The organism is Sphingobacterium lactis, from assembly GCF_051951495.1.
Lineage (GTDB): Bacteria > Bacteroidota > Bacteroidia > Sphingobacteriales > Sphingobacteriaceae > Sphingobacterium > Sphingobacterium lactis_A.
Window position 1 is genome coordinate 1 of sequence record NZ_JBNHAS010000006.1, and the last position, 57,671, is coordinate 57,671.

The window sequence follows — 57,671 nt, forward strand, 5'->3', positions numbered from 1 at the left end:
TAGAGAAACTATTTCCCGCTTGAATTCCTCAGAATACTTACGAGTTTTTCTAATTAGCCTCAAATTTACTCTCATAGTTCATTTCAATTTGTGGTCAACCTATTTCAGGGACGGACACTATTGGCGGGATAATAATTTTGCTACTTACAACTCAGAGCGAAGCGAAGAGTCTTTGTTCTCCCCCCAAGGCCACGTCATCATTTATCGAAGATAAATGAACTTTAAACTGTATAGGGGAATTTTCATAATAAATAAAACTGGCTAAGCATTGTAAGTTAGAACCATCCATTAACCATCAATATGCCACCAGCAATTCACGAATGTTTGTAGGGGTGATGATTTTTTAAGGTAAGTGCATTCACAGTGTTTAAATGGATATCGTTTTTCTTAAAAAATTATCATTATTTTTATTAGCATAACCGTTGTTCTATATTTATGAAGCATATAAAAATAATTCTCATAAGCTGTATCGCTGTATTATCAGCCCATACTATCAAAGCCCAAGATTATATGCAGTTGAAAACGTATCAGGATACGGCGAATTATCTCATTCATGAATTTGATATGAAAAAAGGAAAATATGCTGGGAAAACTTTCACTACACTTCTTAAAGATTTAAAAGTTAAACCAAAAGACATATTAGTTGGGGGATGGAATGGAGAGCTTGTTAACAAGAATAATCTTGGAATTTATATGTATTTATTTTTGAATGATGGGAAAGAATTTGAGGATAAACACTTTATAGTCGTACATTTTAATAACGTACCTACAGATTTTGATACTATAAATGCACTTTGTTTTCAATCAGAAAAGATAGACTTGAATAAGGTATTTGACTTGTATAAAAATACAATTGTATCACGTGTTTCTGTAAAAGATTATACTCAAAACTAGCCACTAAGGCCTTAATGGTAGACCGCTACGCTATTAGATATTAAATTGTCATGTATTACGGAATATATTGATCTTTTGGCTAATTGGTTTTTATAGATTTTTAAACGGTCGAAGCATGCTTCGACCCTACGGCAGGGTCTTTATCCATTATACTTTTTACGGCTCTTTGTAGGGGCGATGCATGCATCGCCCGCTCTAAAAAATCCATATTTACATAAGCATATCCAATAAAAAAGCGGTCGATTTATCGACCGCTTCAAACAATTTTCACTAGATATTCTATTATTTATAGTTTCTTCGGCTAGCCTCAGAATGACCCGATTTATGGAGGAGGAGAAGAGACTCTTCGCTTCGCTCTGAGTTGTAAGAGACAATAACCTGCAATGTCTTTTATCTATCGTCTATTACCTGGTGTCTCATCTAACAGCGCAGCGGTCTCATATCTCACATCTATCAGCGCAGCGATCTCCTAATAATACGTAAACCTTCTTACACCAGCAACATGTCTTGCAAGACGCATTACCTGGTGTGAATAACCATACTCATTATCATACCAAACGTATAATATTGCCGTCATTCCGTCATCGGATACGATGGTTGCTGGAGCATCTACAATAGATGCCGCAGAAGATCCTATAATATCAGAAGAAACCAACTCTGGGTTATCGCTGAATTTAATTTGCTCTACTAAATCGCCGTTTAGGGCAGCTTGTTTAAGGATTGCATTAATGCCTTCAACGGTAGTTCCTTTTTTCAATTCCAAGTTTAAGATGGCTAATGAACCATTTGGAACAGGAACACGAATCGCATTGGATGTCAATTTCCCTGCTAAAACAGGCAATACCTTGGCAACCGCACTTCCAGCACCTGTTTCGGTAATAACCATGTTTAATGCAGCAGCACGTCCGCGACGTGATTTCTTATGCATATTATCCACCAAATTCTGATCGTTTGTGTACGAGTGAATGGTTTCAATATGTCCTTTCTCAATACCTAATTCTTTTTCAATAACAGCTAATACTGGAGATATTGCATTGGTGGTACAAGATGCAGCCGAGAAAATATTGGTAGCCTTAGGGTCAGCATCGTGTTCATTTACTCCATAAACAATATTAGGAACACCTTTTCCTGGCGCAGTAAGCAATACCATGCCCGCACCTTTGGATAATAAGTGTCTAGACAATTCCTTATCATCGCGGAATGCACCTGTATTGTCAATTACTAAAGCATTCTGAATGCCATAACGCGTATAATCAATATCCTCAGGGTTCTTCGCAGAAATCATGTACACTGGTATACCATTCATAATGATAGAACCGTTTTCTACATCGATCTGTGTCTCACCATCAAAAGATCCATGGATAGAATCCTGACTTAATAAGTTTGCTCTTTTTAATAGGGACTTTTCGTCTACTTCATCTCTAGTTACGATTGCACGCAAGCGTAGCTGTCTTCCTGCACCCGCCTTACTGATTAATTCACGAGCCAACAAACGACCAATACGACCAAATCCGTATAATACTACGTCCTTCGGTTCAAATTGCTGATGGTCATTTGCTCCAGCTAATTTTTGTTGAAGGAAACTTGAAATAGCATCTTCGCTAATGTTCTCTTCACGAATTTCTAAAGCCAACTTTCCAATGTCGATACGAGATGGCTTTAAGTTCATACCAGCAATAACTTCAGCAACTTTTAAGGTCTCTGAAATGTTCAATGGAACATCCATATAAACTTTGGATTGCTGATGAAGATTGAGGATAAAGCTTACTCGACGATCGATCAATTGATTTCTGAATAAGACAAGTTCGATGGAGTGGTTGTACCACAAATCGCTCACGATTTGAACCAGCTTTACGCAAGCATTTTGGTTCATTTTGTAACTTTTGATCTGCTCCTCAAAAGTAATTTGCTGTGTCATAATTTTCGTTGAATGGATATTGCCGCAAAAATAGTCATTTTAATAATATTTGACACTTATTTTTTAGAATATCATATTTTGTGACAAAATATGACCCAATCAATTGAAATTATGTTAAAATTTGACCTGTTTTTGCGTGTAAATAGTACACTATGAAATGCCCCTATTGGCTTTAAACTGCATTTGCTCCAATTGCTTGCCTAAAAGCGTTTTCTCTTTAATGACTTCAAAACCTAAACGAGCATATAATTTCTTAGCCTTTGGATTGTCCAAATCAACCAATAAGCCTAAAGTTTGCTGATTCTTCTCGACATATTCTTCTATTAGGAACCCGAGTAACTTACTTCCGATTCCTTTTCCTTGTTGACTTGAATCTATCGCTATACAGTCGATATAAATTTCCCCTGCCTCAGTCTCATGCTCTGGATTAAAAGGTAATTGATATCGCTCGGCAACTAATGCTGCAACAGGTTCACGTAATTTGGCTAGGTCTCCCCCATCATACAACAAGGCTGTGCCTACTAATACGCCATCATCCTCCAAAACCCAATTGTTTGAATAGGAATATTGGTTTCCTTCCAATTCTACCAAGGTCTTTAAGAAGTCAAAAGCCTCTTGATAATCCTCACGCCCTATAAACCGATAAGCAATATCTTCCATCGCCATCATCAAAAATCCAGCTATTGCCTCTGAATCACTTTTCTGTCCTCTTCTAATAGTCATTTTTATTCCTTTTGTCGTCGAAAAATATAAACTTCAAATAATAAAAATAGGCCCTATTTAAGGCCTAATGCACAATATATAATTTTTTGTTGTATTCTCTCCATTCCTATAAGAGAATAGAATTTTAAAGCTAATTTAATTAATAGCAGCTAAGTTTTTAGCCAATAGTTCTCAGCTAATATTAATAATGACAAGTTTATTCTTCAACTGCTAAAGTGCAGTTAAACCAATTGCTTATTTGTTCTTCTTTTTGTTTTTCTTTCTTTTCTCCAACAAGTCGATCTGTGCAGTAAGTGCTGAAATAGTAATCTCTTGCGATTGAATGGTTGCTTGTTGTGCATTGATTACTTTTTCTAATGCCGTTACCAAAACAGGGCTGCTGTCATGACGATCGATTTTAGAAGGTAAGGTAATGGCCAGTTCATTGATCTCCTGATAGGTAGGGCGCAACATTTCGCCTGAACCATTTAATAACCATTCTGGATTAATGTCTTGATATGCGGTTAAAATCGTGGAAACTGCGTCAGAACCTAATGAGGAGTTTTTTTGGACCCCCTTAAAATTTGCATATGATAAGCCTAAACCTTTAAAAAACTCTACTTTTTGGATGCCCTTTGTCTCTGCGATCAAGAGGACGCGCTCTTTAATATTGGTCATTAAATCTATGTTAATTGCTGTAGAATAATATGTACCTAATTTATTAATAAATGTTATATAAACAAGACTTGCAATGTTAACAAATTAGAAAATTATTGTTTAAGAATAATGAAGTGATTGCCATTGAATCAGATTGATTGGATCATATACTTACAAAAAAAGAAGCGCTGAACCTAATTCATAGTTCCAGCGCTGAAAATCCTTGATTCTAAAAGCGAAATCTTCAATGTTCTGTTTACTTGTCGTATTTTGGTGCTACTATTTCCCATTCTTTGATATGGGATGGTTGGTGTTCTGTTAATACAATTTCATTTAATCGTTGAATGAGTACTGGTTGTTCAGCGGCCAAATCTATACGTTCAAATTGATCGTTTTCGATGTCGTAGAGTTCCCAAGCTGTTTGAGCATAACCTTTTTTGCGAATATTACGTTTAACACCCTTCCATTTTCCTAGCCGAATAGCTATTTGACCATCCTGTTGAGGAAATTCCCAATAAATAAACTCACGGTTTTGTTGCTTTTTTTCATGCCCTAATAAAGTAGGAAGAAAAGACACACCGTCGGTATTTTTCAACCTATAATTCAACAACTCTGCAAGAGTAGCCATCAAATCATATTGAACGGATACTAATTCTGTCTTGCTTCCTTTGGGAATCTTTCCTGGCCATGAAGCAATAAAAGGTACTTTAATTCCACCTTCATAAACATCCATCTTTAAACCTCTTAGTCCCGCCACACTATTGAAAAATGTCGCATCAACACCTCCATTAAATGTTGTTCCATTATCACTAGAAAACATAATTATTGTATTTTCTTCCAAGCCTAATTCTTGAACCTTATCCATAATTCGACCAATTTGCTCGTCCAAATAGGTTATCATAGCAGCATATGTGGATAATGGTTTTTTGGCCGGTGCATAACCTTGTTGTCCGTAATATGGCTTCTCATCGAATGCTCCTTGGTACATGTCTATATATTTTTGAGGAACTTGCAAGGAAACATGTGGTTGGGTAAATGGAAGATATAAAAAGAAAGGTTGTTTTTTATTTTTGTCAATAAAATCCAATGCACGATCAGCTAATATATCGGTAGCATACTCCTCTCCTTTATAATAATCAAAATCTTTATCTGTTGCTGTTTTTGGATTTAAAGGTTGATGAACATTAAAATATTTATTCTTTAGTTCTATCTTTTTATCATTTTCCCAGAGATGTGTAGGATAGAAGTTGTGGGCTTGTTTTTGATCCAAAATGGAGATGTAATAATCAAATCCTTGTTTACTCGGGCTTCCAGTTGTATTGTGCATGCCTAGGCCCCATTTTCCTGCCATTCCAGTTTTATAACCTTGTTGTTTTAACATTTTTGGAAGGGTAAAAGTGCCTTCTGGTAAAGGCATTTGTCCAGCCTCTAAGCTATCTAAAAACCCACCTAATTCATAATTCCCACGGATATAAGAGTTCCCTCCATGTTTTCCAGTCATTAACATCGCTCTTGCTGGAGCACAAACAGGCATACTACTATAATGATTGGTAAAAGTTATACCTTTCTTGGCTAATCGATTCAAGTTTGGCGTTTTTATTTTTGTTTGCCCATAAGGTTCTATTTCTGAATAGCCCAAATCGTCCGCATAAATATAAATGATGTTTGGTTTTTTGCGATGCTGTGCTTGCACTAAAAAGCTAAAGCAAAGGAATATTAAAGTTAGGTTTAGGTTGATTGTATGCATGCTGTTTTTGTTATTAAGTTTTCTAGATTATGGGTTCGTTTTTAGGAAATGACCATGTCATGGATAAGGTTATCGTATCTGCTTATGAAAAAATCTCACACATTTTGTTTGGCATAGACTCCATTTGATGGTTTATCAATGCTTCCATATTTTTTCTGTGAACTTCCTGGCCTGCGTCTGGGGAATGGCTTTCTAGGAAATTGCTATATTCAAGATAATGGTATGATTGATTTTTACTTTGACGAATAAAATTTAATACCCGGTTTCTACAAGATATATAAAGAAAGCTTTTGAAATTCTCAACATTAACTAAGACATCGCGTTTCTGCCATATATGAATAAATACATCTTGAAGAACGTCGAAACATTCATCCTCATCTTTGAGGAAAATGGAAATGTTATGGTAAGCAATGCTGTGCCAACGCTGATACAATAACGAAAAGGAATCATGATCTCCTTGAGCGATTTTTAGGAGCAGAACCTTATCAGTATGATCATTTTTGGTTGACATGGAGGTAGCGTATAATTTGGTTTAAAGCATGACAAATATATTTATTAATACAACTTTTCCAAAAGTATAGCAATGTATGTAATGATTCATTTAATTAGCTATCTTTCAAGTGTTGGTAATTTAACTTTGAGTTCTTTTTAGCTTCATTTTTTTTACCCCATAGGTGTCACCTGAATCAATTCCTTCGTATTCTTTTTAGTTCCCCAATTGAAAATATGTCTTACGGTAGAAGAATGGTAGGGAAGAACAGCAATAATTAATATAACCAACACATTCGCTAAGCATAAATAAAAATACAAATCATGTAAACCCAATAGGCTAGCTTGTTTTTGAAAGCTTAATAAGGCGGTTCGATCGATGCTTGGATTGCTGGGCATCAATTCCGCTAGTCTTGTTTGATGCAATATTTGTAGCCTATTGAACCAATTGCTAATTAAACTCGACCAAAACACAGTAACTAAAAATGTCCGAACCAATATGAACAGCACTATGCTATGTAAAAATTCTTTGGCCGGAACATTGCCAGCTAGATAAACGGCTGTGGCTATAAAGGAAATCATAACAGCCATTCCCCTAATGATGATCGGTAAAATCAACATTTCCAAGGATGTTCGCGAATCCAGTAGCTGTAAAATCAAGATATTGGAAAGTAAATAAAGAATAGCGGATAGAATTAAGATTGCCTTACACTTTTTAGTTCGTTTGAAGTACAGGTAAACAATTAAACTACCCAAAACATAACCCACAATGATATAGCTATTGATCTCTGCCTGCTTGCTTGGATTGCCCGGTAATAGCAAATTCATCAAATTAGTTAACAAGCTGGTATTGCTATAAAACAAACCCAATATGAATACGGTAAACAGGGTTAGAAATGTAGCCTTATTTCCAATACTTGAAAATTTGATGATCTTTCTTTTCTTTCGGTAATTTCTATTGAAGAACAGCACAAAGAACACGAATGTTAATACAATTCCGATAAGGATACTTTTACTGTATAACCAATTGTTTTGTAAGCCATAGCTGGCCACAAATGAAAAGCTCAATAGACTCGCCGCTAATAAGACCGTACCTAGCCAATCGTACTGGAATAGGGGGACAGTTTTAATATGTTGCGTTTTGAAACAGATAATGACCAGCAGTAAACTAATTCCCAACAGGATGTTTTGAAAATGAAAACCCAACTCCCAAAAATAATGCTGTGCTAGATAGGCAGCTATCAAGCCGCCAATGATTGGGAAAACCAGGTTCATCGGATAGTATATCGCATACATTTGATATCGCTCACCCGTAGGCATTAAAAAAGGCATGAGCTCTGTTATCAACGCCATGGTGACTATTATCTTAACACATCCGAAGACAAACATCAACATCACATTGATTAAAGGGGAGTGGTTAATCGCCAATATGGTATTAATAATCGCTAATAAGAGAATGGAAAAGAGAATTAAACGTTTTTTAGGTAAGAATAGGGTTAAGCGGAAGATTAACGGTATAGAACAAACCATGCCAGTACAATAAGCATACATGGCCATGGAAAGATCTGCTGAGTTTGCTGATTGACCACCGATTAAGTACGTATAGATGGTAGATGGTATCCCGCTACAGCAAGATAGACTAATGGCAATCAGCAACAGTATGTTTAACTTCCAAGACTGTGGAACCCAATTCCGAAAAACACTATTCCCCATCTATATTGCTTTTACCACTACGTTTAATCCAATCAGCAATTTCTCTAAATCCTTAGGTTCATTATCCGAAGTAAATTCTATTCGTACAGGAATGCGTTGTTGTACCTTCACAAAATTGCCGGTACTGTTATCTACTGGCACCGATGAATATTTGGAACCTGTGGCCTCTGAAATAGCCTTAATCTCCCCATGAAAGGTGACATTGGGGATAGCATCAACTTTTAGTTCTACCTTTTTTCCCAAAGCAATCTGCTTCATTTGACGTTCCGTATAATTAGCCGTAACCCATTTTTGCTGATCTCGAACCAAATTGAATAGGGGTTGTCCGGCTTGAATGAGCTGTCCAACCTCCACGGGAATACGCCCTAAAACACCATCGTACGGCGCGACAATCACAGTATAGGATAAGTTCAGCTTTGCCAAATCCAATGCTGCTTTTGCTCGTAAGATATTGGCTTCATTGATCCCAGTCCGTTTATGGGTTTCTTCCGTCGTGAGGTGACTGTTGTGTTGTTGTGCTTGTAATGCTTTATATTTTGCGGCTAGAGACTCATATTCTGTTTTTACTTGCTCATATTGATAAACAGCTACTGCGTCCTTATCCATTAAATCTTGATAACGTTTATAGTTTACCTCCGCATTTTGTAAGCGACTTTTTAGCTCTTCCATATTTGCTGCTGCGATTTGCTGTCCATTCCGGGCAATCTCCACCTCCGTATGTACAACAGCATACCCTGCTCGGGCATCGGCCAATGCTGCCAGAGCATTCTCCACGGCAATCTTGTATTCATCATTCTCCAATACCACTAAAGTATCGCCACGATGAACCATTTGATGTTCTTGAAACCGAATGTCCTTGATGTATCCACTAACTTTGGAATTGACCGGATTGATGTGGGCATCTACCTGCGCATCTTCCGTATAAACACTCTCGTTTAAATGAAAGAATTCTACCAATCCCCAAGTTATTGCTCCTAGAATAACCAGGATAGTAAGCAGGTTAATGAGGTATATATTCCTTCTTCTCTTTTTCTCCTTTGGACTAATAGGATGTATTGCTGTATTGCTCATGCTGTATTGTTGTATTCGTTAATTATAAACCCAATAAATTAGTTCGATATTGAACTAATATGTTACTAAAAAAGCTATTCAATAGCCTTTTTTAAATTTTGAAGTTGTTTGCTTAATTCCGTGATATGCTTAATTTTTGATTTTTCGACGATCAATTCATAAAGCTCTCTTTGTATTGGTTCAACTTTCTTCTGGTAATCCCATCCTTTTTCAGTTAAGGTAATTCTGTTATTCCTGCGGTCATTAGGATCGGGGATACGTTCCACCAATTCCCGCTTACACAAGTTGTCGATCAAGGGGGTTACACTTGCCTTACTTTTTTGAACCTCATCGGCAATATCCTGCTGATTTACTTCCTTATTACGCCAGAGTACCGCTAGCACTTGAACCATTTCATAGGTCAAATCCAAATTCAATTCCTTCACACGTTGAAAATAGAATTGTTTAATCGTTACCCGTAGGGCAATGATATCATTGATTAACTGACGGATGGCTTTCGATTCTTCTTGCATAACAATGAAATAATGCACAAAGTTAAACATTTAACAGTTAAATATCAAACTAATAATATTTACTATCACTTTAAAACTCATCTTGGTTAAAATAGGTATAGATTCTAATCACATTCTGCATGGGTCTTTGTATATATTGCTTTGTAACTCCAAAGGAATTTTCTCGGATCTGATAGGGATCTGGTTCGGATCTCGTTCGGTCGGAACCGAACAAGATCCGAAGGAGATCCGAACAAGTTCCGAAGGAGATCCGAAGGAGTATCGAAGAAAACCCCTTGTAGCCCCCTAGGAAACCACTGTTTGACACAAGGATACTAGGAGGAAAAGCGGTTGAAAAGAAATATCATTTTGGACAAAATCGGTTAAGGTATAGTCTGATTAACGAATAGGAATAGACCATAAAAAAGCACGCCCAACAATTTGTTTGATTACAAATAATTCGGGCGTGCTTGCAATTTTATACTGATCTCAGAGATTGACTGTTGAGATCAAGCGTATTTGATTATTTAGCGCTTGTTATCTTCAGGATTGATGTCCGCCAAACGTTCCGTAGGATCGATTTTCACCGATTTTACTTTTTTAGATACTGGAACCGTGTAAGTTGGTTTTGTCCAGAACCAATCTGGCAAAACGGTACGTTTAACCCCTTGATAGATGTCGTATTTTTCAGATGGTTTTTCCCCACGCATTTCACGCAACGGGATATAAAATAATTCCTTGCTGCCATCTTGGTATTCTACCAATAAGTCAATTGGCATAGCCAAATTGGACTTATTTACTAGCTCAATGGAATTGTCAGAAACCGTATTGATACTGTAGTCGATGGTTCTTGTTGTGTTAATAAATAAGTTGAAATACCATTTCAAATTAATTCCGGATACTTCCTCAGCAACACGTTTAAAATCATTTGGTGTTGGGTGTTTGAATTTCCAGATATCGTAGAACTTCAAGAAAGTTTTCTGTAGGTTTTCTTTTCCGATGATATAGCCCAATTGCTCAGCTAAAACAGCTCCTTTGTTGTAAGCCTCGTTGCTGTATGCATAGTTGGTGTTGTAATAATCGGCCAATAAGCTCATTGGTTCTTCTTTGCCCGATTTGGCAAGTTTGAAATAGGCCATATAAGCTGAACCGATAGGATTCAAAGCCTTAGCAGTAGGGCGAACAAATAATTCGGTTAATGCCAGCTCCTCAATATAACTTGTGAAGCCTTCATCCATCCACTCATCTACTGTTTCGTTAACTCCAAATAGATGCTGATACCAAGAGTGCGCAGCCTCATGATAGATAACTCCTACAAGTCCTTTTAAGTTACGTCCTCCAGTGATTAATGTTGCGGTACCATATTCCATTCCGCCATCACCACCTTGAACAATGGTATAGGTTTTCCAAGGGTAAGCGCCGAAATGCTGACCGGTAAAATCGAAGAAATCTACCGCTAAACCAAGTGCTGTTTTCCAATTGTCCGTTACTTGCTGATCAGTTGGTAAGTAGACGGTATATACTGTTACTCCACCTTTGGTTTTAGCGGAATCAACGACTAATTTTGGATCGGCAGCCCATGCAAAGTCATGAATATTCTCTGCTTTATAATGCCAAGTTGCTTTTTTGTTGTTGACCTTAATTTTAGCATTTTTAACATAGCCCTTTACTTCAGATGGGTTTTGAAGTTTTCCGGATGAGCCAATCACGTAATCTTTGTTGATATGTATGGTCACATCGAAATTTCCGAATGGAGCGATAAATTCACGTCCTACATATTCATCCAAGTGCCAGCCGAACTCATCGAACTGTGCCATTTTTGGATACCATTGGGTCATGGAAAATGCAATCCCTTCTCTGGAATTACGTCCAGAACGACGGATTTGCTCAGGAACTTGTGCTTGCCACTCCAAGTCGAACTCTACCGTACTGCCATCTTTAATTGCAGTAGGCAAGGAAACTTCCAGAATGGTGCCATCCTCTTTGAAGTTTACTGCCTGGCCGTTGTATTTTACCGATTTAATTTTCTGATAACCGATTTGGTCAGGCTTTAATGCTGCAATACGGCTATGAAAAATAGGTTTTTCACGCGTACCCGAGTTGGTAACCATACGTGCATCTGGATCGACAATGCTTTTCAGGCGTTCGTCCATCATGCTCCCAGGTTGGAAGGCATTAAAATATAAATGGAAATAAACTTTGTTTAACTCCTGACCGGAATTGTTGCTGTACTTTAATTTCATTTTACCATCGTATTGATATGTTTTTTCATTCACATCAATGTCCATGGTATAATCCACACCTTGTTGCCAATAGGTTTTTCTTTGGGCAAAACTTGTCAAGGCAAGAACAGTCAATAATAGGCTTGTAATTGTTTGTTTTAAGTTCATAAACCAAATATATAAAATTTACATAATGGTAACATGAAACCTACTTGTAGATTGCGTAAAGTTTTTATGGGAATTAGCCTAGGACGATTGCTATCTCCTTGGATTTCAATTCGGCAAGCAACGATTCGAAGTCATCCGCGGCAACAAATAGTTTATTCCGCCAAATACGTAAAGTTGCTCTTTTGTTATTAAAGAAAATAGCTAAAAGGTTACCTCCAGAACGAAGGTGATTTTTGATATAGCTGATTTCAGCAAAGGGAAGGATAATATCCTTTCCAGCACGCGAAATATGGATTTCCTGCTCTGTTAATTTCCAAGTTGAGGATTGAAAGCTGATTTTAACAGCAGTAAATAGGATAAGAGGAATACAGAACAGCAAGATGATAATCTTGACGATTTCCTGTAAATCAAAATATGAAAGTAAAAACCCTGCAGCAAAGAGTCCAGCTAGTAATATCCAGATGAATCGTCCGCGATGCAGGGTATTTATTTGAAAGGTCATGTAATTAATTTTCTTCGTCGATATTTACGACTTCACCTTTCGTGTTGATATAGTACATTTCTTCTTCACCAATTTTAGTAACTGAAGAAACGCCATCCACAAATGGGGTAGCATATGCAAAGATAAAAGGAATAACGGTTGCCCCTTTTTCATTAATGAAACCATACTTCTCGCCATCATTGCTGGCAATAAATAGGTTGTCAACATTGGATAAGTATAATTCTTGAAATCCTTCTACAACAAGTTTTTTAGTTGCCAAGTCGAATATTTGTGATTTTTCATTGTCTAGCACGACAAAATATTTGTTATCGTATTGTGAGATAAGCGGGTAAGTTGCAGGAAGAACAATGTTTCCTTTTTTATCGACTAATCCATGTTTTTCGTTTTCCGAAATCAAGGCATAATCTCCTATAAAATTGCCCAAAGATTCAAAAGTCTTTGTGCCCCAAAGGTTTTTTCCACTTTTGTCCATTAAGCCAGCTTTACCATCTTTGGTGAAGATATAGGCCGCACTCTCATCGTCAAATGCAATATATTCATAAGTGAATGGTAATACTGTATTTCCTTTAGCATCAATAAATCCGCTCATACCGTCAGCATTAGAAGCAATGATCGCCCCTTCACGGATTTCAGATAGGGATGTAAAGATGGGTTTAGTAATGATATCGCCATCTGAATTTTTTAAACCATACATGGTAGCAGTGGTATCGTAATAGCCAACTAAGCCTTCTCCTAATTCCATGTCAGCAAAATCTTCATCGGCATAAGAGGTTTCTACTTGTTTGAATCCTGCGGGTATTTCGAAGAAATTGGCAGGAACATTTTCTTGACTTACTTGATGCGCAATAAACTGCGTGCCACCAATATCTAATTTCAAAACAGCTCCTGGAATCTTGGACATAAAAACGAAACTGCCAAGGTAAAAATTCGGGATTTTTTCCGTGTACCAGACCTCTATTTTATCTTGTTCGTCATTGGCAATAGCAGACAAATCATCTGTAAGTACGGTTAGGATTGCCAATTTACATGGGAATCCAGCAATCATTTCTGTTCTTCCAGCAACAAATTCTACAGTTACGTATTCTTCATCAGTTTCATCACCTAAGTCTAGCCAGCCAAAAGGGGAATCATCCAAGTTGGCATAGGTCGAATCTAATAAATTCACCATGGAAATTTTATTGCTGGTTTTGCTACTTATTTGGTAAAAATCTGGAGTAATCGTATTCTTTGATAGAAATACATCCTTATTCACCCAAATTTCAAACATTGATTTTCCTTGTTCTCGTTGTTCAATGGCAGTTTTGATTAATTTTAAGTTGGCATCGCTGGTATCCAAGTTAGGTTTCTCCAATTCCAATAATAACTCCTCAGAAAAATGCATCTGATAAGATACTTTATACACTGGTCCCTGTGCAAAAGTCAATTGAACAAAGAGACAAAAAGTTAGAAAGGAAAATAAGATTTTCATATAAGAAATGTTTACCGCAAACATCCTTGTTTTTTTTCAACTACAAAAGAGTTTGTCGATATTTTTTTTACAATGTCTTCATCAAAAATTGCATACGGGAACATTTAGCTCTTAAAATGGGATTAAATATAGAACAATTTGATTATCAATGATATTCTTAAGTAAGAGTGCTTCGGTTTTGAAGCGGTATTAGTTTTTGCTTTTCGTATTTTATCCTTCAATAGGAAAACTTAGGGGTTAAATCTTCCTCAATATGTATATTTGATATTCCTAAACTTAAATAAATATGCGTTTACCAGTATTAGTGGCGTTCTGTTTCATGAGCATTTTGGGTTATGCTCAACAGAAGAGGCCCAACATTGTGATTATCATTTCGGATGATCATTCTTACCAGACCATCGGAGCTTATGGTTCCAAGATTGCCCATACACCAAATCTAGATCGAATTGCTGCTGAAGGGGCAACCTTTAATCGGGCCTATGTGACCAATTCCATCTGTGGACCTAGTCGTGCAAGTTTATTGACGGGGAAATACAGCCACAAAAATGGTTTTAAGGATAACGAGACTTCGAATTTTGACCATTCACAGGATATGTTCGTCAAACAGTTGCAGAACAACGGTTACCAAACTGCCTGGATTGGAAAAATACACTTAGGAAGAAAACTTCAAGGGTTTAATTATTACAGTATCTTGGTCGGACAAGGACATTATTTTAATCCGGACTTTATCAGTAGTACAGATGGGAAAACGGAGAAGACGGATAGGGAGGAAGGTTATGTTGCAGATATCGTAACAGATCGTGCGCTAAATTGGCTAGAACAGAAAGAGAAGGATGAACCCTTCTGTCTAATCATTGGCCATAAGAGTACCCACCGCACTTGGATGCCTGATCCTAAGGATTTCGGTAAAAACGATAATAAGCAGATCCCTCTTCCTGACAATTTCTTTGATGATTATCAAGGACGGAAAGCAGCCGCAGTTCAAGAGATGAGCGTGGCTAAGGATATGCAAATGGGTTATGACTTGAAAATGTTTGATACGCCAGAAAAGATGCGTCAGGATGGAAACTTCAAGCGAATGAACGATAAACAGTTTCAACAATATTTGGATTATTATCGTCCAATTTATGAGCAATATAAAGCGGCAAACTTAAAAGGTGATGATTTGGCGAAATGGAAATATCACCGTTATATGGTGGATTACCTCAATACGGCAGAGTCCATGGACCGAAATATTGGTCGTGTATTGGATTACCTAAAGGAACATCAATTGGAGGATAACACCTTAGTGGTTTATCTATCCGATCAAGGATTCTATATGGGTGAACACGGCTGGTTTGACAAGCGCTTCATGTATGAAGAGTCTTTCCGTACACCTATGCTAGCTAAACTGCCAGGTATTATTCCTGCGCATTCTCAAGTCGATGGCATGGTTCTAAACGTCGATATTGCACCTACCATAATGGAATTGACAGGTACGGCCATTCCACAGGATGTTCAAGGGAAATCTTTCTTGAAAGTCATGGAAGGCAAGAAAAAAACAGCTCGCAAGCAATTGTTCTATCATTATTATGAAAATGGGGAACATGCCGTTTCTCCACATTTTGGGGTTAGTGATGGTCGTTATAAGTTGATTCGTTATTATAAGCGTGTTAATGGTTGGGAATTGTTTGATATGAAGGCAGACCCGAAGGAAATGAAAAACATTTATGATGATCCAAAAGCGAAGGGAATCGTGAAGAAAATGAAAAAGCTGTTGGCTAAGGAAATCGAAGCTACCGATGATATGGAAGCTAAGGCACTATTGGATTAATTGGAGTTTACTAGCTTTAAAAAGGCCATTTATCGAGCAGATAAATGGCCTTTCTGTTTTAGTTGCTTTTCTTTGTTTCCTTTAACACGATATCTTTTAGTTGTTTTACGAGCTCAGGATATTGGCTAGCGATGTTATTTTTCTCTGCCTGATCCTTGCTTAAATCATATAATTGATCGTTCGGGTCATTGCCTAATTCGATGTTGACCTGGTTGTTTCGCGCTGCTCCATTATTCGGTAAGATGTATTTGTACTGGTCTTTTAGAATGGAGAAGGTATAAGCCGATTTGACCAGGTAATCTCTACCTTTTTTGTCTTTTCCTAATAGAGCTGCTAGTACATTTTTACTATCTAAATTGGCTTGAGGCGCTATGTTGGATTTAAAATAAGACGCAAAACTTGCCAATAGATCAACCTGACAAACCAAGGCTTCAGAAACTTGATTGGACTTGATTTGCTTTGGCCAACTGATCAGGAAAGGCACTCGAGTACCAGCTTCAAAAGCGGAATATTTTCCGCCACGCATTCCAGCAAATGGGTCATGACCATTTAATTCGGTTACTGCGCCATCGACATAACCATCATCTAATACAGGACCATTATCACTGCTAAAAATAACAATGGTATTCTCATAAATGCCATTGTCCTTTAATGCTTGAATAAGTTGTCCTACGGCATGGTCTAGCTGCAGGATAGCATCGCCTCGTAACCCCAGTCCACTCTTCCCTTTGAACATGGTGGAAGGCATGCGGGGAACATGGGGTTCGGTAGCATGGTAGCTTAAGAAGAATGGTGCGGATTTATGATCTTTAATGTAATTAACCGCTTTATTTACAAAAGTAGGGGTGATTTCTTCGTCAACCCAACGGGCTTGTTTTCCTCCGGTCATCCAGCCTATACGGCCAATGCCATTGACAATGGTTTGGTTATGACCATGATTTGGAGAAGCCTTCATTTTTAGTAGTTCGGGATTTTCTAGTCCTGTGGGTTCAGTACCGATTTTCTGTTTATAGGACACCTCAATTGGGTCGTTTTTATCCAAAGCAACGACTTGATGGTTTTCCAAGAAAACAGTAGGCACACGGTCCGCAGTTGCCGGGAAGATATAGGAGTATGCATAACCTACTTCCAAGGGCCCTGGTTTAATATCTTGATTCCAGTTTTTCTCGACTTGACTTCCTAATCCCAAATGCCATTTTCCGATAATGGCGGTCTGGTAACCTTGTTGTTGAAAAAGCTTGGGAAGGGTCAATTGATTTTGGTCAATGATCAATGCGGCATCACCTGGTAATACGCCAGTTCCTGATTTACGGAATGGATACTTCCCAGTCATTAAGGCATATCTGGATGGTGTACAGGTTGCTGCAGCAGCATGTCCATTGGTAAATCGAATGCCCGATTTAGCAATGGCGTCAATATTGGGGGTTTGGATCTTGCTGGCACCATAGGTGGAAAGATCGCCATAACCAAGGTCATCGACATAGATCATCAAAACATTGGGCTTTTTCTGAGCATAGGCAAGCATGACCGTGCAGAGTAACACCCAAGTTAATAGGGTAATTTTTTTCATTAGGAATTTAGATTTAGTTGAATTCTTGAAGTTAACAAATATCTTCTATGCTTAGTTAAACATAACACCTTATAGCATTTAAAATGTTACTCTGTCTGGTTTAAGAAAACTCTTTTGATATTGTGCGTCGTAATTTCAGATGAAGGATTCATCATTTGGCTGTGGATATTCATTAATAGATAAGATAGCCTAAATGACGTTAATTAACAGATGTGAAGTGTGCTATTCAATAACAAACAAATCGGAAGCGATTTGATCTGCTAAGAGTTTCCCTTCTGGAGTTAAGGTGATTTGACCGTTTTGATTGAGCAGCTTACCCTGCTCTAGGTAAGGTTTGCTCAATTTTTCTAATTCGTTATAATAATCGGATCCAAATTCTTGCTTGACATAGTTGCTGTCTATTCCCCATTTTGTTCGAAGGGAGGTCATGACGTATTCGTTGAAACGATCGCTTTTTTGGAGAATCTCTGTTTCTAAGGGTAGCTCTTTTTCTAGAATTCCTTTGATATATAAAGCATTGTTAGCAATGTTCCATGAGCGCGACTGGGTGTTGAAGGAATGTGCGGATGGGCCAATGCCTAAGTATGACTTACCACGCCAATAATTGGTATTGTGACGAGCGTATCGGTCTGGTTTTGCAAAATTGGAAATTTCGTATTGCTCATATCCTGCTGCAGTTAGCGTGTCGATGAGCATCAGCATTTGCTCAGCACTCTGCTCTTCATTCAAAGGAGGCGTTTTTCCTTTGTTTATCATGTGGTCCAAAGCGGTCTTGCGCTCCACCGTCATGGAATATGAGGAAATATGTGGGACTTGCAATTGGATGAGCTCCTGCATATTTGTCTTCCACTTGCTGTTGCTGAGTAAGGGGTAACCATAGATCAAATCACAGGTGATATTCTCAAATCCGGCATCTTGTACCCGCATAATTGCTGATTTTGCTTCATCAGCATGGTGAGCCCGATTCATCCAACGTAGGTCTTCCTCAAAAAAGGATTGAATACCAATACTGAATCTGTTTACTTCGGTTTGCCTTAAGGCTTGGACTTTCTGCTTGTCCAGATCATCTGGATTGGCTTCTAAGGTAATCTCCGCGGAATTGCTGATTTCAAAGTGTTTAGAGACATGGTCGATTAACTCCATAATCTCCGAAGATGCTAAGATGGATGGTGTTCCACCACCAAAGTAAATGGATTCGATCTTTTTGTCCTCGAGGTAGTTTGCACGTAAGTCTATTTCGGATTTCATCGCTTCCAGCATTTCCTCCTTGTACTTTAAGGATGTACTAAAGTGAAAATCACAATAGTGACAGGCTTGCTTGCAAAATGGAATGTGGAAGTAGATCATTGGGTGCTTTTGGGGAGTAAAGGTAATAGTTTATTAGGATATCAAATGATATGAAAAATAAATGGATGAATTATTGGTCTTTATAAAATAATTCTGGAAATGCTTTCAAATAACAATCTTCTTTCTAGTTAGTATCACGCAACTCCATTTATATGCAGGTTAGATAATTTCTTTTGTGAAAGATTTATTTCAATTTGCCAATAATTACTACCACCATCAAGTACAATCTCTCTTTCGGATTTCCAGTTTTCACGTTCATCCTTTTGATAGCCTTTTAATCGGTCTATAAAAGTATATTTTGCCCAAATGATTAAAGCATAGACTTATCCATGTTTATCAGACTTCAGTCGATCATCTATTGGTAATTCTAGATATTCGATCACTTCAATTTGACCGAAATCCTTAAATAATGGGTTTAATACAAAATTATGTTCAAATGGAACTATAGTGGAAGGTACTTTAAGTGCGAAAAAATCTCTACTCTTTGCAAGAGAACTAAACAGTTCAGTTGTATGATAAGTATAAGGATATTGATTCCAATTTTCTGGTAACTGCTCTAATTCCTTAATGGTAAAAGAGTCTGGTATATGAACTTTTGCAACAACAATTTCATCAGGAAGATTAGCGATGTTCTCTGAATGGACATAATATTCTAACAAAGCCAAAGAAATATTTTCCGAACAGTACACGGCTCTAGTCCCGATCTTATTCCATCTTCCTCCAACCTTTTCAGCGCCTATTCCAGAGAGTGTAAACTCTTTATAGTTTAAGTTGGCAACGCGAAAGACCATCATTAACTATAGACATTATATTGAATTCGAACAATCTCGTTTTCGACTATCGTAAATCCTAGGCTACTATCTAAAAGGTCAAAGGGTTTTTTATTGCCTAATGCTCTAGAAGGTGTAAAAAGCCAATTTTTGAATTTATCCGGGCTATCAAAAACTTCATAACCAAGACCAAATAATCTTGATATTTCATAAATTCTTTCCGAAGTTTCCAAATCATAAACTTCCTTTTTTTGCATGCTACTAATAGAAGTTGGAAGAATATGCTCAAAATCTTTTTCATTGGAATCAATAACAGCAATTAAATCCTTCCATTCAGACTTACTGACTCCCTTCCTAATTCTTTCTATTAATTCAACATTAAAACCGGGTTCATTTTTGGCATGATGAACCACCCAAGAAGGTGAAAATTCTTTGAATTTTGCATGCAACTTACCCTTTATTCCTGCTTTTGACTGGGCAGATTTCTTAGGGTTTGCTATTGTTGTCTTTGTCATTATTCAAGGAGTTGATTGTAAATTTACGTCACTATACTTGTAAATTTACAATCAATTGTTCATGCTTCCTAATATTTACTCTAAATTATTATACAAAAAGATTATATATTCTCTTAGTCTACTAAGAGCAAAGATTTATAAAAAAATAGTCTCATTTAAGTCTTGCTATTGGCTATTCCAATCACCTAATTAAGCATTTGTCAATTCCTTTCTCCCTTATTTATATAATTTCAACAGCCCTTTATCCCTTTTCAACAAACTACTGCCCACTTTTTGCTGTTCTTTAGGAAATGTGAGTTACTTATGAAAAGAAAATATATTAAGCAAGGATTTTGGGTTGTGCTGCTGATGTTGAGGATGGCAGCATGTGGGAAAAGCGCTGTTGATGAGGTGGTGCCAGATCCTGAAGAACCTGAAGTTCCAAATCCCCCTACGCCTGATCCTGTCAATTTTTACTATGTAGGTTATAAATATGGCTCTAGTTTCCAGGAAAAGGATAGGAATGCCATATTGCGGATTAATAATTCCTTAGTGGAATTGTCTCCGAATGTCGCTTCTGAGGCGCTTGCGGTCTCTGTATTAAACAAAGTGCCCCATATTACTGGCTATCAACAAGTGAATGCCAACAACAAACGTGCGGCCTATTGGAAAAATAAAGCATTGACTTTATTGAGCGTTGCAGGAGCACAGAATTCTGGAACGACTATATTGGCAGAAGGAGCAAATGTCTATGTAGGCGGTATGATGACCGATCCTATGGGGCTTCGTGTAGCACTATGGACCAATGGGAAGTATGAAAACAAAGGTTGTTGTTTAGGAGGGTCTAGATTGCGCAGTATAGCATTACGAGAAGGAAAACCAGTAATGACCGGTAAATATCATGTAAATGCCGCGATGTGGGTAGATGGATCTACCCTTATGTTGGCAGATCCAAATTCTGACTCCCATTACATTAAAACCATTAACAAAGATATTTATGTTATTGGATACCGTAAATCTGCTGATCAAGCAACTGATGTTGCTGCTGTATGGAAAAATGATGTAGAGGTCTTCACTTTGCCACTTGGAAAACTAGTTAGTAGTGTGTTAGGAACTATGGTTGGCAATGATTATTATTTTGTCGTCAATTTCTACGATGGTAAAAAAGGTCGTGCTTCGGTCTATAAAAACAAAACCAAATTGTATGATTTAAATGTCAATGCAAACCTGGAAGCCAAAGCAATTCAAGTGGTGAATGGTCATGTATATATCCTTGGGAATTATTTTAATGGTACCAAATCACAAGCGATACAGTGGACTGATGGAAAGGCTAAAGTGCTCTATACCGAAGCCCAAAAAATATATTTAAATGATATGGTTGTGAAATAGACAGTCAGATTTTCTCCATTCTTCAAAACATTTGGTTTAACTGAACGTTAAAATTTTAGAGTCTATTTTAAGAACAAACTGAATGAAGAAGATATGAGAAGCATTGGCACTATTTTCTGCACGATATTATTAGGTTTACACCTGCTGTTTTCAAGCTATTCGAGCTATAATGTAGAGATTGGAAACAACGATACGAATTTAAGGTTAATTCAAAAAGATACAGTAGGGGGCATATTGTCCCTTGCTGAATCTTTAGCTAATCTTCCAAAGGACCAGTGGGATGATAATCAGCTCAAACTTATTATTCAAAAAATAAAGAAAGACCATGATTTGGAAATCTACCCTCTTGATTCGAATAGAGTGGCCGGTCGAATATATGTTGAAATTAATAAACCTATTGATACATCCATAATTATCGGCAATATTCTTATTCCATATAAAATGCATGAAATACTTAGGGTCAAAGATGTTGAGCAATATTTCGGTAAAAAAATTGAACCTCTTGGATTTTTGAGATATGCCAAAAACCCCTCTCCAGTCAGATTAATTTTGTCCGATTCGGTCTCCTTTCTTTTAAGTTTAAATTCTCGAAAAGAAATTCAAGATAGTTTTGTTATTCAATTGATGGTTGTAAAGGGCAAATATCCTGACAAGTAGTGATTTATCATGTTTATTGAATGCCCCCTCTAAATTACTAGCAAGATCAAAATCATCAAATTGTTTAATCATAAAAAAGGCTATATCGATTATTCGATATAGCCCTTATAGTATTGTTCTTATCCTATATTAAAACAACATTGTTTTTTCTGGATTCAATTTCTTGCCATAGCTTAATAGTTCATAATGCAAGTGCGGACCCGTTGATCTTCCTGTATTTCCAAGGTTACCAATAACCTGTCCAGCTTCAATATGCTGTCCAACCTTCACATTTGTTCTGGAAAGGTGCGCATAGCGAGTTTCCCAACCATTACTGTGTTGAATAATGACCACTTTACCATACTGTCCTTTATAACCTGCATGTAATACTTTCCCGGCAGCAGTCGCTTTAATTAGTTCACCAACATTACCTTTAATGTCAATACCCGAGTGCATTTCCAATCCACGGTTAGTGAAAGGGTTTCTACGGTATCCAAAACGTGAGGTAATCTTGCCTTGATGCGGTTTTCCCAAAGGAATACCTTCTAATTTCTTGTCTAGGCTCTTTAATTTACTTTCGTAATATTTGCCTAATTCATCTAAATTCTCTTCTGTTTCTACCGGTCCACCAGCATTTTTCAGCTTAGGTGCTACATCTTTTAATCCTCTTTTACGCATTTTGGCATTAATTTGGTTTAATGCACTATCGATGGAGTTGAAGGATTTTTGTACTTGTACAAGATTCAGCTGGTTAGAAGCTTCTTCATTTGCTAAAGATTGTTTTGCTTTTTGAAGCGCCTCCATTTTTTTGTTCAAGACCTGCTCATAATGATCGCTGGTCGTTTTGCTGGCAATAAAAGCCACCATAGAGCAAATTAAGCATATAAAAAAGATGCCTACGCAAAGGATGGTTTTCCAGTTTTTTAGGATAATGGTCGGTATTTGAATCTTCTGATTTGAGTCTCCATTGGAATCTAAAATAACAATGGAAGTCTTTTGTTTGATCATTTTTTTCTTCTCCCTATTTTTCTAGTCGGCCGTAAAAATAGGACTTGTTAAAATTAAACCACCAAAATTTAACGTTTAATAACTTTATTGGCAGCTCAAATGCTATAAATTATCATCTTTGCACTATGTCATTTTCAGCTAGAATTCTTGCTTGGTACCAAACGAACAAAAGAGCGTTGCCATGGCGAGAAACCACGAATCCTTATATTATTTGGTTATCCGAAATTATCCTTCAGCAGACCCGAGTTGAACAAGGATTGCCATATTTTTTACGATTTGTTGAAAATTTTCCTAATGTAACAAAGTTTGCAGAGGCAGATGAAGCAGATCTGCTCCGTTTATGGCAAGGATTAGGCTATTACTCCCGTGCTCGCAACATGCATAAGGCGGCTAAACTTGTTGTAGATCAGCACAATGGAGAGTTTCCGGTTGATTATTCCAGCTTGATAAATTTGCCGGGAGTTGGGGCTTATACAGCTGCTGCGATCGCTTCTTTCTCTTCAAATGAAGCAAAAGCAGTCTTGGACGGCAATGTTTTTCGAGTTCTAGCGCGTTATTTTGGAATTGCTGAACCCATAAATAGTACAGCTGGTAAAAAGTTATTCAGTGAATTAGCAGAGGAGTTGATTGATCCATTAAGAGCAGGAGAATATAATCAAGCGATTATGGATTTTGGAGCTTTACAATGCAGGCCTAAGAATCCCGATTGTTCTGTTTGCATCTTTCAGACCGATTGTGTTGCCCTTCAACAAGACTTGGTTTCTGAATTGCCTAAAAAGAACAAGTCTAAGAAAAGTCGGGTACGTCATTTCCATTACTTCTTAATTGAAGATAGCGAGGGATGGCTAATGTCTCAACGTTCTGAAGGTGATATTTGGGCTAATTTATTTGAGTTTCCAATGATCGAAACAGATTCTGCAGTCGATCCAGAGGAATTAATGGTATCAGCTGAGTTTAAGGAAAATTTTTCAGCGGTTTTTCCTCAAAAGGTTAAGGGCCCGGTGAAACATATACTAAGTCATCAGCAAATTTTCGCAAACTTTTACCGCTTAGATGCTAATAAGGTTAAGCTTGCCAAAAAAAGCCATTGGAATTATTGTTTGTCAGAAAATTTAGATAAATTAGCTAAACATAAACTGATTAGCTCCTTTGTGGAGGATTATATTTTTAGTGCTCACTAAATCCTAAATTATTGTATGTCAGGAGTAAATAAAGTTATTTTAGTCGGACATTTGGGTAAAGACCCCGAAATCCGTTATCTGGAAGGAAATGTAAGTGTGGCTAGTTTTCCATTGGCCACTTCAGAGACCTTTACAAAAGATGGTCGTCGCGTAGAACAGACCGAATGGCATAATATTGTGTTATGGCGCGGATTGGCCGACGTTGCTGTCAAATACCTTAGTAAAGGTAAATTAGTCTACATTGAAGGGAAATTGCGAACTCGTTCTTATGAAGATAAGGAGGGGATTCGTCGTTATACGACAGAAATTGTAGCCGAAAGCTTTAATTTATTAGGTCGTCGTTCTGATTTTGAACCGCAGAATCCTGCAGGAACAAGTACAAATACCGCAAGTCAGAATGTGGATGACAATAAAGAACAAACCGTAGACTTCACGGAGAACGATGACGATAATGACGGATTACCGTTTTAATCTACCTAATTAATTAACCATCAAATCATCTACTTTTTTAAAATTTGCTGTATCTTTGGCGCATGTTGCAAGATAAAATAGCGCAGTATACGCAAGAGATTAACGCATTCAATCCAGCGTCTGCTCAAGAAGTAGAGGCTTTCAGGTTAAAATATCTCGTATCAAAAGGTATCGTAAAGGCCTTGTTCGAAGAGTTCAAAACTGTAAGTTCTGAGGAAAAAAGAACTTTGGGGAAAGTGTTGAACGAGTTCAAGATTTTGGCTGAGGATACTTATAAGACAGCATTAGATAAATTTTCCGGCGATGTTGATGCATCAAGTTCTAATAAAGAAGGTGATTTGACTCTTCCTGGGGCAGGTTTTACCTTAGGATCAAGACATCCCCTTTCCTTAGTACGTAAGGAAATCGTGGAAATATTCAAGAAATTAGGATTCATCGTTGCTGAGGGGAACGAGATTGAAGATGATTGGCATAATTTCTCTGCCTTGAACTTTGCTCCTGAACACCCAGCACGTGATATGCAAGATACTTTTTTCATCAAGAAACAAGATGGAAACGATATGGTATTGCGTACGCATACCTCTTCGGTACAAGTGCGCTTAATGGAAGCTGGTAAACCACCGTTCCGTGCAATTATGCCAGGTAGGGTATACCGTAATGAGGCTATTTCAGCACGTGCGCATTGTTTCTTTCACCAGATCGAAGGACTGTATGTGGATGAGGATGTGTCATTCGCAGATTTGAAACAAACACTATATCACTTTGTGAAAGAGTTATATGGTGAAGATACCAAAGTGCGCTTCCGCCCTTCTTACTTCCCATTTACTGAACCATCTGCGGAGATGGATATTTCTTGTACCATCTGTAAAGGTGCAGGTTGTCAGATGTGTAAATACTCCGGTTGGGTAGAGATTTTAGGTTGTGGTATGGTTGATCCGAATGTATTGGACAACTGTGGTATTGACAGCAAAAAATATTCAGGATATGCTTTTGGAATGGGTATTGAACGTATTACCAATTTGAAGTATGAGATCCGTGATTTACGTCTATTCTCCGAAAACGACGTTCGTTTCTTATCGCAATTCGAGACAGAAATCAACTAAGGAATATTAATATTCCTTGCTTTTCTAAGCAAAAAGATATACTTTAAGGGTTCAGATTCTTCTACTAGGTATTTTAGACAGAATCTGAACCTTTTCAACAATTAGCCCTCCATGGAAGATAAAATAGTTATAGCCATTAAGAAATCCGCAAGGGATCTATTTAGGAAATATGGCTATAATAAGACGAGTGTAAATGAGCTATCCAAGAATGCTCATATCGCGAAGGCTACTTTTTACAAGCACTTTGCTAGTAAAGAGTTGATTCTCCATGCCGTTTTGATGGACTATATCCAAGACAATGTATATGACATCTTGAATAAGAATGTCAATGAACGTGATCTCTCGACATTCTTAGCAAACACTATACTACGAGTTAGCCGTGTGACTTATACTGTATGTAATGAGTTTGTGGGCTGGGAATTTATTCGTGAATCAGCGAATGCTCAAGAATACCTGAAAATACTTTCAGATGATTTAGAGTTTCTGCTACTACGCTCCTTTATGCAAAATGAAACCATTGGTAGCACCATCCCTGAAGAACGACTGACCTTCCTCATCAAAACAAGTAAAAATATTGTCTTCTCCTTTGCCTTTACGGCTGTATCGGAGGCAGATGTCAAGAAAAATTTCATTTCCTTTCAAAAAGAAATGCTCCCTTATTTGGTACAAGCAACCTTATTGTAACCAATTTTTTTAATTCCACCTTCCTTTCTCGTATTGTAATATCTGCTTAGACTTTAATTTGTCTCCAGTTTTCCTTTGGATTTGTCATTAGTTGAGCTACTATTTCCTTTGATATGGCTTCGAGACTCTCAAGGAATTTCTAAGGATCTGATATGGATCTTGTTCGGATCTCGTTCGGTCGGAACCGAACGAGATCCGAAGGAGATCCGAACAAGTTCCGAAGGAGATCCGTTAGAGTCTCGAAGCAAACCCCTAGTAAACCCTTAAGAAAGACGATGAGACACTAGACAAAAGACAACAGATTTTAGACTTAATGGCGGGATAATAAATTTGACACTTGCAACTCAGAGCAAATGTATATTGCAATGTTCATTTAAGCGTTATACTCGTCCAAATAAATTTAGACTATGATAAAGTATTTTTATTATAGGGTTCTTTGATGTGAGAGGTAAAATGGATAGTCGGCTGTAAATATTATGGGACTAAAAATTTTGTCTAAAATTTGCGTATTTTTGCAGCCAATATGGGAAGAAGAATACCACAAGAGAAGAAGTTTGTTTCCGGATTGGAAATCATCGATATAGCTGAAGAGGGCAAGGGTGTTGCCAAACAGGATAATTTGGTTTATTTCATTGAGCGAGCCGTGCCAGGTGATGTGGTGGATGTGGAGTTGATGCGTAAGAAGAAAAGTTTTGTAGAAGGCAAGGTTACTTCGGTGGTAAAACCATCTGAATATCGTGTGGATCCTTTCTGTGAGCATTTTGGTGTATGTGGTGGTTGTAAGTGGCAACACATGAGCTATGAGGCACAATTGAAGTTCAAGGAGCAATATGTTGGAAATCAGCTGTCCCGTATAGGTAAGGTGGATGTTTCAGGTATGGAACCGATTCTAGGTTCTGAAGGAACGAAATATTACCGTAATAAATTGGAGTTTACCTTTTCCAATAAGCGTTGGTTAACGGATTTGGATGAGGTTCAGCCTGGAGATTCCATGGATGCATTAGGATTCCATGTTCCGGGAAGATTTGATAAGATTTTGGCAATTGACCATTGTTATTTGCAACAAGATCCGTCTAATGCTATCCGTAATGAAGTTTTTGAATTCGCTCAAGCAAATGGAATTTCCTTTTATGATTTGAAATTCCATGAAGGCGCATTACGTAACTTGATTATTCGTACTTCTTCAACAGGCGAGGTGATGGTTATTGTTGTATTTGCTTATCCTGAGGAAGGTCAGGTAGAATTGTTAATGTCCTTTATTCAGGAGCGCTTTCCAGATTTAACCTCCTTACTTTATATCATCAATCAGAAGCGTAACGATACGATCTTTGATCAAGAGATTGAAGTATATGCTGGTAGAGATTTTATTTATGAGGAGATGGAAGGCTTGAAATTTAAAGTAGGACCAAAATCTTTCTATCAGACGAACTCCCTTCAGGCATATGAATTATATAAGATAACTCGAGAATTTGCTGATTTGAAGGGTGATGAATTGGTTTATGACCTATATACTGGAGCGGGTACCATTGCAAACTTCGTCGCAAAATCGGCAAGAGAAGTGGTTGGGGTAGAATATGTGCCTACTGCAATTGAAGATGCGAAGATCAATTCAGCTATCAATGAAATTGCGAACACGAAATTCTATGCTGGCGATATGAAAGATGTATTGACGGCGGAATTTGTTGCTGAACACGGGAAACCCGATGTGGTTATTACCGACCCACCGAGAGCCGGTATGCACGCGGATGTGGTAAATCGCATATTGGAAATGGAAAGTGACCGTGTAGTCTATGTGAGCTGTAATGCAGCAACACAGGCACGAGATTTGGATATGTTGCAAGAGAAATATACGGTTGAGCGTATTAAGCCTGTCGATATGTTTCCGCATACCCAGCACGTAGAAAATGTGGTGTTACTGAAATTGAAAAAATAAATGGACTTACAAGACCTATTAAATAAACAACCGGAAGGTGGGAATGGCGAGAAATCCGAAAGCCCTTTAGTTAGCCTAAAGCGGGACTTGGATTTTTATAAGGAATCGATCAAGGAGGTTTCGGTTGAGATGATGGCTGAAGGTTATACCTTGTATCCTATTTTTGTTGCACATCAATTGCAAGTGGAATTAGGGGAGGTTATTTTAGACCGAGAAGAATTACAGACTGCATGGACCATTCATGCGAGTTCCTTAGAGGAGTTTGTGGATAAAGGTTTGGTTCAAGAAGAGCGTAAGGACTATTTCATCCAGAAATTTAAGTCTGCAAATGACTACATGTGTTTGTTTGTCATCGTACCTGAGGGGGCAAACTTTGTGTTCTATCCCTATGCATAAAAGCACTATTCCTTTTTTAAACTATTTAACATTTAACAGTCTAAACTATTGCTAACTTTAAAATGATGTATAGTAAAGTTAAATATATTGGAATAGTACTCCCTTTTCTGTTGTTAATGGGGTTATTTGCGCAAGCGCAAGAGGCAGCCAGTAAGGTGATTTCTGGTTTGGTGATGGAGAAAGGGTCAAATATACGTGTTGCAGATGCGAATGTTGTTAACCTTAAAACGAATCAAAAGGCGAATACCAATGCTTATGGGGTATTTACGCTATCTGTATCGGTTGGAGACTCTATTCGGATATCTAAAGTAGGTTATGGACCAGTAAAAACAGTTATTCACACCTTAGAAGATATTCTGATCGACCTTCAAGCAGGAAATACCATTGAGACCGTTGTGATTACTCGGAGTACCAAGGAAGCCGAGTTAAAAGGATTTTTAAGAGAATACGAGAAGAAAGGTGTTTATAATGGTGGTCATAATAAAACGATGACCTATTTAAGTAGTCCTGCTACTGCCTTATACAACTTATTTGGGAAGGATGCTAAAAATGCGAAGCGTTTTGAAAAGTACATGAACCAAGAATTGGAAGCTACTAAGGTAGATCGTATTTTCAATAAGACCATCGTTCAGAAAATTACCAGTCTAGAAGGAGATGAATTAGTGGATTTTATGGAGATCTATAGGCCGTCATTAAGTTCCGTAGAACGTTGGGGGCAGTATGATCTTATGAACTATATTTTGAATTCTTTTAAATCTTGGGATGGACAAGGCCGCCCGAAGCCACAGCGTTTACCTAAGTTGGAAATCCCACCGCAAGAAAAATAACATACTGAAAAACAAGTTGTTGCAAAGGTGTTTTGTCGGGTATAGGCATTTTGGCATTGGCTTTGCATTTACCATCTTATTGATTTAAAAAGAAATATTTTAGTAAAAAGATAAATTATTTGGTTATGAAAATGAATAAAAGAATTGCGATTTATGGATTATCAGTAGCTACATCAGCGATGTTGTTCGCTAGCTGTTCTACCATCCAAAATACAAGTAATACAACAAAAGGAGGTGTAATCGGTACAGCTGCTGGTGGTGCTATTGGTGCATTAATCGGTGGTAAGGCTGGTAACACAGCGATTGGTGCTATTGCAGGTGCTGCTATTGGTGGTGCTGCAGGTGTATTGATCGGTAAGAAAATGGATAAACAAGCTAAGGAAATTGAAAATACGGTTGCTGGTGCTGAAGTTGAAAACACTGGTGAAGGTATCTTAGTGAAATTTGATTCAGGTATCTTATTTGATTTTAACTCCACAGCGTTAAAATCTACAGCAAAAGATAACATTGCAAAATTAGTAGAGACTTTGAATAAAGAACCAGATACTGAGATTTTAGTTTTAGGTCACACCGATAATGTGGGTACTTTAGCAGCAAACGAAAAAGTATCTAATGGTCGTGCGGCATCAGTAAAATCATTTGCAGTATCTCAAGGTTTAAAAAGCTCACGTATCCGTACAGAAGGTAAAAACTACTCTGAGCCAATTGCATCTAACGATACAGAGTCAGGTAGAGCTAAAAACCGTCGTGTAGAGATCGTAATTGTTGCATCGAAGAAAATGCAAGAAGAAGCTAAACAACAAGCTGGTCAATAAGCAGTATTTTATTTCTAAATAAATAGTCCTTAAGGATTATATAATGATATAAAAGAGGTTTGGGTGTCTATCACCCAGACCTCTTTTTGATATCAGCTATTTTGATTATCGAAAAGGAATTTCTTAATTGGGGAGTCAATCTATACTTTAAATTTTTTGCTCGTTGATTTCAGGAAGATTTTGTTTGTTAAATTTTAGTCATTGCTGACAAAGTGTCATTGATTTAGCAATTAATTGCTAACTTTGTAGTCTTTGAAAATTGACTATGTTAGAGTTATCACATACTACGAAGACACACGATGAGGCACGCCAAGGCGAGGCATTGGATATGGTCCCTACAGGGCAATCTACTGGCCGTAAGCTTTATATCGAGAGTTATGGGTGTCAGATGAATTTTTCAGACAGTGAGATTGTTGCATCAATCTTAATGGAAAATGGATTTGAGACGACAAGAGATTATAGAGATGCGGACGTGGTATTCATTAATACCTGTTCAATTCGTGAGAATGCGGAGCAACGCGTTCGTAATAGATTAAAGGAGTTTGAATCAGCAAAGGCTAAGAATCCGGGGATGATTGTTGGGGTTTTGGGCTGTATGGCGGAACGTTTAAAGGCTAAATTCTTAGAAGAGGAGAAGTTGGTAGATGTTGTTGTTGGTCCGGATGCTTACCGTGATCTTCCAAATCTAATTGAAAAAGTAGATGATGGAGGCCGTGCTGTAAACGTGTTGTTGTCTCGTGAGGAGACTTATGCCGATATCAGTCCTGTTCGTTTAAATACCAATGGAATCTCTGCTTTTATTTCTATCATGCGAGGTTGTGATAATATGTGTTCCTTCTGTGTGGTTCCATTTACTCGTGGTCGTGAGCGTAGTAGAGATGCAGTTTCTATCGTAAAAGAGGCGCAAAGCTTATTTGATGCCGGTTATAAAGAAGTTACTTTATTGGGTCAGAATGTTGACTCTTATAAATATACAGCACCAGTTGCAGAGGGAGAGCCTGCTGCAGCGCCTATTAATTTTGCGCAATTATTAGCGATGGTAGCTGAAGTAAGTCCAGAATTGAGAATCCGTTTCTCTACCTCCCATCCAAAAGACATTACCGATGAGGTTTTGTACACGATGGCGAAATACGAGAATATCTGTAACTATATTCACTTACCTGTACAATCGGGAAATTCACGCGTATTGGATTTGATGAATCGTACTTATGACCGTGAATGGTATATAGATCGCGTAAATGCGATTCGTCGTATTATTCCAGAGTGTGGAATTTCGACTGATGTTATTACCGGTTTTTGTACAGAGACAGAGGAAGAACATCAGGAGACCCTTTCCATGATGAACTATGTAAAATACGATTACGCTTATATGTTTGCTTATTCGGAACGTCCTGGTACATTGGCGGCAAAACGTTATGCTGATGATATTCCAGAGGAGGTGAAGAAACGTCGTTTGACCGAAGTGGTTGATTTACAACGTGAGCACAGTTTGTACCGTATTCAGAATTTTGTAGGTAAAGTTCAGAAAGTATTGATTGAAGGTTTCTCGAAACGTTCTGATCAAGATTTCTGTGGACGAAATGACCAGAATACTATGGTTGTATTCCCAGTAGATGCACGCTATAAAGTTGGCGATTATGTGCATGTATTAGGGGAGAGTTGTACCTCAGCAACATTAATCGGAAAGATCATCGATTAATCTCTAAAAAAGAAGGAAGAATTAAGCATGGATAATCAGGATATTAAGAATAGATTTGGCATAATTGGAAACTCTCCATTATTAAATCGTGCGATCGACATTGCTCGACAAGTCGCACCGACTGATATATCGGTGTTGATTCAAGGGGAGAGTGGATCGGGGAAAGAAGTCTTTTCTCATATTATTCATCAATTGAGTTCTCGTAAGCATGGACAGTTTATTGCGGTAAACTGTGGTGCTATTCCCGAAGGGACAATTGATTCCGAACTTTTTGGTCACGAGAAGGGGTCTTTTACAGGTGCCCATGAGGCACGTAAAGGCTATTTTGAAGTGGTCGATGGAGGAACCATCTTTTTAGATGAGGTTGGTGAATTGCCATTAGGTACACAGGCTCGATTATTACGTGTTTTGGAATCCGGAGAATATATCCGTGTTGGATCATCCAAAGTTCAAAAAACAAATGTTCGCGTTATTGCAGCTACGAATGTGGAGATGTTCGAGGCTGTTAAGAAAGGTAAATTTCGTGAAGATTTGTACTACCGATTAAATACGGTGCCTTTGTATATTCCACCATTACGCGAACGTAAGGATGATATTTACCTGTTGTTTCGCAAATTCGTTGTCGATTTTGCCGATAAATACCGTACTCCGGGAATCCAATTAACAGAGGACGCGCAAGAATTATTGCGTAATTATTCTTGGCCGGGGAATGTTCGTCAATTGAAAAATATTGCAGAACAAATTGCTGTATTGGAAAAGGAGCGCGTAGTTGATGCGAGGATTCTAAGTCAATATATTCCAAAGGAATCTGGTTCTAATCTGCCTATGGCGATTAAAGACAGCAGTAAGGAAAACTTTTCGGAGCGTGACTTACTGTACAAGGTTCTTTTTGATATGAAGAAGGATATGGTCGATTTGAAGAAATTAGTTGTCGAGTTGATACAAAAAGGCTTCAACCCAGGAACTATAGAACAACATTCGCCTTATATCAATCAGCTTTATCAAGAGGTTCGACCAAATACTGCGGCCTTAGTAAATGAGGAATATGTGACGCCAAATTCTTCAACACTGACGATTCATAATCCGAATGCGTCGAATGCCAATTCGAATGATTATCTTACCTATGATACTCAAGATGTGGAAGAGGTCGAAGAGTCTTTGTCCTTGATGGATAAAGAATCTGATTTGATTAAGAAGGCTTTGAAGAAGCATAAAGGCAAGCGTAAGGCTGCAGCTCAAGAATTGGGTATTTCGGAGCGTACGTTATATAGAAAAATTAAGGATTTAAACCTAGATTAAGGAAATCACCATGCTCAAAATAAAAGGAGCGCAAATAGCGTTTTTAATTACAGCCTTATTCATGTTCACTATACAGGGATGTGGAGTACGTTATAGCTTAGGCGGTAGTAAGATTCCGGAGAATATGAAAACTTATACAGTTACATTTTTCGAGAATATCTCGCCTATGGTTTCAGCAACCTTAAGTCAGTCGATGACAGAAGGATTAAAAGAGCGTATTCGTACGCAATCCAGGCTAAGTCAAGTCAATCAGGATGGAGATGCCCAATTTGATGGAACGATTACGAGCTATTCGATTACGCCGGCAGCTGTTGAAGCAGGTTCAGAGATGGCTGCATTGAACAGACTTTCCATTACGGTAAAAGTAAAATACATGAATCGTAAGGATGACACTGGAAAGAGTGACTTTGAGGAGAGTTTTACGCAGTTCAAGGAGTTCAGAGGCGACGTAACATCACAAGAGCAGACTTTAAATGCGGAAATTGTGAAAATGTTGACAGAAGATATCTTCAACAAGGCATTTAATAACTGGTAAATTAAAAGCTTAATCAACCTATGGATTTACAAACTGTATTTCGTAAAGCATTAGACAATCCCCTGGAAGTATCGGAGGCTGAATTTCAACGACTGTTATTCAAGTTTCCATATTCTCAGCCGATCATCTTTGCTCATGAACGCAAAAAAGCATTGGAAGGTGGGGAAGTTGATAAGCAGAAAACCTTAATGTATGCCTATAATTCTTTCTGGCTACGTGATTACCTTCAGAAGCCTATTTCAGAAATACCGGAGTTAGCTACCGAATCGGATGATTATGTTCCATTCATTGAAGTGGAGGCGCTAGATAGCGGAGAGGTTGAGGAGGAAGTTGAGGTTGTAGAAGACTTCGTTGAGGATGACCTTGTAATAGAAGAAGAGCCAATAGAGGAGCCTGTTCCAATGGAAGCTGAAAATCCTATCATGGATGATGCGGAAGTTGATGTAGAGGAGGAAGAATTGGAAGAGGATCTTTTTGATCCACCTGTAGCCTACAATATTGAATCTGTTTTTCCGGAGGAGGAAAACAAAGCAGAAATAGTCGAAACCTCTTTGGAGATGGAGGCTAGTCATCGGGAAGAGGACGTCAGTTTATACAATGATGATTTGATGCCCTACAGTTTCCGTTGGTGGCTATACAAGACCCGTTTGGAGCATGCCGATACTTATCAACCTTTCGTATCGCCAGTATTGCCTAAGCCGCAAAATGGTCAATTTGATCCGAAGAAATTAGATGAGGCTATTTTAGATCAACAAATACGCGAGAATATCTTTCACTTACAGAACCCAGAGGATAAGCTTTCTGAGCAATTCAAGAAGGAGACGATCGAGTTTCGTTCGAATGAGCCGAACGATGAGGTCATCGAGAAGTTTATTCGTGAGGAGCCACAGATACAGCCACCAAAGGCCGAGACGATCAATACGGAGAATAAAGCGAGAAGCAGTTCTGAGGATCAGTTTTCGGTGGTAACAGAGACATTAGCAAATATTTATGAGTCGCAGGGAATGTACGAAAAGGCGATATCTGTATTTAAAAAATTAATTTCAGAGAATCCAGAAAAAAAATCGTACTTTGCGACCCGAATTAAAGAATTAGAACAAAAGTTATAAAAGAAATATAGAAAATGGACGTTTTATTTATTATCCTAATTATTCTAGTAAGTTTATTATTATCATTTTTTGTACTTATCCAAAACCCTAAGGGGGGCGGTTTATCATCTGGATTTTCTGGAGGAGCGAACTTAATTGGGGTTCAACGTACAGGTGATATTTTAGAGAAAGGTACTTGGATCTTAATCATTGCATTAATGGTTTTCAGTATTGGTATCAATATTTTTGGTCCATCGTCAAGTACAGGTGGTGGTTTAGGTGATCAGATTGAGGCTCCGGCACAATCTCCGACATTAAACTTGAATCCAAATGCTGCTCCAACACAAGCTGCACCACTTCCACAAAGCACAACACCTGCTGATTCTTCGAAATAAGAATTAGAGAAGATATAGGAATCCCCAACTGCCATGCAGTTGGGGATTTTGTATTTTAGGGGTTAATTACGGAAAACTGACACTGTTAAAGGTGACATGCTGACACCTGTAGGTGCCGTGTTCTGTCAATTATTTTGTCAACAAATGTAAAATTGACACAAAGAAAGTTGTATTTTGGATTGGCATAGTTCGTGATGCTTCATTATTAATTAAGCATTTAAATCAAAAAACTGATATATTATTATGGCATTAAGTATTAAACCTATCGGAGACAGAGTAGTTGTAGAACCTGCTCCAGCGGAAGAAAAAACAGCATCAGGTATCTATATTCCAGATACTGCAAAAGAGAAACCATCACAAGGAACAATTGTAGCTGTAGGTTCAGGTAAGCCAGACGAGCCTTTAACCGTTCAAGTAGGCGATAAAGTATTGTACGGTAAATATGCAGGTACAGAGATCACCTATGAAGGAAAAGAATATTTAATTATGCGTGAGGCTGACATTTACGCAGTTCTGTAATTCAATCAATCCAAAGAAATTAATCGTTTAAGAGTATTCGGGCAGGAGACTGCATGAGTAGTTCTTTTTACAAACAATAAAAAAGATAATGGCAAAACAAGTAAAATATAACGTTGAAGCACGTGACGCCCTGAAAAAAGGTGTTGATACCTTAGCAAATGCAGTGAAAGTAACTTTAGGTCCAAAAGGACGTAATGTAATTATTGAGAAGAAATTCGGTTCACCAGCAATTACCAAAGACGGTGTTACTGTAGCGAAGGAAATTGAACTAAAAGATGCCCTTGAGAACATGGGTGCTCAAATGGTGAAAGAAGTAGCTTCAAAAACTGCTGACCAAGCGGGTGATGGTACAACTACAGCTACCGTATTGGCACAGGCAATCGTTGCGCCAGGAATTAAATCTGTTGCAGCAGGTGCAAACCCAATGGATTTGAAACGTGGTATTGATAAAGCTGTTTCAGCAATTGTTGCTAACTTGAAATCACAATCTCAAGTAGTAGGAGCTGATAACAATAAAATCAAACAAGTTGCTTCTATCTCAGCAAATAACGATGAAATTATCGGTTCTTTAATCGCAGAAGCGATGGAGAAAGTAGGTAATGATGGTGTTATTACCGTTGAAGAGGCAAAAGGTACAGAAACTGAAGTGAAAACTGTAGAAGGTATGCAGTTTGACCGTGGATATTTATCGCCATATTTTGTGACCAACTCAGACAAAATGGAAGCGGAGTTAGATAATCCTTATATCTTAATCTACGACAAGAAAATCAGCAACATGAAAGAATTGTTGCCAGTATTGGAAAAACAAGTACAAACTGGTAAACCATTGTTGATCATTGCTGAAGACTTAGATGGTGAAGCATTAGCTACTTTAGTAGTTAACAAAATCCGCGGTTCACTGAAAGTGGCAGCTGTTAAAGCCCCAGGATTTGGAGACCGTCGTAAAGCTATGTTAGAAGATATCGCTATCTTAACTGGTGGTACTGTAATCTCTGAAGAAAGAGGTTTCAAATTAGAGAATGCTGAACTTTCTTACTTAGGTCAAGCAGAGAAAATCGTAGTTGACAAAGACAATACGACTATTATCAACGGATCAGGAAATGCAGAAGATATTAAAGCACGCGTAGCACAAATTCGTTCGCAAATTGAAACTACAACTTCAGATTACGATCGCGAGAAATTGCAAGAGCGTTTAGCGAAATTATCAGGTGGTGTTGCGGTACTTTATGTAGGTGCAACTACTGAAGTGGAGATGAAAGAGAAGAAAGACCGTGTTGATGATGCTTTACACGCTACACGCGCAGCGGTTGAAGAAGGTATCGTTGCAGGAGGTGGTGTTGCTTTCATTCGCGCTACTGAAGCATTAGCTAACTTAAAAGGTGATAACGAAGATGAACAAATCGGTATTGATATCATCAAACGTGCTATCGAAGAGCCTTTGCGTCAAATCTGTGCTAACGCAGGTATCGAAGGTGCAGTAATCGTTCAGAAAGTGAAAGAAGGATCTGCAGACTACGGATACAATGCACGTACTGATAAATTTGAGAATTTGATTTCAGCAGGTGTTATTGACCCAACTAAAGTTTCACGTGTTGCTTTAGAGAATGCGGCATCTGTAGCATCGATGTTATTAACAACAGAATGTGTCCTTGCTGACGAACCAGAAGAGAATCCAGTAGGTGCTGGTGGTCCTCCAATGGGCGGTGGCATGGGTGGAATGATGTAATCATTATTTCGATTCATATAACATTAACGAAAGAGCTTCCATTTTGGAGGCTCTTTCTTTTTTTAGAAGTTTTAAGAGCCTTTGGAAATCAGTATATTCGTTAGGATAAAAAATGTACAATATTATGGATGATCGCGCGGTATGGATGCTCGTATTGGTTTTTTTGATTGGTGCTGTTTTGATTTATTTCGTATGGAAAAAAGTAGGAAATAAGAAGATAGTTAACAGTATCATCCCAAGTACGGAGCAGATTCAAGCTGTCTTAACGGCTCATGTGGGATTTTTCAATCGATTATCAAAGGATCAACAAGAGGTCTTTATTTCTCGGGTTGCTTACTTCCTAAGGACAACTATGATTTCACCAGAGAAAGGGGTCTCAATAACCGATGAACACCGAGTACTAGTGGCCGCAAGTGCTACTATTCCCTTATTTCATTTTCACAATTGGTCTTATGAGAATCTAGATGAAGTACTGATTTATCCTGGAACATTCAACGAGAAATACAATACCGCTGAGGAGAAACGAAATATACTAGGTATGGTAGGTGATGGTGCTATGCACCGAAAAATGATACTTTCCTTGCCGGCCTTATTGGCTGGATTTTCTAAGAATTCGGTTGGTAATACCGCCATACATGAGTTTGTTCACCTCATTGATAAAGCCGATGGAGAAGTAGACGGAATTCCAGAGTATTTGATACCTAAGGAATTGATTCAACCATGGTTGGAGGAAATGCATCAAACGATTAGTGCTATCCGTAGAGATAAATCAGATATCCGAGATTATGCAGCAACTAATCCCGCAGAGTTTTTAGCCGTTGTTTCGGAATACTTCATTCAAAAGCCAAAACTCCTAAAAGAAGATCATCCAGAGCTTTATGAGCTGCTGGATGAAATATACAGTGATAAAAAGGATGCTGAGGCATCCTAGTTTATTTGATTAATGAGAATGATCATGACCATGGTCATGTCCAGAGTGATCTTCTTCTGTTTCTTGTAAAGTGACTGGGCCATTGTATTTTTTATCAACGATCAGGATGGTTGCACCTCTTGTAGTGAAGGACATTTTTTCACCCAGATGCTCATGGAATGAAACGATGATATTGCTATCAATTTGGCTTAGGCCAACATGCACATCCTCACGTTTTAAATCGGTTTCTGGAGATAAGATGGCAATGACAAAATGTGTGTTGAAATCAATTTTAGTTGGGGTTCCATTTTCTCCCATTGTTGCCGCAGGGCCAAAGTAAGAGTCAAATTGTTCTTGTGTTTCAATTTTACGAGCACCAACTTCTCCTGAAGGAACGTTGTTTTTTACAAAGTAATTTTTTGCTTCCTCATAAGGGATGGACTTATCCACTTCTTTTTCTGCTTGAGAAGTTGTGGAAACAGAATCTTTAGTATCTGCCTTTTGAGATAAATTACATGCTACAAGACTAATTGAAGCTGCAGCAAAAAAAATGATTGGGAGTTTTTTCATAATACTTACCTGTGATTTTGACAATAAATATAAGTAAACTTCGTGTATGTATTAGTTAAGTTGTTTGCAAATTTTGGATGCCTTATCTTTATAAGACATTGTTATACCAATATTGTAAATCAATTCGTTATAGATACATAAACACAAAAAGCCATGGAATATAGATTTTTAGAGAACAGCGATTTAAATGTCTCCGTTATTACATTTGGAGCTTGGGCAGCAGGTGGATGGATGTGGGGTAGTACTGACAGGAACGATGCTATAGAAGCCATTCGTGCAGCCTATGATTTAGGCGTTACTTCTATTGATACCGCTCCTATTTATGGTCAGGGCACAAGTGAAGAAATTGTAGGTGAAGCATTGAAAGAGATTCCTCGAGACCAAGTTCAATTGCTCACCAAATTTGGGATGCGTTGGGATCTTGAAGCTGGAGACTTTGCCTTTCATAGTAAGAATAATCAAGGTGAAGATATCGAGATCTATAAATTTGCAGGTAAGGATAGTGTGATTTATGAATGTGAGCAGAGTTTAAAGCGTTTGGGCACCGATTATATCGATTTGTATCAAATCCATTGGCCTGATAGTACAACGCCGTTAGACGAGACCTTTGAGGCTGTAGGACGATTGATTGAACAAGGGAAGGTTCGTTATGCGGGTGTTTGTAATTACGATGCTAAATTAATGGCTGAGGCGGAGAGAACTCTGCCATTGGTATCTAACCAAATTCCCTTTTCGATGGTGAATCGTGCTGTTGAAGAAGAGACTGTTCCTTATTGCATAAAACATAACAAGGCTGTGTTAGCTTATAGTCCTTTGGAAAGAGGTCTGTTAACTGGAAAGATTCACCCGGGATATACTTTTCAGGAAGGGGATCACCGCGCTAAATTACCACACTTCCAACCGGATTTTGTAGAGAAAACTAATATTTTATTGGAGCGCATAAAACCGCTTGCAGATGATAAGGGGGTAACACTTGGTCAATTGGTGCTACGCTGGACTGTTGAAAGACCTGGTATAACGATCGCACTTGCTGGTGCTAGAAATGCTAAACAAGCAGTAGAAAATGCTAAAGCCATGGATATCAATCTGAGCGATGATGAGATTGAGTTTGTGAATGCGGTGGTGGATGCTTTTTAAGAGTAGTTAGTATTTAGTACAGAGTATAAAGACCTATTGGCGGGATAGCTTTATGTTACTTACAACTCAGAGCAAAGCGAAGAGTCTTTGTACTCCCTCTCCAAGACTGGGTCATATGAGGCTGGCCGAAGAAACCATTTTTCTGTAAATCAGAATTGTTTTAAAGAATAAAACGGAATAGTTTTATAGGCGGGCGATGCATGCATCGCCCCTACAAACATTTGTGATTTTAAGACCCCTAACCACTATAAATGTAGGGTCGAAGCATGCTTCGATCGGATAGGTAAAAAACAAAAATAACCTTATAAAATAAATACAGATTATTATGAACGGGCAGACATTCCGCTCGTTTTCATCGGGATAAATCCCTTCTTCAAACTCGCTCAGTGCTGCCCCTACCTTACGTACTATCTAGATAGTTTCCTAACCGTTAGGTAGTACCTCATGCGTAGGGGCAATACTGAGCGCAGCGGAATGTTTGCCCGCTTAAGTATAATACCTTTAGATTAGTCTTGGATAATAAGATTGAAATGGAATGAATTTATGGTCAATGCATGCATCGACCATACAATCAATCGTGAAAATATTATATACAAGTGGTTTGTAGAGTTCAAAGATCTTTCACCTTCGGTGAAAGATGACGTGGCATTGGGAGGGATTTAGAGACTCTTCGCTTTGCTCTGAGTTGGGAATAGTAATCGCCAATAGGTCTAACTACTAAATACTATTTACTAAATACTGCCCTCAGGGCGCAGCGGTCTATTAAGCTATATCCAATAGTCTTACGACTTGGTCGTCATCATTGAATTGAAAGATTGATTTTCCGGCGAGTTCTAGTTTTTCTCCTTTATTAAGTCCATTTGGAAAGTCTACTGCTAGGGTTGCGGTGTATTGAATACGGATTTCAATATTGTCGCGCAGCTCGATGAGTTCTGTGATAGTTTGCTCTCTGTCTTCGAAATAGGATTTTGCTGTTTCGGCTTGATCTTTAAAGTCCTCGATTCCTTCTAGGGTATCGGTCGTTTGACCGTTCAATATATTTTCAAAAACAATATTATCGGAAAAATGGGCTACCATTCCCTCTACATCGAAGTTATTATAAGCTTGGATGTAATTTCTAACTATTTCTTCTCTTTTAGACATATGTGCAATTTACTTTATTATTAAACGCTAAATTCAGGCTTATGTTTTATGGAAACTTGTCTATTGGTCTTAATTGTTGGATTTGGGGTATATAGAAAAAGAAGATGCAGCCCGGGAGCTGCATCAACAAATAAAACAAACAACAAACTATTTTTTTATCCAAGTGTCCAAAAGCTCCCTTAGTTTTGGGTCTGATGGTCTTGGACTATCTGCGGTGATTAGATTTCCTTTTTTGTCAATTAGAATATATCGAGGAATTGCATTTACCTTATATGCTTCCGAAAGCGGATTGCTTGGGCCAGCATGTAGTTGAATTCCTTTTGCATTTTTCTCTTTTACATATTCTACCCATTTTGCTTTATCTTGATCAGTAGAGATTCCGACAAATGCCACAGCTTTATCTTTGTATTCTTCATTGAGTTTTTCCCAATGTGGTTCTTCCGCGCGACATGGACCACACCAAGTAGCCCAAAGGTCAAGTAATACCACTTTACCACGTAGATCTGATAATCCAGTAGCTTTTCCATTGACATCTGCAAAGCTAAAGTTAAATGCAGGTACTCCGGCTTTGGTTTCTGCTAATTTTGCTTCGATTGCTGATGCACGTTGTTTTTGCTCTTCTAGGACTAAGTTAGCTTTGTTCTTTTCCAATAATACTAGGTAATCTTCCATAGACTTTAGTCTTTCTGCATAAGCTAAGAAATACTGTCCTTTTAAGGTTGGATTTGGGATACTTTCAATTAGACTATTGATATCGAATTTTTTTCCTCCCATATTTTTGAACATCACAAGACTGGAAAGTAAGCGGTCTCCAAATGGATAAGCTAATAAACCATCATTCATGTATTCATCGGTATTAATATCGTTGTAGAATGCGGTATATTCTTCTTTACTAGGGTGTGCTGCATGAGGTGTGTACAGAAAGTTTAATGCGTAGAATGCGATGTCATTCTTCACGATTTGAGGAAAGAGTGCATCGAATACTTTATTTCCTGTTTTTGGGTTTTTACTATATAAATCATATTTTGACCGCAATTCTTCCAATTCAGGGAAGAAGTCAACATACGTGGACATGTTGCCAATATTGGTGGATTTGCTTTGAATGCTGTTGCTTATTTTATGCCAATTAGCTAGCGCATCATTCTCCTTGCTGTTGCTTTCAATAAGTTCAAGACCTTCAGCATTCAATTTTACAGTCAGATCTTCTTTTCCACGGAAATAAAGTTTGTTTATTCCCTGTGTCATATGTGGTTGACCATATCCTATACAATAGAAGCCTTCGTACTCAGGAGTGAAACGAAACGCGAAACGACCTTCTTCATCCGGTACATAGGTTGCTACTTCAATTAGTCTTCCGTTTAGGACTTTGTATAGGTAGATTTTTTTAAATTTCCCTTTTTCCGTGGTTCCTGTGATATTACTGGGTTGAGCCAAGGCTGTAAATAGAAAGAATAGGGAGAGTACAATCGTTGTTAAAGTTTTCATTTTATGGAATGTTATAAATGGATTAAATGGATAGGATTGATCCATCTTCTAAATGGACTGAAATATTTCCTTTTTTAGATTGATCAATGATGTTTTGGATATTTTCTTTTTTCTTAACGAGATCTTTCACAGATAAACCATTTATCTCTTTGATAGGGAGGTCTACTTTATCGTGAATTTCTTTTCTGGCAGGATCAGTTAGAATGACCAATTGAGCATTTTCATTCCATCCTAATATCGCGCTATGAATTACAAAGTCAAAAGGCTGTTCATATAGTTTATTAGGTGAGAAATGAATTTCACCTTCGGCGATATTGACGATCAGGTTATAACGAGCAATTAATCTATTACCGATAGAACCTTGTTCAGTAGGGTTCCATTGATTCTCCGAACCTGAACCACCCATTAAAGAAACGGGCATGTTCATTAAATTTGGTAATCCCTGAATGGCAAATCCTTTAGCATTACCAAAGAAAGTTGGGGTATTGATTCCAAAGCTCACGGTGAAGGTTTGCCCTTGTGGTTTAAACCCGCTGACCAACATTTTATTGTCACGGACAAAGGGACGGAAACAGATTAAATTATACGAAGCCCCAGTGTCAAATATAAAGCGACCTTCGGCTTTTTTATTAGTAACAAGCTCTAGGTTTGCGGGGATCTCTATTAAACTTTCAGGTAATGAGATAGGTACAGTAAAACCTTTTTTAGGATATTCAAAGGCACCAAAATCATATAGGTTGATGATGCTCTGGTCGTAATTTACCTCGGTTAAAAATCTTTTAAGCAAGGTGTTTCCAATAAGTCCATCGGTGTGTTTGTCATTATGAGCTGGGAAGATGGCTATTCCCATGTTGTCAAGTGCTAGGTCTCCAATACGAATTTTATTATTGTCGGACACTTGTATTTGTTGAGTTCCCCCCACAACAGATGCGTTATTTGTACGAGAAATCGTTAAGTTCAATTCTTTAGCCACATCCTCATTGATAGCCATGCCGTCGGCACCAGTATCAAATAGAAGATTAAGCGGTTTTGGATGATTATTGATGTACACTTGGAAAATAATCGCTCCAGCTTGATTTTTAAATGGAATGCTTGCTCGAAGTTTAGCTTTAGGCAATCGCTGCATGCCATAGAGTTTATCGAATAGGTCGATATGTTTGATTTTGCCATCATTGGCTAAATAAACCAAGGTGGTATCAAATGTATTATTAGGTCTTTGAACTTGAAGCAGGATGCTGTTTTTAGTTTTTTCTTTGTTGTTTTCCAGTTGTTTAAAAGCGGAAATAGGGTATTTGTCAATAATTTGCTCTAATCTAAATTGAGCAGTTTTGTCCGTGTGGCCAGCGATTGAGAAATTGCTTGACAATACGGATTGGAGACTGCTTTTATCTTTTTTTAGGAATGCATCTTGAAGCTGCTTGCTAAAGTCTTGGGCTTTTGTTTGCAGAGTAGACCATAGCAATAGGCTAAATAGAATAGCTATTTTACGTGTGAATAACATGAGGAATCTGGACCAGGGGAAGTGATTTAGCATTCCCATAGGATCGGAGGGACAATTCTGTCTCGGGAATTATTCCCTCCAAAATCTATGGTTGACATGCAAAATAAAATCACTAACTGTTAATTAATCTTTTATTTGATGTACTTTACAAGATGAAAGTATAGGGTAGTTAAAATGCCTTAGGACACCATATCGGTATATTGAACATCTTTAACTATTCCAAATCCTTCCATTGGCTTGATGGTTTGTATAAGGTCACCCATTAAACCCTGTACATGCAAGAATTCCACCTTGCCGGAAGTGCTTGGACTACCTTCATCGTAAGTTCCTAAGATGATGCTATAATGTAAAGGTTCCATCCTCACTTTATTGATCGAAGTGCTGTATGGCGAATTAAGGTGCATATTCAAAATTCTTTCTGATTTTAATAAGGAAACCTTTTTTCCATTAAGATTTTTAGCCACCTTTAGTTGCTTAGCATCCATGTCATATTGGTATAATTTATCATTAGCTGAATAGAACAGATACCCGTATTTATTGTCCAGTGCGAAATTGGTAGCTTGAGCCACATCAGTTAATGAACTTGTAACATCCAAAATGGAAATTGGAAGGATAGTTCCCATGGTCGTAAAAGTGAAACGGACAAGGAAGTATTTATTATCCTTTTTCATGATTGCTACTGCCTGACCATTAAATGCCATAGTATGTCCAAGGTATACTAAATCCATACCTGTGTTGGATGGCTTGAAACCTGTGATTTCCGACATGACAGGTTTTGCAACAGCATCATACATATAGAAACTCATAAATCGCTTAGCCTGATTATCAAAAATCATCGTATACATATAATTATTGTTTAAAGGCATGGCCACATATGGTGAAACAGGATATAATGAACCATCTGGATTGGCGTTTAATGGCACATTGTAATATTTATTGAATCCAAAAGCATACATGTAAATATTGTTGTCTTTAAAAGCAATACTAGCCAAAGCGTCTGCAGCAATAATATTATCAGCATATTCCGGATTTCCACCTGCGCTTAGATATTTGAAGTCAAATGTTACTGGATCATATGTAAAGCCATCACTTTGATTTACTAAATGGGAATGATTACCCACATTGATAAATAAAGATGTTATTTGTTTGGAATATGAATCTCTCCTTGTTGCATAAACTTCCATGGTTCTCGGTTCCCCTTCAAAAGATAGAGGTTGACCAGTAACAGGGTTATTCCAAAATAAGTTGATGTCTCTATAGATCGTGCCGAAGCTGTTCCAATTATTTGGATCATCTTGGAAGTAATCTAAATGTGCTTGTTTATCTTTTTCAGAAAGAATGAAAAAGCCTATTTTTCCAATTTTACCTTCTATGATTAAAGTGAAACCATAGGTCCAAGTACGACCTGAAGAGGGTTGAGTGATTCTCAAATAGCATGGATAGGTTCCAACAGACATTTTAGGGACTAATTTTAGTTCTGAACTAGTTCCTAAATTAATCCTAGCTTTAGTTTTATCAGGTACATTTAAATTATAAGCGTACCATTGAAATGTTAATTCTTGTTTATCAAAGGTTTCATTGTTTGTTACAATATTTGGTACAACAGCAACTTCTTGACCTACTTGTATCTTGATGGTATCAGGAAACTCGTTTAATTGCAAGGAGTCTAATGTAGAGTAATTGTAATTTCCAAGATCCTTATTGCAACTAGCCGTCAATAAAAGGACGAATAATGCTAAAAATGTTATTTTTTTCATGGTATAATTATCTTGCTTTAGGACCCATTAATATTTCTTTTCCATTCTCATCATATTGGGTTCTACCCTCTGATTTTTCCTTATTTAACCAATATTTTAAATAAGTTGCCCAGTTTACAGGAAGACTTGATGGTAATTTATATTTGCTATCGTATAATAAATAGGGCTCAACCTTTAGAACCTCTAAAATCAGTTCTACTTTCCTTCTTGAATATGGGCCTAATTGATCTAGGATAATAGATTTTCCAGCGAAAGTAGTCCATAAATAGGGCACTGGAAACATGTCATCCATATAAAATTGGTAAGACAATAAATCTTGTAGGTTTATTGAATTCTTTTTTGTTTTCAGCTCTGTATTGAAGAACTCATTAGCCTTCAGTTCGAATTTGATATATACCCGAGTTGTAGCTAAATCTTCGGTTCGATGAAGGATAATTTTTACAGAATCAGTCACTCTTCCTGCTCTGATCATCGGTTCTGAAACAAAGTCATAATGTACTCCTAATTTCATTGATGAAGTGTCCACAGGAACCACAGATACCAATCTGTCTGACTCGGAAGGGAGTCCAGTTGTTCGAATAGGTATTTGGATTAAAGTGTCTTTTACTGTGGATGGTGCCAATCCAAGTGAAATTGCCTTCATCATTGTGTCAGCAGAGCTATTGAAATATTTTTCAACGAAATAAATATTGTTTCCACCCTCCGTCTCAGGATAGGTTATTAAGGTTTCTTCCTTACATCCATAGATTGCAAGAAAAACTATTAAAACCCAAATGTTTTTATATATATTTTTCATGTGAATAAATTTATCTTCCTTCAGTTTCTACTAATGGAAGAGGGATGATATAATCTGAAACTTTCATTGCAAACTTTAAGTCTGAGGTGTTTACAGAGAAAATGCTTGTTTTTTGTTTTCTTTTATAGAAATACCAAACTTGTCCTTCACCGTAGAATTCTTTCATATATTCTTTGGTCAATTCGTTTTCCAGGTTATTATAATCTGTGATATCACTATTTATATTCCGATGTTGTCTTACCGTATTTAAATAAGATAATGCTTCAGTAGGATCGGAAGCACTTTCTGCTGCGATATAATACATTTCAGACATCCGAATTACTGGCATCATAAATCTATTGCTAAGGTTGGTATTAGGAATATCTTGGAATTTTACAAAAGTTCGATATCCAACCCCAGTAGAGGCATATGGCCATGAATAATTGTATCTGTAATCTGATTCATTGCTTTCGTAAATATTGCTCACCAAATTTGAAGGGCCAGTTGCTAAAATATCCGAATCCGAAATTGTAGCATCGAACACCTCTTTTTGTACATCATACATCTTATGATTGAAAAGCCCAAAAATTACTTCTGTATAAAATTTACGGTCAGGATTTGAGCCATTTGCTGTAATCATTTGGTGGGTAATCCAAGGGAATTTATTTTGTGCTTGAATTACTGCCTTTGCAGCAGCTAAGGCTCCTTCTTTATTTCCTGCCCATAATTGAACTCTAGCTTCCAAGGCTAAGGCAGCAAAATAATTGAATGAATTAGAAGTTGAACTATTATAGCCCGATTGAGAAATTACAGGAGAATTTGCTAATAATTCTTTGGCCTTATTAATGTCATTTAATATGTTGACAACGACCACTTCAGAATTTAATATATCTGGAATTTCTGTACTCAATTTTGTTACATAAGGGATTGCTTCAAGTGTTTTTGTAGTTTCCGTATAGGATGGTCCAAATAATCTTAACAAGTCAAAATGGATGAAAGCACGAAGACCAATTGCTTCACCTATCAACAGATTTTTTTCCTCATCAGTCATTCCATTGTTTACAGTAGGCAATACAGAAACAAAATCATTGATGTTTGCAATGACAGCATACATGTTTGTCCAGATGGTAGAAAAAGACGATTTTACACCAGCTTGATCGTACCTATGTTCCTTCAGGTCATAATTATAACCATCTGATCTGGTAATTCTAAAGCGATGAGCCATAATTTCCAAATCAGTAAGTGTAAGTTTATTGCCATATAATTGATTGTCACCTAATTTAAGATAAAAACCATTGACAACTTCGTTTACCCCTGCTTGTGTTTTATAGATTTGATCTTTTGTAAATTTATCTTCAGGCTGTACCTCTAACCACTTTTGACAAGAGGTTAATGAAAGTATACCTAATAATCCAATTAGGAGGCTTTTATATGTAATTGATATTTTTTTCATGACTTAAAAATTGGCGTTAATGGTAAGTGAATACATTTTTGCATATGGATAGTCAATACCACGTTCACGGCGTACTGTAGACCAACGGAATACATCATTTGTAATTCCGGAGATTCTTAAATTGGTTAAGCCAGCTCTGCGAATGAAATTTGAATCTCTGAAATCATATCCGAATGAAATGGATTCCAAGGAGAATGAATTTTCTTGTTGTATAAATCTAGAGGATGGGACAGTACTTTCTGTAATTGAAATCCCACGGAATTGTGTAATATCACCTACATTTTTCCAACGATCGTATAACGCTCGCTTATCTTGATTGCTATTGATAACACTTGTTAAGCTGATGTTTTCTACTTTTCTGAATAGTGCAGAATTCATTACATCTTGATCATAGATATAACGCATATAAGCTCCAAATGTGAATCCTTTATAGGTAAGATTAGTACTTAAGACACCTTGGATTAATGGGTTTCCATTTCCAATGGCAACGATATCTTTAGGATCGTAATCGAAAGTTTTTGTTCCATCTTTTTTCAAGAATAATTCTCGTCCAGTTGCAGGATCAATCCCTAAAGAACGAATTGCCCATAAGTCATTCGGACTAAATCCATCCTTGTATCGTGTTAATGAAGATGAATTTTGAAGACTTTGATTTAAGCCTGCAAGTAAGTTGTTGAAATTGTTATATGTCTGAGTACTTCTAGCACCTGTAAGTCCCACGTTCCAGATAATTCGTTCAGCAGGTTTGTGGATGACATTGTATTTTGCAATTAATTCCACACCTTTTACGGTTAAATCTCCAGCATTAAATGGATAGGATACAAGACCCGTCGATGAAGGTAGGCTTACTGCTACAGCTAAATCATTGGTGATTTTTTCGTAAGCATTTAATGTAAGGTTCAACCTGTTCTTTAACAAGGTCGCATCAATACCTGCACTAAATTGATTTGTTTTTTGCCAACGTAAATTTTCATTTGCAAACGTTGCTAGGGATACTCCTTGTCCAGCATAATTGAAGGCTGAAAGATAATTGTAGGTCGATATGGAGGTCGTAGAACTAAAGTTTTGATTCCCTGTTACCCCATAGTTGGCTCGTAGTCTTAGTTGAGAAACCGCTGGGCTATCTTTTAAAAAGGCCTCATTATGCAAGTTCCAACTAGCTCCAACCGCAAAGAATGGAGAATAGGAATTTTGACGTCCAAAGGCAGTTGATCCATCGTAGTTGAAAGATAGGTCAGTATTATAACGATTATCGTAGCTGTAGTTGAAAGATCCGATTAAAGAGTTTCTACGACTAATAACATTTGAAGCCGAAGGAGAACCATTTTTTTCATATCCATAAGCAAATGCAGGGTTACCATTGCTACTCAACGGAAATCCAACAGCCCTAAGACTTAAACTTTTATTATTGTTTTCAGCAAACTCTACCCTGAAATTCCCATTGATTGTGTGTTTTTTAATTGCTTTTGCATAAGAAACCATGGCATTTCCAGAAAATGACAACATATTTTGTTCACGAGAAAAGTAAGATCCTTTTTCTAAGATCGGTGTGTTATCATATGCTGTATTTAAAGGAGATGTAAATGCCGTAGCTTTAGTATTGTTTTTACTTACTTGAAAAGATCCAGTAACACGCCATTCATTAGAGAATTTATAAATCAATTGGAAATTGTTTACAATTCCATAACTGTTCTGATTGTCAAAGCTATTTAACATGGTATTGTACATAGGGTTATAAACCTTATATTTTGTACCATATTTTTGATCAATGTATTGTTCGATAATTGGGTTTGTAGGATCCAAATTTGCGTAATATGGATTCATGTTAACCCAGGTAGAGAACGATCCATAATTGGATTCATCTGCTCTATTACCGTTGATACTTAAATTATTAATAGCACTCAATTTATCTTTACGATATACTAGGTTGCTGCGTGCTCCCCATTCTTCACGCCCAGAACCCTTCATGACAGCATTGTTCTTTTTATAGTTACCACCAACATTAAAAATGAAGTTTTCATTACCACCTTCTGCATATAGGGAGTGTCTATGTGCAAAGCCAGTACGCACTGGTGTTTTTAACCAGTAGGTGTCTACACCACTTAATACATTTTCTAATTTGCGGTTGTACAATGGATCATAATATGTATGTTGTAATTCCTGTTGATAGTTTTGAGCGGTGTAAATTCCAGATAAACGTTCGAATTCTAGTTTTTCTGCAGCATTCATCATATTATATGAGCCTAAATCAGCCATCTCTAAATTCATATCAGTGGTATAATTCAAGCGAAGTTCACCTGCTTTAGGACGAATAGTTTCTACAACAACAACACCATTGGAAGCTCTTGAACCATAAATTGCCGTTGAGCTCGCATCCTTCAGGATAGTAATCGATTCAATACGGTTCATGTCCAAATCCAATATTGTTCTCAGGTTACTTTGAAATCCATCCAAGATAAATAATGGTTGATTGGGGTCATCAGTAAATGCATCGCGTAATTTGTCACTAGTAATACTTGTTTGACCACGCAATTCAATGTTAGGAAGGATATTAGGATTAGCACCGCTTAAGTTATTCTCCATCACTAAAAAGGATGGGTCAAGGGATTTGATTGCCTGAATAACGTTGGTGTTAGCTACTTGTTTCAATTCTTCTCTTTTAAAAGAAGAAGAGGCGCCTGAGAAGGCTTCTTTTTTAAACTCCATCATACCAGTTACAACTACTTCATCAACTTCATTGCTTACCAGTTTCATTCTAACAGTTAGTCCAGAAGAGGTAAGTGTTGCTTTTAGTTCTTGATTAGCATATCCTATAAAGGAAACGACAATGGTTTCATTGATAGCAGTAATAGGAAGGACGAAATTCCCTTCTTTATCTGTTACAACCACCTTTGCTGAGGAGGATTTTACACGAACAGTTGCTCCAGGAATAGGTTTGCCATTTTCATCGACTACCCTTCCTTTGACTTGCTGTTGTTGATCAAACGAAGGTTTAAGCTCGGATAAGTCTATAGAACCAGTCGAAGAAACAGCTCCTTCCTTTTTTATCACAATCGTTTTGTCGAAATATTCGAAAGTCAGATTACGAGGTGCAAGAATGCTGTTCAAAACCGCATTTAAGGGAGTTGAATTAAAGTTTACATTAATTTCCTTGATCTGCTCAATGTCTGTCTTCTTGTAGAAGAAGTTATAACCACTTTGTTTTTCAAGGTCCTTGAGAACGGTGGAAAGTTTAACATTTTCACGTTTCAAGGTGATTTGTTGTGCTAATGAGCGTGCATTGACTTGGGTCATAGCCAATACAATGATCATGGCGATGATGTTTATTTTCATCAATAGTCTCGTTATAGGTCCGAAAGAAATTGTTTCCTTTGCCTGCTCATCTATCAACTGATTTTTACATGTTATAACCGGTTTTTGGTCGTAGCCGTAAAAAATCCCGTTCATAGAGAATGGAAATAAATTAAATTTCATTAATTTAGATTATTGGGTTGTGATAATTAATTAAAATGGATTTTCATTAGTCAAACAGCCTTATTTAGCGGATCCTGGGCCAACAGGGTCCGTTTTTTTATAGACTGAATTTCCAATTTTAAGGTGCGTAATTTCTTTTTTTCATCATTTGATTTTTAGGTTAATAAATCTGTAGTTTAATACGTTGGTTATTCATAATGGTGGCGGTCGATTTTAATCCCGCATAGTTAAGTAACTCCACCAATCGATTTAAGGTGAGGTTTCTAGGTATTACCCCAACATATTGGTTGGGTGCATGAGATGCTATTTTGTTTTCAATATCGATATTATACCATCGGGCTATTTCCCTTAGCACTTCATTGGTGTTATTCCCATCAAAAAAGAATTCGCCATTCGTCCAGCCCAAAACTTGATCCATATTGACCTTCGCTAATGCTAAAGGATTAGATCCATGAGATTTTGCTTGTTGATTAGGTTTCAATAAAAGTTGCTTTCCATAATTGTCTGATACTTTTACAGATCCTTCTTTCAGACTTGTTTGTGTAGTTTCTTCGGATTTATAGCCTTTAATGTTGAATTTAGTGCCCATAACCTCTATTGTTTGATCGGCAGTTTTGACAATGAAACGTGAATTATTCGATAAATGAGCCACTTCAAAATAGCCTTCCCCTTCAAGCTCAACAATTCTTTCCTTGGCATCGAAAGTACTAGGGAAAGAGAGTTTTGAATCCGAATTTAATAGCACTCGAGTTCCATCGCTTAACGTGATTGGAAAGGTTGCTGCTATAGGTACATGAATACTATTCATTTGATTTATCAGTTCATTGCTGTTCGCTAGAAAGTAACTAACCTTGCCATTTTCGTCCTTCTTGATAATTAAGTTATCTACCTGGATTTCTTCGTTCAATGCCAATTGGTCAAGATTAATCTCTTTCCCATTTTCTAAGGTCATGATCGCATGTTCTTTCGCCGGTTTTATTTGGCTTAATTCTTCCATGCTAGCCACCTTTTCTGTGTTAGAAAAGATATATCGAAAACCAATGAAACCTACAATTAGCATAGCCGCTGCCACAGGTATCCAAACTAACGGATATGGAAAACGCTTTGTAGGACGTGCAGAAATTGATTGTATCAATCGTTCTTTTGCTCCATTTCGAACTTGCTCTTCTTCAGTAATTGAGTAAGGCTTTCCTTCTTGGTTCTCATACCATTTCAACAATTCATCGTGCTCAGACCTGCTTTCCTTGTTTGCATGGAATTTCGTAAGTAATTGCAATAACCTGTTTTTGTCAATCATAATCGGAGTGGTTTACTGAGCCGTTAATAGGTAAGTGTCAAAACTTGCTACTAGCTTCTACTCAAAAGATTAAAAAAAAATGAAAAATTTTATAAGAAGTTGATATTCAGTAATAAAAATATCAGTTAAACAAGGATGGTATACAGTTTACTAATAGATCTTAGACGTGAAATGGCTTTGTTAATATGCTTTTCGACAGTGGATTCCGAGATGTCCAAACGCGTAGCAATCTCTTTATTGCTTAAGTAATCGTATCGGCTCATCTTGAATACAGCCTTACATTTTTCAGGAAGATTTTCTATTTCCTGTTCCACTAAATCAATAATATAGCGGTAGTGTAGTCGATCTTCTAGTTCTACAGATTCATCCAATATATCCAATTGGCTTAAGTCGAATTCTGAAACTTCCGAATTAACTCTTTTACGATAGTAAGCCATAATTAAATATCTGCACGAACTATACAGGTAAGCAGGCAAGCTTTTAATTTCTTTAAGTTTATCTTTATTTTTCCAAACTGATAAGAAGAGATCATGTAGAATATCCTGGGCTAAATCTAAATCAGAGACTTTAGAAAGGATGTATTTGGAGAGATCTTTTGAGAAAAGGTCATAAAGCATAACAAAAGCTTTTTCATTGCTTTGCTCAATAGCAGTCAAGAGTGTTGAATAGGCCGTGTTTTGCTCTTCATTCATTTGAAAAAATATTCCAGTTTTAAATATCATTTAAAAACACACCCTAGGGTATGCTTCAAAAAATGATTTTACAATATTAAATTGGTCAAAAGTACTGCTTAACTGTTTTTTATTGGTGATACGATTTTTCAAATGTACGATTATATAATTTAAAAACTTTCTTTTTGTTTTTTAGTTATTAGGTAAATCGATATAAACTTATTGTCTGTTAAGTAATTTTTATTTGTTTTTTTATTTGCACTTTTTTGCAGCTTTTATTTCAAAATATTGTTTTCTGTCTTATATTTTAGGAGTTGAATTAATATTTTACTCATTATTGATATAAAAAAGCGCATAAAAATGCACGTTTTGTGAAATCTATTTTATAATATTGTATAACTAATTAATTACATGACTGCTTTTTTAAAAAAAAACAGCAACCTAAAATATGAAAATTTAATAACCGACCTCTCTTAAGAAGTAGAGGTATTATGAAATAAACAGAACCAATAAATCATCATTATTAATTCAAAACAATGAAAAAAGCTTTATTATTTTCTATTGCTTTGGGCTTTGCGATATCGCCTATATATGGGAATTCCCATTCCTACTGGCGGACCAAGGAAATCCATGTAATAGCGCTACATGGCGAAAGCTCCGAACAACAAAGACAGGTTTCGGGAGTTGTCAGGGATAAAAATGGTCCATTATCAGGTGTTACAATTCGTGTGATAGGCAAGAGTGGAGCTGCACAGACCAATGATCGTGGAGAATTTACTATCCAAGCTTCAGACGGAGACAAATTACGTTTCTCTATAGTAGGCCATCAGAGTAAGGAAGTGACCGTTGTCCCAGGTAGAATCAATGTTACCTTGGAAGAGGACACGGGAAATATCGAAGAGGTAGTTGTTACTGCCTACGGTATCACCCGTGACAAAAAATCTTTAGGTTATTCCACACCGATAGTCGATGGAAGTGACGTTGCAGAGACACAACGCGAAGGGTTCTTTAATGGCTTGGCGGGTCGTGTTCCCGGATTGTCTATTAATTCTACGAACGGTGCACCAGGTGCATCTGCTCAAATAGTCTTGAGAGGTTTTACTTCCATTTCAGGAGAGAACAATGCCTTGATTGTTATCGATGGGGTACCAGTGGATAACTCCACTGTTAATGAAAATGATTTAGCGTATAATACAAGCAATCGAGATAACGATTATTCTAACCGTGCATTAGACATTAATCCGGAGGACATTGAGAGTTACACGATCATGAAAGGTCCAGAAGCAACAGCTTTGTTTGGAAATCAAGGGGCCGGAGGTGCGATTTTAATTACAACCAAAAAGGCTAAATCCGGACGAGGATCAGTGGGTTATAATAATTCTTTTCGTTGGGAAACTTTTAATCGCTGGCCAGAGAGACAACTTACCTATGGTCCTGGAACTAACGGAGTTTACAGCGCCGTATCGACTCTTTTCTTTGGTCCTAAATATCCTGAGGGAACACAGATTTATGATAACATAGGTGCATTTTTTAGAACAGGATTTACGCAAAAGCATAATTTGGGGCTTGAATCAGGTTCAGATAAATTATCCTACAGATGGTCTAATGAGTACTCAGATAACCTTGGTGTTACACCAAATACTCGATATACTCGTTTTTCTTCTCGATTAGGAGCAACAGCCAATATCACAGATAAACTTAAATTGCAGACATCCTTTAACTATATTAACTCGGATAACGATAAGGCAAGAAGGGGGGCAAATGGTTACTTGATTTCTCTTTTACGCTTTAATCCTTCCTTGGATATGCGAAACTGGATAGATGAGTTAGGAAATCGGGTTACTACCAATGGAACAATTTATGGAGAATACGATAACCCATTCTGGGACACATATAAAAATACATCTTATGATAAAGTAAATCGTTTCTTAGCCAATACGAATATTCGCTACGATTTTACCAATTGGTTATCAGTAACGGGTATTTTAGGACTTGATTATTCCACTACACATGGAGAATCTGTCTATCATGCGCAATCATATCGTGGTTCTGGAAGCGCAGGCGATGAAACCGGTGGTAGATTTCAACAGTATGATAAATCAGCTAGAATAATCACTGGGTCATTAACTGCGAGGGCGACTAGGGATTGGGGAAATTACAATGCTACATTCATATTAGGTAGTAGCTTTGATATGTATGATTATGATACGGAATCTCAATATGGAGAGAAATTTTATGATCCTAATTTCTATAATATCAACAATACTTCGCCAGAAACTAGAAATGCTCTAAGTGTTTATAACCAATATAGAAATGTTGGTTGGTTTGGTCAGTGGATAAGTGGCTATAAGTCTATTTTATTCTTTACTCTTTCCGCCCGCTTGGATGGAGCATCAAGATTAAATGGGCCAAAATCATCACCTAAGCAATTCAATCCATATTTTGCATATCCATCTGCTTCCTTAGCCTTTAATTTTGGAGATCTAAAATATCTTAAAGAAAACCTTCCTTGGTTAGACGATGGTAAATTGCGTTCCTCTGTATCTTTGACTGGAAAGCAACCATTCCGTACTTATTCATTAGGTAACAATTTGGAAGGATCAAATGCAACCGGAGGCGGATATAAGTATTCTTATTATGGTGGTAACCCAAATTTGAAAAAAGAAACTACAAAGGATTTCGAGGTAGGATTGGAGTTGGCGATTTTAAAAAGGAGAGCAACATTTGATTTCACTTATTATACACGTAATAGTATAGATCAAATTATCAATCCACGTATTTCATATGGTTCAGGGTTTGTATTACAAATGATGAACGGTGGAACCGTATCTAATAAAGGCTTCGAAGCACAAGTTAAAGTAAATCCAATTCGTAAGAAAGAATTCAATTGGGATATCACCTTTAACTATACCCAGAACAAAGGTATGTTAACCTATTTGCCATCCGATCTTCCTGCATTATATGATTCAGATACATGGGTATTATCGGGCTTACGTACTGCGGCTCACCCAGGTTATAGTACAGGTACAGTTTCAGGAACTCAATTAGCGAGGAATGATCGTGGTGATATTTTAATTGATCCAGCTACTGGTCTACCTTATATTTCTGATGCAACTTATTATCCAATCGGAGATCGTACGCCAAAGTTCATGCTTGGAACGATTAATAAATTCAGGTATAAAAATTGGTCATTATCCTTCCTTTGGGATTTGCGTGTAGGTGGAGATGTTGTGAATGGAACAGAGTATGAGATGTATTCTCGAGGTAACTCCGTGAAAACATTGGATCGTGAGAAACCGAGGATTATTACAGGTGTATTAAAAGATGGATTAGAAAATACTGCTAATCCGACCAAGAATCAGATTGCATTAACTCCATATTATAATTATCTATATTACTCGACTAATATTCAGGCAGAAATGTTTGTAGAGAGAGATATTAATGCACTGCGCTTGCGAGATGTCACCTTAAATTATGAACTACCTAAGGCTGTTGCACAAAGACTAGGCAATAACACCTCTTTAGGATTGTTTTTTACAGCTACAGATTTATTCTTGATATCTAATTATTCAGGAATGGATCCAGAAAGTAATATGAACAATGCTTCCTTAGGAGGAATTGGTGGTTACGGAATGGACTATGGTAATATTGGTAAACCAATTGGTTTTAATGTTGGATTACGGTTAAAACTTTAAGGAGAATTGTTATGAAAAATTTTATAAAGAAAGCACTTCTTATTGCAGGGTTTGGAACAATTT

At 37.4% G+C, this 57,671-nt stretch carries 49 protein-coding genes (1 of these 49 running past the window's edge); 23 read left to right on the forward strand and 26 right to left on the reverse strand.

Translation table 11 applies throughout. The features are described 5' to 3' along the window. Positions 1–435: 435 nt before the first annotated feature. Positions 436–894: a hypothetical protein gene (locus ACP6L2_RS16820; RefSeq protein ID WP_344675768.1), complete on the forward strand. Its 459-nt coding sequence runs from the start codon at positions 436–438 to the stop codon at positions 892–894. 469 nt (positions 895–1,363) lie between these two features. On the opposite strand, the gene ACP6L2_RS16825 is transcribed toward ACP6L2_RS16820, so the two are convergent. From ACP6L2_RS16825 to ACP6L2_RS16875, 11 genes are all read right to left on the reverse strand, one after another. Beyond that, the gene (locus ACP6L2_RS16825; protein WP_440510413.1) at positions 1,364–2,812 is read right to left on the reverse strand and encodes a glyceraldehyde-3-phosphate dehydrogenase; all 1,449 of its coding nucleotides are present in this window, start codon (positions 2,810–2,812) and stop codon (positions 1,364–1,366) included. A 150-nt stretch (positions 2,813–2,962) separates the two neighbouring features. Continuing rightward, positions 2,963–3,535 carry an N-acetyltransferase family protein gene (locus ACP6L2_RS16830; RefSeq protein WP_440510414.1) on the reverse strand — a complete coding sequence of 191 codons (573 nt, stop codon included), beginning with the start codon at positions 3,533–3,535 and terminating at the stop codon, positions 2,963–2,965. A 234-nt stretch (positions 3,536–3,769) separates the two neighbouring features. Beyond that, on the reverse strand, positions 3,770–4,192 hold the full coding sequence (locus ACP6L2_RS16835) for a hypothetical protein (RefSeq protein ID WP_440510415.1): 423 nt from the start codon (positions 4,190–4,192) through the stop codon (positions 3,770–3,772). Between the two features lie 235 nt (positions 4,193–4,427). Continuing rightward, the gene (locus tag ACP6L2_RS16840; RefSeq protein ID WP_440510416.1) at positions 4,428–5,918 is read right to left on the reverse strand and encodes an arylsulfatase; all 1,491 of its coding nucleotides are present in this window, start codon (positions 5,916–5,918) and stop codon (positions 4,428–4,430) included. A gap of 82 nt (positions 5,919–6,000) precedes the next feature. After that, on the reverse strand, positions 6,001–6,429 hold the full coding sequence (locus ACP6L2_RS16845) for an RNA polymerase sigma factor (RefSeq protein ID WP_440510417.1): 429 nt from the start codon (positions 6,427–6,429) through the stop codon (positions 6,001–6,003). Between the two features lie 152 nt (positions 6,430–6,581). After that, complete coding sequence (locus tag ACP6L2_RS16850) at positions 6,582–8,120, reverse strand: MFS transporter (RefSeq protein WP_440510418.1); 1,539 nt, start codon at positions 8,118–8,120, stop codon at positions 6,582–6,584. Then, positions 8,121–9,191 carry an HlyD family secretion protein gene (locus tag ACP6L2_RS16855; protein WP_440510419.1) on the reverse strand — a complete coding sequence of 357 codons (1,071 nt, stop codon included), beginning with the start codon at positions 9,189–9,191 and terminating at the stop codon, positions 8,121–8,123. A gap of 74 nt (positions 9,192–9,265) precedes the next feature. Continuing rightward, on the reverse strand, positions 9,266–9,703 hold the full coding sequence (locus ACP6L2_RS16860) for a MarR family winged helix-turn-helix transcriptional regulator (protein ID WP_440510420.1): 438 nt from the start codon (positions 9,701–9,703) through the stop codon (positions 9,266–9,268). 506 nt (positions 9,704–10,209) lie between these two features. After that, positions 10,210–12,072 (reverse strand): M1 family metallopeptidase, encoded by a 1,863-nt coding sequence (locus ACP6L2_RS16865; RefSeq protein ID WP_440510421.1) that lies wholly within the window; start codon positions 12,070–12,072, stop codon positions 10,210–10,212. 73 nt (positions 12,073–12,145) lie between these two features. Next, positions 12,146–12,574 carry a hypothetical protein gene (locus tag ACP6L2_RS16870; protein ID WP_440510422.1) on the reverse strand — a complete coding sequence of 143 codons (429 nt, stop codon included), beginning with the start codon at positions 12,572–12,574 and terminating at the stop codon, positions 12,146–12,148. A gap of 4 nt (positions 12,575–12,578) precedes the next feature. After that, complete coding sequence (locus tag ACP6L2_RS16875; RefSeq protein ID WP_440510423.1) at positions 12,579–14,042, reverse strand: WG repeat-containing protein; 1,464 nt, start codon at positions 14,040–14,042, stop codon at positions 12,579–12,581. Positions 14,043–14,328: 286 nt separating this feature from the next. Here ACP6L2_RS16875 and ACP6L2_RS16880 point away from each other — a divergent pair, with 286 nt between their 5' ends. Further along, positions 14,329–15,855: a sulfatase family protein gene (locus ACP6L2_RS16880; protein WP_440510424.1), complete on the forward strand. Its 1,527-nt coding sequence runs from the start codon at positions 14,329–14,331 to the stop codon at positions 15,853–15,855. A 58-nt stretch (positions 15,856–15,913) separates the two neighbouring features. Here ACP6L2_RS16880 and ACP6L2_RS16885 read toward each other — a convergent pair whose 3' ends face one another. The 4 genes from ACP6L2_RS16885 to ACP6L2_RS16900 form a co-directional block, all read right to left on the reverse strand. Next, positions 15,914–17,425 carry a sulfatase family protein gene (locus tag ACP6L2_RS16885; protein ID WP_440510425.1) on the reverse strand — a complete coding sequence of 504 codons (1,512 nt, stop codon included), beginning with the start codon at positions 17,423–17,425 and terminating at the stop codon, positions 15,914–15,916. Between the two features lie 222 nt (positions 17,426–17,647). Beyond that, positions 17,648–18,772: a radical SAM family heme chaperone HemW gene (gene hemW, locus ACP6L2_RS16890; RefSeq protein WP_440510426.1), complete on the reverse strand. Its 1,125-nt coding sequence runs from the start codon at positions 18,770–18,772 to the stop codon at positions 17,648–17,650. Positions 18,773–19,095: 323 nt separating this feature from the next. Beyond that, positions 19,096–19,566: an RES family NAD+ phosphorylase gene (locus ACP6L2_RS16895; RefSeq protein WP_440510427.1), complete on the reverse strand. Its 471-nt coding sequence runs from the start codon at positions 19,564–19,566 to the stop codon at positions 19,096–19,098. Next, complete coding sequence (locus tag ACP6L2_RS16900) at positions 19,566–20,057, reverse strand: antitoxin Xre/MbcA/ParS toxin-binding domain-containing protein (RefSeq protein ID WP_440510428.1); 492 nt, start codon at positions 20,055–20,057, stop codon at positions 19,566–19,568. Before ACP6L2_RS16900 ends, ACP6L2_RS16895 begins: the two co-directional genes overlap by 1 nt. A gap of 303 nt (positions 20,058–20,360) precedes the next feature. On the opposite strand from ACP6L2_RS16900, the gene ACP6L2_RS16905 reads away from it, so the two are divergent. Both ACP6L2_RS16905 and ACP6L2_RS16910 read left to right on the forward strand, forming a co-directional pair. Further along, complete coding sequence (locus ACP6L2_RS16905) at positions 20,361–21,425, forward strand: hypothetical protein (protein WP_440510429.1); 1,065 nt, start codon at positions 20,361–20,363, stop codon at positions 21,423–21,425. 93 nt (positions 21,426–21,518) lie between these two features. Next, on the forward strand, positions 21,519–22,082 hold the full coding sequence (locus tag ACP6L2_RS16910; protein WP_440510430.1) for a hypothetical protein: 564 nt from the start codon (positions 21,519–21,521) through the stop codon (positions 22,080–22,082). Between the two features lie 129 nt (positions 22,083–22,211). On the opposite strand, the gene ACP6L2_RS16915 is transcribed toward ACP6L2_RS16910, so the two are convergent. Next, positions 22,212–23,069: a M23 family metallopeptidase gene (locus ACP6L2_RS16915; protein WP_440510431.1), complete on the reverse strand. Its 858-nt coding sequence runs from the start codon at positions 23,067–23,069 to the stop codon at positions 22,212–22,214. Between the two features lie 44 nt (positions 23,070–23,113). Here ACP6L2_RS16915 and mutY point away from each other — a divergent pair, with 44 nt between their 5' ends. From mutY to ACP6L2_RS16995, 16 genes are all read left to right on the forward strand, one after another. After that, positions 23,114–24,250: an A/G-specific adenine glycosylase gene (gene mutY / locus ACP6L2_RS16920; protein ID WP_440510432.1), complete on the forward strand. Its 1,137-nt coding sequence runs from the start codon at positions 23,114–23,116 to the stop codon at positions 24,248–24,250. Positions 24,251–24,265: 15 nt separating this feature from the next. Further along, positions 24,266–24,721: a single-stranded DNA-binding protein gene (locus tag ACP6L2_RS16925; protein ID WP_344675746.1), complete on the forward strand. Its 456-nt coding sequence runs from the start codon at positions 24,266–24,268 to the stop codon at positions 24,719–24,721. Positions 24,722–24,783: 62 nt separating this feature from the next. Next, positions 24,784–25,824, forward strand: a complete 1,041-nt coding sequence (gene pheS, locus ACP6L2_RS16930) for a phenylalanine--tRNA ligase subunit alpha (RefSeq protein ID WP_440510433.1) — start codon at positions 24,784–24,786, stop codon at positions 25,822–25,824. A 111-nt stretch (positions 25,825–25,935) separates the two neighbouring features. Beyond that, entirely contained in the window at positions 25,936–26,508 is a 573-nt protein-coding gene (locus ACP6L2_RS16935; protein ID WP_344675744.1) for a TetR/AcrR family transcriptional regulator, read from the forward strand. A 523-nt stretch (positions 26,509–27,031) separates the two neighbouring features. Further along, the gene (gene rlmD / locus ACP6L2_RS16940) at positions 27,032–28,441 is read left to right on the forward strand and encodes a 23S rRNA (uracil(1939)-C(5))-methyltransferase RlmD (protein ID WP_440510434.1); all 1,410 of its coding nucleotides are present in this window, start codon (positions 27,032–27,034) and stop codon (positions 28,439–28,441) included. Next, complete coding sequence (locus tag ACP6L2_RS16945) at positions 28,442–28,837, forward strand: hypothetical protein (RefSeq protein ID WP_440510435.1); 396 nt, start codon at positions 28,442–28,444, stop codon at positions 28,835–28,837. 62 nt (positions 28,838–28,899) lie between these two features. Continuing rightward, positions 28,900–29,664, forward strand: coding sequence for a hypothetical protein (locus ACP6L2_RS16950; protein WP_440510436.1), 765 nt, complete (start codon positions 28,900–28,902; stop codon positions 29,662–29,664). A 131-nt stretch (positions 29,665–29,795) separates the two neighbouring features. After that, positions 29,796–30,479, forward strand: a complete 684-nt coding sequence (locus ACP6L2_RS16955; RefSeq protein WP_440510437.1) for an OmpA family protein — start codon at positions 29,796–29,798, stop codon at positions 30,477–30,479. A 265-nt stretch (positions 30,480–30,744) separates the two neighbouring features. Continuing rightward, positions 30,745–32,178, forward strand: coding sequence for a tRNA (N6-isopentenyl adenosine(37)-C2)-methylthiotransferase MiaB (gene miaB, locus ACP6L2_RS16960; protein WP_440510438.1), 1,434 nt, complete (start codon positions 30,745–30,747; stop codon positions 32,176–32,178). 27 nt (positions 32,179–32,205) lie between these two features. Beyond that, on the forward strand, positions 32,206–33,477 hold the full coding sequence (locus ACP6L2_RS16965; protein ID WP_440510439.1) for a sigma 54-interacting transcriptional regulator: 1,272 nt from the start codon (positions 32,206–32,208) through the stop codon (positions 33,475–33,477). 10 nt (positions 33,478–33,487) lie between these two features. Then, a complete protein-coding gene (locus tag ACP6L2_RS16970; protein ID WP_440510440.1) occupies positions 33,488–34,012 on the forward strand; it encodes an LptE family protein in 525 nt (174 codons plus the stop codon). A 20-nt stretch (positions 34,013–34,032) separates the two neighbouring features. Further along, positions 34,033–35,121: a tetratricopeptide repeat protein gene (locus ACP6L2_RS16975; protein ID WP_440510441.1), complete on the forward strand. Its 1,089-nt coding sequence runs from the start codon at positions 34,033–34,035 to the stop codon at positions 35,119–35,121. Between the two features lie 14 nt (positions 35,122–35,135). Beyond that, positions 35,136–35,495 carry a preprotein translocase subunit SecG gene (gene secG, locus ACP6L2_RS16980; RefSeq protein ID WP_440510442.1) on the forward strand — a complete coding sequence of 120 codons (360 nt, stop codon included), beginning with the start codon at positions 35,136–35,138 and terminating at the stop codon, positions 35,493–35,495. Between the two features lie 243 nt (positions 35,496–35,738). Beyond that, positions 35,739–36,014, forward strand: coding sequence for a co-chaperone GroES (locus ACP6L2_RS16985; protein ID WP_344675734.1), 276 nt, complete (start codon positions 35,739–35,741; stop codon positions 36,012–36,014). 88 nt (positions 36,015–36,102) lie between these two features. Further along, complete coding sequence (gene groL / locus ACP6L2_RS16990) at positions 36,103–37,740, forward strand: chaperonin GroEL (protein ID WP_440510443.1); 1,638 nt, start codon at positions 36,103–36,105, stop codon at positions 37,738–37,740. Positions 37,741–37,852: 112 nt separating this feature from the next. After that, positions 37,853–38,671, forward strand: coding sequence for a zinc-dependent peptidase (locus tag ACP6L2_RS16995; RefSeq protein WP_440510444.1), 819 nt, complete (start codon positions 37,853–37,855; stop codon positions 38,669–38,671). 9 nt (positions 38,672–38,680) lie between these two features. Here ACP6L2_RS16995 and ACP6L2_RS17000 read toward each other — a convergent pair whose 3' ends face one another. Then, positions 38,681–39,220, reverse strand: a complete 540-nt coding sequence (locus tag ACP6L2_RS17000) for a hypothetical protein (RefSeq protein ID WP_440510445.1) — start codon at positions 39,218–39,220, stop codon at positions 38,681–38,683. Positions 39,221–39,373: 153 nt separating this feature from the next. On the opposite strand from ACP6L2_RS17000, the gene ACP6L2_RS17005 reads away from it, so the two are divergent. Further along, positions 39,374–40,357: an aldo/keto reductase gene (locus ACP6L2_RS17005; RefSeq protein ID WP_440510446.1), complete on the forward strand. Its 984-nt coding sequence runs from the start codon at positions 39,374–39,376 to the stop codon at positions 40,355–40,357. Positions 40,358–41,119: 762 nt separating this feature from the next. Here the strand turns inward: ACP6L2_RS17005 and ACP6L2_RS17010 are convergent. The 9 genes from ACP6L2_RS17010 to ACP6L2_RS17050 form a co-directional block, all read right to left on the reverse strand. Further along, positions 41,120–41,500 carry a nuclear transport factor 2 family protein gene (locus ACP6L2_RS17010; RefSeq protein ID WP_440510447.1) on the reverse strand — a complete coding sequence of 127 codons (381 nt, stop codon included), beginning with the start codon at positions 41,498–41,500 and terminating at the stop codon, positions 41,120–41,122. Between the two features lie 147 nt (positions 41,501–41,647). After that, positions 41,648–42,985 carry a TlpA family protein disulfide reductase gene (locus tag ACP6L2_RS17015; protein ID WP_440510448.1) on the reverse strand — a complete coding sequence of 446 codons (1,338 nt, stop codon included), beginning with the start codon at positions 42,983–42,985 and terminating at the stop codon, positions 41,648–41,650. Positions 42,986–43,007: 22 nt separating this feature from the next. After that, the gene (locus ACP6L2_RS17020) at positions 43,008–44,525 is read right to left on the reverse strand and encodes a retropepsin-like aspartic protease (protein ID WP_440510449.1); all 1,518 of its coding nucleotides are present in this window, start codon (positions 44,523–44,525) and stop codon (positions 43,008–43,010) included. A 140-nt stretch (positions 44,526–44,665) separates the two neighbouring features. Then, positions 44,666–46,243 carry a PKD-like family lipoprotein gene (locus ACP6L2_RS17025; protein WP_440510450.1) on the reverse strand — a complete coding sequence of 526 codons (1,578 nt, stop codon included), beginning with the start codon at positions 46,241–46,243 and terminating at the stop codon, positions 44,666–44,668. Between the two features lie 7 nt (positions 46,244–46,250). Then, entirely contained in the window at positions 46,251–47,039 is a 789-nt protein-coding gene (locus ACP6L2_RS17030) for a DUF4843 domain-containing protein (protein ID WP_440510451.1), read from the reverse strand. Between the two features lie 10 nt (positions 47,040–47,049). Further along, positions 47,050–48,471 carry a RagB/SusD family nutrient uptake outer membrane protein gene (locus ACP6L2_RS17035; protein WP_440510452.1) on the reverse strand — a complete coding sequence of 474 codons (1,422 nt, stop codon included), beginning with the start codon at positions 48,469–48,471 and terminating at the stop codon, positions 47,050–47,052. Positions 48,472–48,474: 3 nt separating this feature from the next. After that, positions 48,475–51,945, reverse strand: a complete 3,471-nt coding sequence (locus tag ACP6L2_RS17040) for a SusC/RagA family TonB-linked outer membrane protein (RefSeq protein WP_440510453.1) — start codon at positions 51,943–51,945, stop codon at positions 48,475–48,477. Between the two features lie 160 nt (positions 51,946–52,105). Then, a complete protein-coding gene (locus tag ACP6L2_RS17045) occupies positions 52,106–53,242 on the reverse strand; it encodes a FecR family protein (protein WP_440510454.1) in 1,137 nt (378 codons plus the stop codon). Between the two features lie 125 nt (positions 53,243–53,367). Next, positions 53,368–53,934, reverse strand: coding sequence for an RNA polymerase sigma factor (locus ACP6L2_RS17050; protein ID WP_440510455.1), 567 nt, complete (start codon positions 53,932–53,934; stop codon positions 53,368–53,370). Positions 53,935–54,449: 515 nt separating this feature from the next. Here ACP6L2_RS17050 and ACP6L2_RS17055 point away from each other — a divergent pair. Then, the gene (locus ACP6L2_RS17055; RefSeq protein WP_440510456.1) at positions 54,450–57,608 is read left to right on the forward strand and encodes a SusC/RagA family TonB-linked outer membrane protein; all 3,159 of its coding nucleotides are present in this window, start codon (positions 54,450–54,452) and stop codon (positions 57,606–57,608) included. 11 nt (positions 57,609–57,619) lie between these two features. After that, positions 57,620–57,671: the start of a SusD/RagB family nutrient-binding outer membrane lipoprotein gene (locus ACP6L2_RS17060; RefSeq protein ID WP_440510457.1), read on the forward strand. The gene runs 1,550 nt beyond the window's last position; 52 of the gene's 1,602 nt are visible here — the first part of the coding sequence; its start codon is at positions 57,620–57,622; its stop codon lies beyond the right edge, outside the window.

What these genes read in the sequence shown, in the direction of transcription:
- ACP6L2_RS16925 (WP_344675746.1), top strand. Translation starts at nt 24,266, where the DNA reads ATGTCAGGAGTAAATAAAGTTATTTTAGTCGGACATTTGGGTAAAGAC.
- hemW (WP_440510426.1), bottom strand. Translation starts at nt 18,772, where the DNA reads ATGATCTACTTCCACATTCCATTTTGCAAGCAAGCCTGTCACTATTGT.
- ACP6L2_RS16975 (WP_440510441.1), top strand. Translation starts at nt 34,033, where the DNA reads ATGGATTTACAAACTGTATTTCGTAAAGCATTAGACAATCCCCTGGAA.
- ACP6L2_RS16895 (WP_440510427.1), bottom strand. Translation starts at nt 19,566, where the DNA reads ATGATGGTCTTTCGCGTTGCCAACTTAAACTATAAAGAGTTTACACTC.
- ACP6L2_RS17050 (WP_440510455.1), bottom strand. Translation starts at nt 53,934, where the DNA reads ATGAATGAAGAGCAAAACACGGCCTATTCAACACTCTTGACTGCTATT.
- ACP6L2_RS16965 (WP_440510439.1), top strand. Translation starts at nt 32,206, where the DNA reads ATGGATAATCAGGATATTAAGAATAGATTTGGCATAATTGGAAACTCT.
- ACP6L2_RS16950 (WP_440510436.1), top strand. Translation starts at nt 28,900, where the DNA reads ATGATGTATAGTAAAGTTAAATATATTGGAATAGTACTCCCTTTTCTG.
- ACP6L2_RS16820 (WP_344675768.1), top strand. Translation starts at nt 436, where the DNA reads ATGAAGCATATAAAAATAATTCTCATAAGCTGTATCGCTGTATTATCA.
- rlmD (WP_440510434.1), top strand. Translation starts at nt 27,032, where the DNA reads ATGGGAAGAAGAATACCACAAGAGAAGAAGTTTGTTTCCGGATTGGAA.
- ACP6L2_RS16840 (WP_440510416.1), bottom strand. Translation starts at nt 5,918, where the DNA reads ATGCATACAATCAACCTAAACCTAACTTTAATATTCCTTTGCTTTAGC.
- ACP6L2_RS16880 (WP_440510424.1), top strand. Translation starts at nt 14,329, where the DNA reads ATGCGTTTACCAGTATTAGTGGCGTTCTGTTTCATGAGCATTTTGGGT.
- ACP6L2_RS16910 (WP_440510430.1), top strand. Translation starts at nt 21,519, where the DNA reads ATGAGAAGCATTGGCACTATTTTCTGCACGATATTATTAGGTTTACAC.
- ACP6L2_RS16875 (WP_440510423.1), bottom strand. Translation starts at nt 14,042, where the DNA reads ATGAAAATCTTATTTTCCTTTCTAACTTTTTGTCTCTTTGTTCAATTG.
- ACP6L2_RS16860 (WP_440510420.1), bottom strand. Translation starts at nt 9,703, where the DNA reads ATGCAAGAAGAATCGAAAGCCATCCGTCAGTTAATCAATGATATCATT.
- ACP6L2_RS16825 (WP_440510413.1), bottom strand. Translation starts at nt 2,812, where the DNA reads ATGACACAGCAAATTACTTTTGAGGAGCAGATCAAAAGTTACAAAATG.
- ACP6L2_RS16955 (WP_440510437.1), top strand. Translation starts at nt 29,796, where the DNA reads ATGAATAAAAGAATTGCGATTTATGGATTATCAGTAGCTACATCAGCG.
- ACP6L2_RS16850 (WP_440510418.1), bottom strand. Translation starts at nt 8,120, where the DNA reads ATGGGGAATAGTGTTTTTCGGAATTGGGTTCCACAGTCTTGGAAGTTA.
- ACP6L2_RS17055 (WP_440510456.1), top strand. Translation starts at nt 54,450, where the DNA reads ATGAAAAAAGCTTTATTATTTTCTATTGCTTTGGGCTTTGCGATATCG.
- ACP6L2_RS17000 (WP_440510445.1), bottom strand. Translation starts at nt 39,220, where the DNA reads ATGAAAAAACTCCCAATCATTTTTTTTGCTGCAGCTTCAATTAGTCTT.
- ACP6L2_RS17045 (WP_440510454.1), bottom strand. Translation starts at nt 53,242, where the DNA reads ATGATTGACAAAAACAGGTTATTGCAATTACTTACGAAATTCCATGCA.
- ACP6L2_RS17005 (WP_440510446.1), top strand. Translation starts at nt 39,374, where the DNA reads ATGGAATATAGATTTTTAGAGAACAGCGATTTAAATGTCTCCGTTATT.
- ACP6L2_RS16855 (WP_440510419.1), bottom strand. Translation starts at nt 9,191, where the DNA reads ATGAGCAATACAGCAATACATCCTATTAGTCCAAAGGAGAAAAAGAGA.
- ACP6L2_RS16845 (WP_440510417.1), bottom strand. Translation starts at nt 6,429, where the DNA reads ATGTCAACCAAAAATGATCATACTGATAAGGTTCTGCTCCTAAAAATC.
- ACP6L2_RS16830 (WP_440510414.1), bottom strand. Translation starts at nt 3,535, where the DNA reads ATGACTATTAGAAGAGGACAGAAAAGTGATTCAGAGGCAATAGCTGGA.
- ACP6L2_RS17020 (WP_440510449.1), bottom strand. Translation starts at nt 44,525, where the DNA reads ATGGGAATGCTAAATCACTTCCCCTGGTCCAGATTCCTCATGTTATTC.
- ACP6L2_RS16935 (WP_344675744.1), top strand. Translation starts at nt 25,936, where the DNA reads ATGGAAGATAAAATAGTTATAGCCATTAAGAAATCCGCAAGGGATCTA.
- ACP6L2_RS17035 (WP_440510452.1), bottom strand. Translation starts at nt 48,471, where the DNA reads ATGAAAAAAATATCAATTACATATAAAAGCCTCCTAATTGGATTATTA.
- ACP6L2_RS16905 (WP_440510429.1), top strand. Translation starts at nt 20,361, where the DNA reads ATGAAAAGAAAATATATTAAGCAAGGATTTTGGGTTGTGCTGCTGATG.
- ACP6L2_RS17010 (WP_440510447.1), bottom strand. Translation starts at nt 41,500, where the DNA reads ATGTCTAAAAGAGAAGAAATAGTTAGAAATTACATCCAAGCTTATAAT.
- ACP6L2_RS16915 (WP_440510431.1), bottom strand. Translation starts at nt 23,069, where the DNA reads ATGATCAAACAAAAGACTTCCATTGTTATTTTAGATTCCAATGGAGAC.
- ACP6L2_RS17030 (WP_440510451.1), bottom strand. Translation starts at nt 47,039, where the DNA reads ATGAAAAATATATATAAAAACATTTGGGTTTTAATAGTTTTTCTTGCA.
- ACP6L2_RS16985 (WP_344675734.1), top strand. Translation starts at nt 35,739, where the DNA reads ATGGCATTAAGTATTAAACCTATCGGAGACAGAGTAGTTGTAGAACCT.
- miaB (WP_440510438.1), top strand. Translation starts at nt 30,745, where the DNA reads ATGTTAGAGTTATCACATACTACGAAGACACACGATGAGGCACGCCAA.
- ACP6L2_RS16870 (WP_440510422.1), bottom strand. Translation starts at nt 12,574, where the DNA reads ATGACCTTTCAAATAAATACCCTGCATCGCGGACGATTCATCTGGATA.
- ACP6L2_RS16945 (WP_440510435.1), top strand. Translation starts at nt 28,442, where the DNA reads ATGGACTTACAAGACCTATTAAATAAACAACCGGAAGGTGGGAATGGC.
- pheS (WP_440510433.1), top strand. Translation starts at nt 24,784, where the DNA reads ATGTTGCAAGATAAAATAGCGCAGTATACGCAAGAGATTAACGCATTC.
- ACP6L2_RS16995 (WP_440510444.1), top strand. Translation starts at nt 37,853, where the DNA reads ATGTACAATATTATGGATGATCGCGCGGTATGGATGCTCGTATTGGTT.
- ACP6L2_RS17015 (WP_440510448.1), bottom strand. Translation starts at nt 42,985, where the DNA reads ATGAAAACTTTAACAACGATTGTACTCTCCCTATTCTTTCTATTTACA.
- ACP6L2_RS16900 (WP_440510428.1), bottom strand. Translation starts at nt 20,057, where the DNA reads ATGACAAAGACAACAATAGCAAACCCTAAGAAATCTGCCCAGTCAAAA.
- ACP6L2_RS16970 (WP_440510440.1), top strand. Translation starts at nt 33,488, where the DNA reads ATGCTCAAAATAAAAGGAGCGCAAATAGCGTTTTTAATTACAGCCTTA.
- ACP6L2_RS17025 (WP_440510450.1), bottom strand. Translation starts at nt 46,243, where the DNA reads ATGAAAAAAATAACATTTTTAGCATTATTCGTCCTTTTATTGACGGCT.
- ACP6L2_RS16865 (WP_440510421.1), bottom strand. Translation starts at nt 12,072, where the DNA reads ATGAACTTAAAACAAACAATTACAAGCCTATTATTGACTGTTCTTGCC.
- secG (WP_440510442.1), top strand. Translation starts at nt 35,136, where the DNA reads ATGGACGTTTTATTTATTATCCTAATTATTCTAGTAAGTTTATTATTA.
- ACP6L2_RS17040 (WP_440510453.1), bottom strand. Translation starts at nt 51,945, where the DNA reads ATGAAATTTAATTTATTTCCATTCTCTATGAACGGGATTTTTTACGGC.
- ACP6L2_RS16885 (WP_440510425.1), bottom strand. Translation starts at nt 17,425, where the DNA reads ATGAAAAAAATTACCCTATTAACTTGGGTGTTACTCTGCACGGTCATG.
- groL (WP_440510443.1), top strand. Translation starts at nt 36,103, where the DNA reads ATGGCAAAACAAGTAAAATATAACGTTGAAGCACGTGACGCCCTGAAA.
- ACP6L2_RS16835 (WP_440510415.1), bottom strand. Translation starts at nt 4,192, where the DNA reads ATGACCAATATTAAAGAGCGCGTCCTCTTGATCGCAGAGACAAAGGGC.